Below are 53,902 nucleotides of genomic sequence, written 5' to 3' on the forward strand. Positions count from 1 at the left end.
CGGTGCTCCTGCTCGAAGACATCCTCGCGGCGACCACCGCGTTCGACGACGCCAGGATCCGCGACGCCGAACGCCTCGCGCCGCTGCGTCCGGACAACCTGGCCTACGTCATCTACACCTCGGGCTCCACCGGCGTGCCCAAGGGTGTCGGCGTCGCGCACCGCAACGTCGTCGAATTGTTCGCCAACACCCAGCTGCTGTTCGAGTTCGACGAGACCGACGTGTGGACGCTGTTCCATTCGTTCGCGTTCGACTTCTCGGTGTGGGAGCTGTGGTGCGCGCTGGCCAACGGTGGCACCGTGGTGGTGGTCGACTACCTGACCTCCCGGTCGCCGGAGCAGTTCCGCGAGCTGTTGATTCGCGAACAGGTCACCGTGCTCAACCAGACCCCGTCGGCGTTCTATCAGCTCGCCGAGGCCGACCGGGCCGCGCATCCGAACGACCAGGGCAAGCTCGCGCTGCGCTATGTGGTGTTCGGCGGCGAAGCGCTGGATCTGCGCCAGTTGCGGCGCTGGTACGAGCATCATCCCGTGGACGCGCCGTGGCTGGTGAACATGTACGGCATCACCGAGACCACGGTGCACGTCTCGTTCCTGTCGCTGGACGAGCAGATGGCGGACAACGCCGCCAGCGTCATCGGCCGCGCGCTGCCCGGCCTGGACGCCTATGTGCTCGACGACCGCCTGAATCCGGCTCCGGTCGGCGTCGCGGGCGAGATCTACGTCGTGGGCGCCCAGTTGTCCCGCGGCTACCTCGGCCGTCCCGGACTAGCCGCCGCGCGCTTCGTCGCGAACCCCTTCGGTACGCCGGGATCTCGGATGTATCGCACGGGCGATATCGGCCGCTGGGTCGGCTTCGGTGGCCAGGCCACCCTGGAGTACGCAGGGCGCGGCGACCAGCAGGTGCAGCTGCGCGGCTTCCGCATCGAACTCGGCGAGATCGAGTCCGCGCTGCTGCGTTGCCCAGGCGTGAGCCAAGCCGTGGTGCTGGTCCGCTCCGACGAGCACGCGGGTGATCGCCTGATCGGTTACGTCGTGCCCGACACCGGGGCCACGCTCGACTCGAGTGTGCTGCGCGCGCAAGTGTCGGAGTTCCTGACCGGCTATATGGTTCCGGACGCCGTCGTGGTGCTCGAGGTTCTGCCGCTCACGCCGAACGGCAAACTGGACCGCAGGGCCCTGCCCGCACCGGAGTTCGTCGGCGCGGCGGCTTTCCGCGCGCCGAGTTCGCCGGTCGAGCAGGCGGTGGCGGAGGTGTTCGCCGGACTGCTCGGCGCCGCCGAGGTCGGCCTCGACGACGACTTCTTCGCCCTCGGCGGCAACTCGCTGCTGGCCACCAGGGTGGTCGCACGGATCAACGAGGCGCTGGACGCGAATCTCGCGGTGCGCGAACTGTTCGAGGCGCCGACGGTCGCCGCGCTGGCCGCCCGTGTAGTGCCCGGCGCCGGTGGCGCGCAGCGACCGCCGATGGTCCGCGCCGAGCGGGTGGAGCATGTGCCGCTGTCGCTGGCGCAGCAGCGGATGTGGGTGCTCAATCAGTTCGATCCCGCTTCGCCCGCCTACAACATTCCGCTGGCGATCCGGTTGACCGGTGTGCTGGACGTGTCCGCGTTGCGCTACGCCCTTGCGGACGTGCTGGAGCGGCACGAATCGCTGCGCACGCGCTACCCGGCGAGTGGGCCGGGCGGGCTGCCGTACCAGGAGATCCTGTCCGTCGCCGAGGCGCTACCCGGTGGGTTGGAGGTGGCTGCCACCGACGACCCGGTCGGCCGGATCACCGAGCTGATGCGCACCGGATTCGATGTGACCGAACAGGTCCCGGTGCGCGCCCTGCTGCTCGAGTCCGGGACGGACGAGCACCTGCTGGCCATGGTCGCGCACCACATCGCCGCCGACGGTGCCTCGATGGCCCCGCTTGCCCGCGACCTGATGACCTCCTACCTGGCCAGGATTCGCGGTAACTCGCCGCGCTGGTCGCCGCTGGAGGTGCAGTACGCGGACTTCGCGATCTGGCAGCGGGCCGCCATCGGCACCGACGACGACGAGAACTCGGTGGCCGCACGGCAGTTGGCGTACTGGCGCGACCAGCTCGCCGGTCTGTCCGGCGAAATGCACCTGCCGCTGGACCGTCCGCGCCCCGCGCTGCCGACGATGCGCGGAGCCAACACCGGATTCGCCATCGCGCCCGAGGTGCACGAGGCGCTGGCCAAGCTGGCGCGCGAGCACAATTCGACGTTGTTCATGGTTGTGCACGCGGCGCTGGCCGTGCTGCTGTCCCGGTTGTCCGGCGACTCCGACGTGGCCATCGGCACACCGATCGCGGGCCGCGGCGAACGCGTGCTCGACGATCTGGTCGGCATGTTCGTCAACACCCTGACGCTGCGCACCGCAGTCGATTCCGGGGCGAGCTTCGCCGAGCTGGTCGATCAGGCCCGCCACATCGATCTGGCGGCCTTCGCGAACGCGGACATCCCGTTCGAGCGCGTGGTGGAGAAGGTCGTCCCGGGACGCACCACCTCGCACAGCCCGCTGTTCCAGGTGATGCTCTCGTTCCAGAACGCCGAGCAGCCGACCCTGGAGCTGCCCGGACTCACGGTGGCGGCATTGGACGTGGGCGCGGGTGCGGCGAAATTCGATCTCCAGGTGACCGTCGAGCCGCGGCATCGCGCGGACGGTGCGTTCGATGATCTGGTCACCGTGATCACCTACGCGACCGACGTTCTCGATGAGTCCACCGCGCAGGCATTCGGACGCAGGCTGGAGCGCATCCTCACTTCGGTGGTCGCCGACCCGGAAGTGTGTGTCGGCGATATCGACATCCTCGATGCCGACGAGCGGAATCGCGTGTTCGCCACACCGCGGACGACGATGAACGCCGCCGAGGCCGAGACCGCGGCACCGACTGCGGGCACCGCGCTGACCCGGCTGTTCGCCGTCGCGGTCGAGGACGATCCGGACGGGCCCGCCGTGGTGTGGGGCGAGGAGGCGTTGTCGTACCAGGACATCCACGCCCGGACGTCGCGGCTGGCGCGGGCGCTGATCGGGCGCGGCTGCGGGCCCGGCACCGGCGTGGCGATCCGCCTGGATCGCGGCATCGATGCGGTGGTGGCCATCTGGGCGGTGCTGGAGACCGGTGCCGCGCTGGTTCCGGTGTCCTCGATCGACGCGGCGCTGCCCGGCGAAATGGAGGTCAAGGTGGGCCTGGTCGCCGCGGCCGATATCGCGCGGCAGGCGAATGTCGCATCGGCCACCGGCAGTGTCGACTGGCTGGCGTTCGACGATCCTGCCGTGATCGCCGAGATCGAGGCCCAATCGCCGAGACCGGTCACGTACGCGAATCGGATACGCACGTTGCGTGGCGACGATCCGGCCGTCGTGCCGACGGGGATGCCGCCCACCGAGGGGTATGGCTTCGCACTGTCCTATGATGCGCTGGCGGCCGCGGCGGCTCGATTGTCCGCTCGAACCGGTCTGACCTTCGAATCTCGGACCTTCCGGTATGGCCGCCCGGAGTCGGTGGCCGCCGTGCTGGAGGTGGTGGCCGCGGGCAGCGCGGGCGCTTCGGTCGTGGTCGCGGACACCGAGCCGGCGGAAGCGGAGCCGCAGACGTTGCTCGCGGAGGAGTGGGTGACGCACTTGTTCACCGATGCCACCGATCTTGCCGCGATCGACCCGGCCGAGTTGGACGACCTGCAGGCCGTGGTGCTGGACGAGGCCTACTCGGTGCCAACACCGATAGCCCGGAGCGCGCTGCATGTGGTCGCGCTCCCGGATCTCCTCGGGAGCCAGGTATCCAGCGATGTCGGGTGAATCGGGCCTTATGCAAGTGCGGTTGACCAACCATCGCGGTGGGTATCGTGTCGAACGGGACCGAACAGCGCCGCGACCGGTGGTGCCGCGATAGCGGCGGGCGCGCCGGATCGACGGTGCGCGGTGGCCCAGTGCTGCCGACGCTGGGCAGAAAGACAGCTTGACCAGATAGTAGTGAGGGATACTTCATTGTTTTGGGTAGCCGACACACCGTGCACTTTTGCTGGCGCTGGGGTACCCGAATGACCCGCCCGGCACGTGTGCGGCCCAACCGGACCCGGCGGCCGCGGGTTACCACATTGCCGCAGTTGCTGGCGATGGCGGTGGAAACGAACCCGGACGGCATCGCTGTCGTACAGGCCGCGGAACGGCTCGGCGGCCGCGCCGATGTCCCGATGGAGTCGGCGGCGCGAATGAGTTACGCCGAGTTGGATTCCCGATCGACACGGCTCGCTCGGTTGTTGCTCGAACGTGGCGTAGGCCCCGAAGACTTGGTCGCCGTGACTATTCCGCACTCGATCCAGTCGGTGGTGGCGCTGTGGGCGGTGGCCAAGACCAGCGCCGGCTTCGTGCCGGTGGATCCGGATGATTCGCCGGACCTGGTCGAGCAGATGGTGTCCGATCCCGGCGTGGTGGCGGGACTGACGGCCGGTACCGTGCGTGACCAGCTGCCCGGGCAGGTGACGTGGCTGGTCGTCGACGAGCCGGAGTTCGAACGTGCGCTGCTGAACTACCCGGCGGATGCGGTGACCCACATCGATCGGGTGCGTCCGTTGCAGGGTGAGCACCCGGCGTATGTGATCTATCCGCGGAATTCGAGCGGGCAGCCGGAGCGGACGGTGGTCACGCAGGCAGGTTTGTCCGGTTTCTGCGATGAGCAGCGGGAGCGCTACCGGGTGACGCCGCAGGCGCGGACGCTGCACTTCGTCGCGCCGTCGTCCGACCAGTTGGTGCTCGAATTGCTGCTCGCCGTGAGTGGCGCGGCGACGATCGTCGTGGCTCCCGGATTCGAGGGTGCGGGGCTCGCGGGACTGCTGCGGCGGGAACATGTGACGCATATGTTCGGTGCGCCTGCGACACTCGCTGGACTGGACCCGGCCGGATTGGATGAGCTGCGCGTAGTCGTCGCCACCGGTCAACCGAGCCCGCCGGATGTGGTGCGGCACTGGGTCCGACCGGTCGCGGGCGGTGCGGCCCGTCTCTTCTTCAACGGCCGGGAGCAGGCCGGGACCGCCGACTCGGCGGCTACCCTCGTCGATCTGTTCCACGCCCAGGTATCGGCGTCCCCCCGGGCGGTCGCGATTGTCGACCCGTCCGTTCCCGATGAGGAGTCCCTGACCTACGCCGAGTTCGCGGCCCGAGTGCATCGGTTGGCGCGTCGGCTGATCGAGGCGGGTGTCGGTCCGGAAACGCTTGTCGCGCTTGGCATGCGGCGCTCGGTGGACCTGGTCGTCGCCATGTACGCGGTGCAGGAGGCGGGTGCCGGGTATGTCCCGCTCGACCTCGATCAGCCGAACGAGCGAGTCCGGTACGTGCTCGAGTCGGCGGCGCCGGTGTGTGTGCTGACCACGTCCCGCGATGGTTTCGACGGCGCCGCAGTGCCGACCCTGTCGCTGGACGAGCTGGATTTGTCCGGTTACTCGGGCGAGCCGGTGGTCGATGCGGAGCGAATCGCGCCGTTGCGTCCGGGGCATCCGGCGTACGTGATTTTCACTTCCGGTTCGACCGGCCGCCCGAAGGGCGTCGCGGTTCCGCATGCCGCGGCGGTCAACCAGATTCGCTGGATCACCGGCGAGTACGGGATCGGTGTCGACGATGTGGTGTTGTTCAAGACGCCCGCGACGTTCGATGTGTCGGTGTGGGAGTTGTTCGGTCCGCTGAGCACCGGCGGCCGGATGGTCGTTGCGAGTCCGGACGGACACCGCGATCCGGCATATCTGGCCGAGGTGATCGCGGCCGAGCGCATCACCATGACCTCGTTCGTGCCATCGATGCTGACCGTCTTCGCCGGCGGCGCTGCCGCGGCAGGTGGCGAGGGGCTCGGCTCGCTGCGAGCGCTCCTCATCGCGGGCGAGGCTTTCACCTCCGACGCTGTGGAGGCGATCCGGCGGGTGAGTTCGGCGGCGCTGTACAACCTGTACGGTCCGACGGAGTTCACCGTCCACGCCACCCACGCCCCGGTTGCCGAGGACGTGGCGGGCGCGGTCCCGATCGGTCTTCCGGTGTCGAATACGCAGGCGTACGTGCTCGATTCGCGGCTTCACCCGGTGCCGTCGGGTGTTGCGGGCGAGTTGTACCTAGCCGGTGCGCAATTGGCGCGCGGCTATTTCGGCCGCGCCGACCTGACCGCCGATCGGTTCGTGGCCAACCCGTTCGGTGCGCCGGGCAGCCGGATGTACCGCACCGGCGACCTCGTCACCGCCGACGCGACCGGTTCGCTCACCTTTGTCGGCCGCACCGATTTCCAGGTCAAGCTGCGCGGTCTGCGGATCGAGCTGGGCGAGATCGAAGCCGCGCTGCGCGCGCATGATTCGGTAGCGCAGTCCGTGGCGATCGTCAGGCCCGACGAGCGTTTGGGCGATCAGCTGGTCGCTTACGTCGTGCCCGCGCAGCGTTCCGATGACATCGGTGACGAGCAGCCGTACCTGGACGAGTTGCGCGACCACTTGGCCGCGCGGCTGCCCGCGTACATGGTGCCAACGGCGATCGTGGTGCTGGAGGCGTTGCCGCTGAGCCCGAACGGCAAGCTGGATCGCCGTGCGCTGCCGGAACCGGTTGTCCGGGAACGAGAATTCCGCGGACCGTCCACTCCGATCGAGCAGCTCGTCGCCACTACGTTCGCCGAAGTGCTCGGCGTGAGTGCGGACCGCCCGGTGGGTGCCGACGACGATTTCTTCGACCTTGGCGGCAACTCGCTGTTGGCCACCCAGATGATCGCCCGGCTCGGCGCGGCACTCGACACGCGTATGCCCGCTCGGGTGATCTTCGAGGCATCCACGGTCGCCGCACTCGCGGCGCGCCTGGCCTCGCTCCGAGGCACGGGCGGGCGGCGTGCGCTGGTTCCGGTCCCGCGAGACGGCGAGACGGCACAACCGATCCCGTTGTCGCTGGCGCAGCAGCGAATGTGGTTCCTCAACCAATTCGATCCGGCGTCGGCGGCGAACAATATTCCGTTCGCCGTCCGCCTGTCCGGAGCGTTGGACGTGGCGGCCTTGCAGGCGGCGGTCGCCGACCTGGTCGATCGGCACGAGACGCTGCGCACCGTGTACCCGGCACTGGACGGCACCGGCTATCAGCGGATTCTGCCTGCCGATCAGGCGGTTGCGCACCTGGCGCCGCGGCCGGTGGCCGAGGACGAACTCGCGGACTGGCTGCTCGATATCGCGTCGGCCGGTTTCGACGTGACCGCGCAGGTCCCGTTGCGCATCGCCCTCGCCGAACTCGCGCCTGGGCCGGATTCCGTGGACAGCTCCGCGCGCACCGCCGAGCACGTCCTCGCTGTCGTGGTTCACCACATCGCCGCCGACGGCGCGTCCATCGCGCCGATGATCCGGGATCTGATGGCCGCGTATCTGGCGCGGGTGGATGGTGCCGCGCCGAGCTGGCAACCACTGCCGGTGCAGTACGCGGATTACACGGTGTGGCAGCGCGCGGTCCTGGGTGACGAGTCCGATCCCGGATCGGTGGCCGCCTCCCAAATCGCCTACTGGCGTGCAGCTTTGCAGGGCATCCCGGACCGGCTGGAGCTGCCCGCGGATCGGCCTCGGCCGAACGTCGCGTCCGGCCGTGGTGCGGAATTCTCCTTCGAGATCCCGGCTGGGATCCACGCCGAGCTGACCGAGCTGGCGCACCGCACGGGTGCCTCGCTGTTCATGGTGGTACACGCCGCTTTCGCGGTGTTGCTCGGGCGGTTGTCGGGTAGCGACGACGTCACCATCGGCACACCGGTCGCCGGGCGCGGTGAGCGTGAGCTCGATGAGCTGATCGGCATGTTCGTCAACACGCTGGTGCTGCGGACCGAGGTCGATCCGGGCATTTCGTTCGCCGAGCTGCTCGCGGCCACCAAAGAGACGGACCTGGCGGCGCTCTCGCACGCCGAGTTGCCGTTCGAGCGACTGGTGGAGGTGCTCGATCCGGTTCGGTCGCAAGCACACCACCCGCTGTTCCAGGTCGCGCTGTTCTTCCAGAACATGCAGGCCCCCCAGCTGGAATTGCCCGGACTGAGCGCGACCGCCGTCGAGCTGGGTGGCGCGCAGGCCAAATTCGATCTCCAGCTGACCGTGGTGCCGCGCCAGGACGACGACGCCGCGGCCGGACTGTCGGCGATGTTCACCTATGCCACCGATCTGTTCGACGAGTCGACGATCGCGGAATTCGCGGCGCGGTTGCAGCGGTTGCTCGCCGCCGTGGCGACGGATCCGGCACAGGCCATCGGCGAGGTGGACTTGCTGGCGTCGGCCGAGCGGGACCGGATTCTCCTCGACTGGAATGACACCGGCCACCCGGTCGCCGCCGAGCTGCTGCTCGATGGTTATCGCCGGGCGGTGGCGGCTCACCCGGATGCCGTCGCGTTGGTGTACGAGGATGTCTCGCTGGCCCACCCGTCGCCCGACCACCACCCCTCATCGAGTCGCTACGCGACGCTGGCCCACCCGTCGCCCGACCACCACCCCTCATCGAGTCGCTACGCGACGCTGACGTATCGCGAGTTCGATGAGCGCGTCAACCGGCTGGCCCGGGTGCTGATTTCGCAGGGTGTGGGTGCGGAATCGCTGGTCGGGCTGTCGATTCGGCGCTCGGTCGATCTGGTGGTCGGCATCTACGCGATCGTGACCGCCGGCGGCGCGTATGTGCCGCTGGATCCTGATCATCCCGCGGACCGGATCGCGCACATTCTCGATACGGCACAGCCCGCGTGTGTGGTGACGAGGACCGGCGACGCGGTACCCGTCCCGCCGGGAACCGTGCTGCTCCATGTCGACGACTTGGAGCTGGATCACCTCGACAGTGCTCCGGTGCGCGCCGAGGAATTGCTGCGACCGGTGCTGCCACAGCACCCGGCGTATGTCATCTTCACTTCGGGTTCGACGGGACGCCCCAAAGGCGTCGCCGTGTCGCATGCGGCGATCAACAATCAGATCGAGTGGATGCTGGCCGAGTATCCGCTGAGTCCCGACGACGTGTATTTGCAGAAGACCGCGACGACGTTCGACGTGTCGTTGTGGGGGTTCTTCATGCCGTTGCGGGTCGGGGCGAAACTGGTCGTGGCCACGCCCGACGGGCATCGCGACCCCGCTTATGTCGCGGAAACCATTGTCGCGCATGGAGTGACGGTCACCGATTTCGTGCCGTCGATGTTGACGGTATTCGCCGCGCATACCGCGCCGGGTGCGTGCCCGAGTCTGGCGCATATCTTCGTGATCGGTGAGGCATTGCCGCCGGAGACGGTGGCCGCCGTGAACGCCGTGTCCGATGCCCGGGTGCACAACCTGTACGGGCCGACCGAGGCCGCGGTGTCGGTGACCTACTGGCCCGCTCGTGCCGCGGACGAGCGCTCGGTGCCGATCGGGTTGCCACAGTGGAACACGCAGGTGTATGTGCTGGATTCACGGTTGCGTCCGGTCCCGGCAGGCGTGGCGGGAGAGCTGTATCTGGCCGGTGACCAGCTTGCTCGCGGGTATGTGCGCCGCCCCGATCTGACCGCGGACCGATTCGTCGCCAATCCGTTCGGGACCGGTGCACGGATGTACCGGACCGGTGATCTGGTGGTGTGGCGTGCGCCTGCCGGGGATACACCGCAACGGCTCGATTACCTGGGTCGCACCGATTTCCAGGTGAAGTTCCGTGGCCAGCGGATCGAGCTGGGAGAGATCGAAACCGCATTGCTGGCCCAGCCTGCGGTGAGTCAGGCGGTTGCGCTGGTGGCGCCGTCGGCGCTGGGTGATCAGCTGGTCGCGTATGTGGTCCCCGCGCCGGAGCGGTCGGTGGAGCCGTCGGAATTGCTGGCCGAGATCGGTGACACGCTTCCGGCGTACATGGTTCCGGCCACGATTGTGGTTTTGGACGCTTTCCCGTTGAACCCGAGCGGAAAGCTGGATCGTAAGGCGCTGCCGGAGCCGACCTTCGGCACTCGCGAATTCCGTGCCCCGGCAACGCCGGTGGAAGAGATCGTCGCTGGTGTCTTCGGTGAGGTGCTCGGTCTGAGCCGGGTCGGCGCCGACGACGATTTCTTCGCACTCGGCGGCAACTCGCTGGTCGCCACACAGGTGGTGGCGCGGTTGGGCGCGGCGGTGGGTGCCCGCATTCCGGTGCGGACGCTGTTCGAGACCTCGACCGTGACGGACTTGGCGACGGCGATCGAGTCGCACACGCACAGCGACCGTCGTGTCGAACTGGGTAGCCTCGTCCGGCCGGAGCGGTTGCCGTTGTCGTTGGCGCAGCGGCGGATGTGGTTCCTGAACCGGTTCGATCAGGTCGACGACGATCCGGCGGCGGCATCGGGCTCGGCGGCCTATAACCTGCCGTTCGCTCTTCGGCTCACCGGGCTGCTCGACGTGGCGGCGCTGGCCGCGGCGCTCGATGACGTGGTAGCGCGGCATGAGGTGCTGCACACCGTGTACCCGGAAACCGCCGAGGGTCCCGTACAGGTCGTCCTGCCCGCCGGACAGGTGACATTGGATGTCGCACCGGAGCGGGTCACCGAATCCGAGATCGTGGACGCTGTGTACGCGCTCGCCTCGACGCCGTTCGACGTGACCTCAGAAGTGCCGGTGCGGGTGCGGCTGCTGGAGATCGATGGACGTGCGCCGGGGTCGACACCGGAGTACGTGCTCGCTGTCGTCGTGCATCACATCGCCGCCGACGCCTCGTCGATGGGGCCGCTGGTGCGCGATGTGATGGTGGCCTATGCCGCGCGGAACGCGGGTTTCGCCCCGGCGTGGACACCACTGCCGGTGCAGTACGCCGACTACGCGCTCTGGCAGCGGGCCGTGCTCGGCGACGAATCCGATCCCGAGTCCATTGCCGCGCAGCAGATCCAGTACTGGCGCGAGCATCTCGCCGAGCTTCCCGACCTGCTGGAACTGCCCACCGACCGGCCCCGGCCCGCGGTGGCGGCACTGGCCGGTGGACGGGTGGAGGTGTCGGTGGATGCCGCCACGCACGCTGGGCTCGTGCGACTGGCACGCGCCAACGGCGCCACCCTCTTCATGGTCGTGCATACCGCGCTCGCGGTGCTGCTCGCGCGGCTGTCCGGTTCCGGCGATATCGCGATCGGCACTCCGGTAGCGGGTCGCGGTGAGCGTGAACTCGATGATCTCATCGGTATGTTCGTCAATACGGTGGTGTTCCGGACCCGCCTGTCCGGTGGTGACTCGTTCACCGAAGTATTGGCGCGGCAACGGGAAACCGATTTGCAGGCGTTCGCGAATGCCGATATTCCGTTCGAGCGCTTGGTGGAAGTGCTCAACCCGCGACGCTCGACCGCCCATCACCCGCTGTTCCAGGTTGGCCTGTCATTCCAGAACGTGGCACGAACCGCGCTGGAATTGCCCGGCTTGACGATCGCCGGGGTAGAAGCCGATCTGAATGTGTCGCAGTTCGATCTGCATCTGATCGTGAGTGACACTTACGACGAGGCCGGTGACGCGGCGGGGATCGGTGGCTACTTCACCTACGCCACGGATCTTTTCGACGCTGTAACGGTGCGGGGCTTCGCCCAGCGTTTGTCGCGCATTCTGGCGGCCGTCGTGGCGGACGCGACGACACCGGTCGGGGATATCGAGATTCTCGATAGGGCCGAACGGATCGAAGTGCTGTCGGTGTGGAACGCCACCGACCGCGCGATCGACCCGGCTGTGCTGCTCGGCGGCTCCACGCCGGAGTCGTCCGCCGCGACGACGCTCGCGGCGCTGTTGGATTCCGCCGTCGCCGCGGCGCCGGATGCCGTCGCGCTGGTCGCCGACGCGCAGGACTCGGGCGAAGGTCGGCAGGAGCTGACATACGCGGAGCTGGACGCCCGGGTCAACCGTTTGGCCCGCTATCTGATCGCGGAAGGCGTCGGCCCGGAATCGCGGGTGGCGCTGGCGTTGCGCCGGTCGGTAGACCTGGTTGTGGCGATGTACGCGGTCGCGCGTGCCGGTGGTGCGTATGTGCCGGTGGATCCCGATCAGCCCGCCGAACGGACCGGCTACACCCTGGAGACGGCGGCGCCGGTCTGTGTATTGACCAATACCGAGGCGGCCTTCGTCTCCGATGCCGCGCCCGTGGTGCGCCTGGACGAGCTCGACCTCACCGAGCTATCCGCCGCGACGGTCACCGATGCCGAGCGGCTGACGCCGTTGCGTCCGGAGAACACCGCGTATGTGATCTTCACGTCGGGTTCGACGGGTCGCCCCAAGGGCGTCGCGGTATCGCACGGCGCGATCGTGAATCAGTTGCTGTGGAAGTCGTTCGAATTCGATCTCGTCGACGATGACACGGTCTTGCTGAAGACGGCGGCGACGTTCGACCTGTCGGTGTGGGAGTTCTGGTCCGCGGCGGTCTGCCGGGGCCGGTTGGTGCTCGCCGCGCCGGACGGGCATCGCGATCCGGCGTACCTGAACGAGCTGATCACCCGTGAATCGGTGACCACGTTGCATGTAGTGCCGTCCATGCTCGACGCATTGCTCGCCAACGCGGACACCGACACACCGCTCCGCGCACTCCGGCGGGTGCTTGCCATCGGCGAGGCGTTGCCCGCCGAGATGGCGAAGCGCTTCCAGATCGTGAATCCGAAAGCGGAACTGTTCAATCTGTATGGTCCGACCGAGGCGGCGGTGTCGATCACCAGCCACCGGGTTACCGCTGCTGATGAGACGTTGGTTCCGATTGGTGCGCCGGAGTGGAACAGCCGGGTGTATGTGCTGGATGCGCGTTTGCGGCCGGTGCCGGTGGGTGTTTCGGGTGAGTTGTATCTGGCTGGTGCGCAGTTGGCGCGTGGTTATTTCGGTCGTTCGGATTTGACGGCGGATCGTTTCGTGGCGAATCCGTTCGAGCTGGGTGCTCGGATGTATCGCACGGGTGATCTGGTGGCGTGGAATGCTGCCGGTGAGCTGGAGTATCGGGGTCGTACGGATTTCCAGGTGAAGATTCGTGGTTTCCGGATCGAACTCGGTGAGATCGAGGCCGCGCTGTTGGCGTTGCGGCAGGTTGCGCAGGCGGCGGTGATCGCGAAGTCGGATCCGAAGGCCGGTGATCGGCTCGTCGCCTACCTGGTCCCGAATGATATCGACGCCGGTATCGATGTGGCCGCGGTGAAGTCCCTGCTGTCCGCGGGACTGCCGTCGTACATGGTGCCGTCGGCGTTCGTGGTGCTGGACGCGTTGCCGTTGAATGCCAACGGCAAGCTGGATCGTCAGGCGTTGCCGGAGCCTGAGGTCGAGGTTCAGGCGTTCCGTGCGCCGTCGACTCCGATCGAGGAGATCGTCGCGGCGGTTTATGCCGAGGTGCTCGGTGTCGAACGTGTGGGTGCCGACGACGATTTCTTCGCGCTCGGTGGTAATTCGCTGTTGGCGACGCAGGTCGCCGCCCGTATCGGCAAGGCGTTGGATGCCCGGGTGCCGGTGCGGTGGCTGTTCGAGGCGTCTACTGTCGCGGGGCTGGCCGTGCGGGCCGAGCGGCACGCGGGAGCCGGCGGTCGCCGGGATTTGGTGGCCGGTCCGCGACCGGACCGGATTCCGTTGTCGCTGGCGCAGCAGCGGATGTGGTTCCTGAACCAGTTCGACACCGAGTCCGCCGCGTACAACGTGCCCATCGCGGTGCGGCTGACCGGGGCGCTGGATATCGCCGCATTGCAGCAGGCGGTGTCGGATGTCGTCGTGCGCCACGAGATCCTGCGCACCATCTACCCGCAGACCGAGGACGGCCCGGTTCAGGTCATCCTGCCGCCGGGGCAGGCCGTGCCGCGCTTGGAGGTCCGATCGGTGGCGCCGCAGGATATCGAATCCGCGGTGACGGCATTCACGTCGACGATCTTCGACGTGACCTCCGAGGTGCCGGTGCGGGTCGCGTTGTTCCAGATCGCTGGGGATACAGCGCATTCCGCTGGTTCCGAGCCGGCGGAATATGTGCTCGCGATGGTGGTGCATCACATTTCCGGTGATGGTTCGTCGGTGGGGCCGTTGACGCGGGACCTGATGATGGCGTACGCGGCTCGTTCGATGGGCCAGGTCCCGAATTTCACTCCGCTGGCGGTGCAGTATGCGGATTACAGCATCTGGCAGCGTGAGCTGCTCGGTAGTGAGGACGATTCGGAGTCGTTGGCGGCCAAGCAGGTTGCGTACTGGCAGCAGGCGTTGGCGGATCTGCCGGATCAGTTGGATTTGCCGTCGGATCGGCCGCGTCCTGCGGTGCAGTCGTTCGCGGGTGGCAAGGTCGAGTTGCGGGTGGATGCCCGGACTCATCGGGCGTTGATCGAGTTGGCGCGTGCTGAGGGTGCGACGCTGTTCATGGTGGTGCATACCGCGCTTGCGGTGCTGTTGTCGCGGTTGTCGGGTACTGATGACATTGCGATCGGTACGCCGATGGCGGGTCGTGGTGAAGCGGTGCTGGACGATTTGATCGGTATGTTCGTCAATACGCTGGTGTTCCGTACCCGGGTGGATGCGGGCGAGGCGTTCACCGATCTGCTGGCCCGCCAGCGTGAGACGGATATTCAGGCGTTCGCGAATGCTGATGTGCCGTTCGAGCGTTTGGTGGAGGTGCTCAATCCGGTTCGTTCGACCGCGCGGCATCCGTTGTTCCAGGTGGGTCTGTCGTTCCAGAATCTGGCGCAGGCTTCGTTGGAGCTGGCGGGTTTGAGTGTGTCGGGGTTGGATATCGATACCGAGTTGTCGCAGTTCGACCTGCACCTGATCGCAGCTGACCACTACAGTGACGCGGGCGAGCCCCTCGGTGTCACCGGGGTCTTCACCTACGCGACGGATCTGTTCGATCGGGAGACGGCGCAGGGGTTCGTGGATCGGTTCGCGCGGCTGCTCGGTGAGATCATCGCCGCGCCGCGCACGCCGGTGGGTGACCTGGAACTGCTCGATGCCGCCGAGCGGACGGAGCTGGTGGTCGGCCGTAACGCGACCGCCTCGGCGCTGGATTCGACCGCGACATTGGTCTCGTTGTTGGACGCCACCGTCGCCGCGGATCCGATGGCCGTGGCACTGGTCGGTGACGCTCCGGCAGGTGCTGGACGTGTGGAGTTGACCTACGCCGAGTTGGATGCTCGGGTCAACCGGCTGGCGCGCTATCTGCTGGGGCGGGGTGTCGGTGCCGAGGATCGGGTGGCGCTGGCGCTGCGCCGGTCGGTGGATCTCGTGGTCGCCATGTACGCCGTCGCGAAAGCCGGTGCGGCGTATGTTCCGGTCGATCCGGATCATCCGGCTGATCGGACCGGCTACATCCTCGAAACCGCGGCACCGGTGTGTGTGCTGACCAACGCGGAGGCGGAATTCGACACCGATGTCGCGCCGGTGGTGCGGCTCGATGATCTCGACCTGGCTGCGGTGGATGCGTCGCCGGTGACTGATGCTGATCGTGTGGCGCCGTTGTGTCCGGAGAATACGGCGTATGTGATCTTCACTTCCGGTTCGACGGGTCGCCCGAAGGGTGTGGCGGTGCCGCATGGGGCGATCGCGAACCAGTTGCAGTGGAAGAGCATCGAATTCGGTCTCGATGCGGCGGATGCGATTCTGTTGAAGACCGCGGCGACGTTCGACTTGTCGGTGTGGGAGTTCTGGTCGGCGGCGGTGTGTGGTGGCCGCTTGGTGATTGCCTCGCCTGATGGTCACCGCGATCCGGCGTATCTGAATGAGCTGATGGCTCGCGAGTGGGTGACCACGTTGCATGTGGTGCCGTCGATGCTGGATGCGTTGGTCACGGCGGGTATGCCGAATTCGTTGTGGCGGGTGTTGGCGATCGGTGAAGCTTTGCCGGGTGCGGTGGCGCAAAGGTTCTTGCGGGAGTATCCGCGTACCGAGTTGTTCAATCTGTATGGTCCGACCGAGGCGGCGGTGTCGATCACCAGCCACCGCGTCACCCTCGCCGATGAGGTGTCGGTGTCGATCGGTGTGCCGGAGTGGAACAGCCAGGTGTATGTCCTGGATTCGCGGTTGCGGCCGGTGCCGGACGGTGTTTCGGGTGAGCTGTATCTGGCGGGTGCGCAGTTGGCGCGCGGTTACTTCGGTCGCGCGGATTTGACGGCGGATCGGTTCATCGCGAATCCGTTCCAGCCGGGTGCGCGGATGTACCGTACGGGTGACCTGGTCGCGTGGACGAGCGCGGGGGAGCTCGAGTATCGGGGTCGTACGGACTTCCAGGTGAAGATTCGTGGTTTCCGTATCGAGTTGGGTGAGATCGAGGCCGCTCTGTTGGCGTTGCCGCAGGTCGCGCAGACGGCGGTGATCGCCAAGTCCGATCCGAAGACCGGTGACCGCCTGGTCGCTTACCTTGTGTCTGCCGATGCCGGGGCTGGTATCGATGTGGCGGCGGTGAAGTCGGTGCTGTCGGCGGATTTGCCGTCGTATATGGTGCCGTCGGCGTTCGTGGTGTTGGACGGGTTGCCGTTGAATGTGAACGGCAAGCTGGATCGGAAGGCGTTGCCGGAGCCGGAGTTCGAGGTTCAGGCGTTCCGTGCGCCGTCGACGCCGATCGAGGAGATCGTGGCGTCGGTGTTCGCCGAGGTGCTCGGTGTTGAGCGGGTCGGTGTGGATGACGACTTCTTCGCGCTCGGCGGTAACTCGTTGTTGGCGACGCAGGTCGCGGCTCGGATCGGTGCGGCGTTGGATGCGCGTGTGCCGGTGCGGGTGTTGTTCGAAGCCTCCACGGTGGCTGGTCTGGCGGCGAAGGTGGAGCAGCACGCGGGCGCTGGTGGTCGCCGGGCGTTGGTGGCCGGGTCGCGTCCGGAGCAGATCCCGTTGTCGCTGGCGCAGCAGCGGATGTGGTTCCTCAACCAGTTCGACACCGCCTCCGCGGTGAACAACATCCCGGTGGCAATCCGCCTGATCGGCGACCTGGACGTCGCGGCGTTGCAATCCGCGGTCGCGGATATGGTCGTGCGGCACGAGATCCTGCGCACCATCTACCCGCAGACCTCCAACGGACCGGTGCAACGTATCCTGCAACCGCGTGAGGTGCCGGTCGATCTCACACCGGTGCCGCTCGGACCGGACCGCGTTGCCGAGGAAGTGCAACGTGCTGTCGTCGCCGGTTTCGACGTCACGGTGGAAGTTCCGTTCCGCACCGAATTGTTCCAGCTCAGCGGGACCGAATACATCCTGGTGTTCGTCGCCCACCACATCAGCGCGGACGGCTGGTCGATGGGGCCGCTCGTCCGTGATCTGATGCTCGCCTACGCCGCCCGCAGCGGCGGTGCGGCACCCGGCTGGGCCCCGTTGCCGGTACAGTACGCGGATTTCAGCATCTGGCAGCGCGAGGTCCTCGGTTCGGAAACCGATCCGGAAAGCCTGATCTCGCAGCAGGCGGACTACTGGCGCGCCGCACTGGCCGGCCTGCCCGACGAGCTCAACCTGCCTGCCGACCGGCCTCGCCCGGTCGCGCAGTCGTTCGCCGGCGGCAAGATCGTTTTCACGATCGATGCCCAGGTGCACGCGGGACTGGCCCGCCTGGCTCGTGAGCACAACGCGACCATGTTCATGGTCGTGCATGCGGCGCTGGCGCTGTTCCTAGCCCGCATGTCCGGTTCCGGTGACATCGCCATCGGCACGCCAATCGCCGGTCGCGGCGAGGCCGAACTCGACGACGTGATCGGCATGTTCGTCAACACCCTGGTGCTGCGCACGGACGTGCGGGGCGAGAACGCCTTCGGCGACTTGCTCGCGCGGATCAAGGACGCCGACCTGGAGGCATTCGCGCACGCGGACATCCCCTTCGAGCGCCTGGTGGAAATCCTCAATCCGGAACGCTCCACCGCACGGCATCCGCTGTTCCAGGTGGCGCTGTCGTTCGAGAACCTGCCGAACGCGGGCTTCGAGCTGCCCGGGTTGCGAGCCGAAGCCGTCGATTTCGATATCGAGACCGCGAAATTCGATCTATTCCTCACTGTCCGGGAGGCAGTCGACGACGCCGCCGGTGCCGGCATGTACGCCGAGTTCTCCTTCGCCCGTGATCTCTTCGACGACGTCACGGTGCAGGTGTTCGCCGAGCGGTTCACCCGGCTGCTCGAGGCGATCGTTGCGGAACCGCACCGTCCGGTCGGTGATCTTCCACTGCTGGACGCTTCCGAACGCGAGCTGCTGACCTATGTACACAGTGACGGCGCGCCGGCTCCGGAGCTGCTGGCGGATCTCTTGACCCGCGGTGCGCAGTCGAGCCCGGGCCACATCGCGGTACGCGACCGGGGCCGGTCGATCACCTATCGCAGGCTCGACGAGTACTCGTCGAGATTGGCGCGGGTCCTGATCGACCGTGGCGTCGGGCCGGAAAAGCTGGTCGCGCTGTCCTTCTCGAGGTCGTATGAGATGGTCGCCGCGGTGTGGGCGGTCGCCAAGGCCGGTGGTGCGTACGTGCCGATCGACCCGAGTTATCCAGCGGATCGGTTGCGGCACATGGTGACCGATTCGCGGGCTGTGATCGGACTCACCGCCGCTGAGTACGTCGAGCAGTTGCCCGACGATGTGGCTTGGCTGGTGCTCGACGATCCCGCATCCGACAAGCTGCTGGCGGACAAGCCCGCTACGCCGGTCACCGACGCGGACCGGATCGCGCCGCTGACCGCGCGGCATCCCGCGTATGTGATCTATACGTCCGGATCGACGGGGCTGCCGAAGGGCGTCACCGTCACGCACGCCGGGCTGGCCGGTTTGGCCGAGTACGCGACCGTGCAGTACGGCATCCAGGCGCAGCACCGATTCCTGCATGTTTGCTCGCCGAGCTTCGACGTGTCGGTGCTGGAATGGTTGTGCGCGTTCTACAACGGGGCGACGCTGGTGATCGTGCCGCCGACCATTCTCGGCGGTGCGGATCTGGGTGAGCTGCTGCGCGCCGAAGCGGTGACGCACGCGGTCATCACACCGGCGATGCTCGGTACGATCGCGCCAGACGGGCTGGAGGACTTCGAGGTCGTTTCGGTCGCCGGCGATGCCACCACCCCGGAACTGCTGGCCAAATGGCAGCCGGGACGGCGGTACGTCAACGGATACGGTCCGACCGAGGCGACGATCATCGCGACGTACGCCACCTTGACCGCCGGCCAGCACATCACCATCGGCCGTCCGGTGCCGGGCATGTCCGCACTGGTGCTGGACGCACGGCTCAACCCGGTGCCGCCCGGTGTCGTCGGTGAGCTGTATCTCGCCGGTGGCGCTCTGGCCCGCGGCTACCAGCACCGGATGGGTCTTACCGCCGAGCGGTTCGTCGCGAACCCCTGGGGCGCGCCGGGGGCCCGGATGTACCGGACCGGTGACGTGGTGCGGTGGTATGCCGAGCCGGTCGAGCGGACCGGTGACCGGGTTCCGGCGTCGGAGTGGAAACTGGACTACGTCGGTCGCTCGGACTTCCAGGTCAAGATCCGCGGCTTCCGCATCGAACTCGGCGAGATCGACGCGGTGCTCAGCAGCCATGACGACGTCGAGTTCGCGGTCACGCTCGGCCGCGACACGGCCGGTGGAAAAGCGCTCGTATCCTACGTGCTCGCCGTCCGGGGGCGCTCGATCGATTCCGCCGAGCTCACCGACTACGCCGCGCGGACTCTGCCACCGCACATGGTGCCCGCGGCGATCATGGTGCTGGACGAGATCCCGCTCACTCCGGTCGGCAAACTCGATCGAAAAGCATTGCCGGAGCCCACGTTCGAGAAGGCGGTGTTCCGGGCGCCGACCTCGCCGATCGAACAGATCGTCGCGGACACGTTCGCCGACGTGCTCGGGCTCGGAGACGGGTCCAGCTACCTCGGCCGCGACGACGACTTCTTCGCGCTCGGCGGGAACTCGCTGCTGGCCACCCAGGTGGCGGCCCGGTTGGGTGCGGCACTGGACGCGCAGGTACCGGTGCGGCTGTTGTTCGAGGCCGCAACGGTGGCCGGGCTGGCGCGGAAGGTCGAACAGCAGGCCGGTGCGGGCGGGCGCCGTGCGCTGGTGGCCGGTCCGCGCCCGGAGCGGATCCCGCTGTCGCTCGCGCAGCAGCGCATGTGGTTCCTCAACCAGTTCGACACCGATTCGGCGGCGTACAACGTGCCGGTCGCGGTGCGGCTCGCCGGTGACCTCGATGTGCCCGCGCTGCGGGCCGCCATCGGTGACGTGGTCGGCAGGCATGAGATCCTGCGCACCATTTATCCGCAGACGGACTTCGGCCCGGCACAGGTGATTCTGCCCCCGGCGCAGGCTGTTCCAGAGCTGGCAGTGCGGAGGATCGGCGCGGCGGACATCGAATCCGCCGTGCTGGAGGTGGTGTCGACCATCTTCGACGTCACCAGCGACGTGCCGCTGCGGGTCGAACTCTTCGAACTCGACGATGCCGGAGCGGAGCGCGGCTACGTGCTCGCCATGGCCGTGCACCACATCAGCGCCGACGGATGGTCGATCGGCCCGCTGACGCGTGATTTGATGACGGCCTACACGGCACGTTCGAATGGCGCGGCACCCAGTTGGGCGACACTGCCGGTACAGTACGCCGATTTCAGCGTCTGGCAGCGTGAGCTGCTCGGCAGCGAGGATGACGCGGAGTCGCTCGCGGCGAAGCAGATCTCCTACTGGCAGACCGCGTTGGCGGGTCTGCCGGACCAGTTGGACCTGCCGTCGGATCGACCGCGCCCGCCCGTGCAGTCGTTCGCCGGTGGCAAGGTCGGCGTGCAGATCGACGCGCAGACCCACCGGGCGTTGCTCGAGCTGGCCCGGGCCGAGGGCACGACCCTGTTCATGGTCGTGCACACCGCATTCGCTGTCCTGTTGGCTCGTTTGGCCGGCACCGAGGACATCGCGATCGGCACGCCGATAGCCGGTCGCGGCGAGGCCCTCCTGGACGAGCTGATCGGCATGTTCGTCAACACGCTGGTTCTGCGGAGCCGGGTCGATTCGGCGGAGTCGTTCGCCGATCTGCTGCTGCGCCAGCGCGAAACGGATGTTCAGGCGTTCGCCAATGCGGATGTGCCGTTCGAACGACTCGTCGAGGTACTGAATCCGGTGCGCTCGACCGCGCGGCATCCGCTGTTCCAGGTGGGTCTGTCGTTCCAGAATCTGGCCAGGGCCACCCTGGAACTGCCCGGTCTCTCGATCGAGACCGTCGCCGTCGACACCCAGCTCTCGCAGTTCGATCTGCATCTGATCGTCGCCGACGGCTACGACGAGGACGGAAACCCAGCGGGCATCGGTGGCTTCCTCACCTACGCCACGGACCTGTTCGATCGGGACACGGTGCAGGGCATCGTCGACCGGCTGTTGCGGATCATCCGCGCCGCGGTGGCGGACCCCGCGCTGCCGGTGGGTGATCTGCCGTGGCTGGACGCGACCGAACTGACCGAGCTGGTATCGGGCCGCAACGATACGGCGCACCAGGTCGAAGAGTCCGCGACGCTGGTGTCGTTGCTCGAGGCATCGGTCGCGGCCGCACCCGGCGCCGTCGCCATCGTCGCCGATGCGGAGGGCGACGGCGTGCCCACTCGGACGCTGACCTACGACGAACTCGACCGTCGCGTCAACCGCCTTGCCAGGTACCTGATCTCGCGAGGTATCGGCGTGGAATCGCGGGTAGCGCTGGCCATCGGCCGCTCGGTCGATCTCGTGGTCGCCATGTACGCGGTCGCGAAGGCCGGTGCGGTGTACGTGCCGATCGATCCGGATCATCCGGCCGAGCGGATCGAGTACATCCTGTCCACCGCGGCCCCGGCACTCGTGCTGGCGACGAGCCGCGACGGGGTGGACGCCACCGTCATCGAGAACACACGCGCGCAGATCGCCGACGGGCCTGCCGCCGCGGCCGCTGTGGCGCGTATCGATGAACTCGACCTGTCGGGGTACGCGGACGGGCCGATCGCTCCCCAGGAACGCCGCGGTGATCTCGCTGCGGCCAACACGGCTTACGTGATTTTCACGTCGGGCTCGACGGGTCGGCCGAAGGGTGTCGCCGTCTCGCACGGTGCGATCGTCAACCAATTGCTGTGGAAGCAGGCAGAATTCGGGTTGGGCTCCGACGACGCGATGCTGTTGAAGACGGCGGCGACGTTCGATCTGTCGGTGTGGGAGTTCTGGTCGGCGGCGGTCTCCGGCGGGCGGCTGGTGCTCGCGACGCCGGAGGGGCATCGTGATCCGTCGTACCTGAACAACCTCATCCGCGACGCCGAGGTGACCACGTTGCACGTGGTGCCGTCCATGCTGGACGCGTTGCTGACCGAATCGGAGGCACGCTTGCCCGCGTCATTGCGGCGGGTGCTTGCCATCGGCGAGGCGTTGCCCGCCGCGACCGCGCAGCGTTTCCTATCGGCGAATCCCGAGGTGGCGCTGTACAACCTGTATGGTCCGACCGAGGCGGCGGTGTCGATCACGCGTCATCAGGTGACCGAGGTCGATACGACTTCGGTGCCCATCGGCGTGCCGGAGTGGAACAGCCGGGTGTATGTGCTGGATGCGCGTTTGCGGCCGGTGCCGGTGGGTGTTTCGGGTGAGTTGTATCTGGCTGGTGCGCAGTTGGCGCGTGGTTATTTCGGTCGTGCGGATTTGACGGCGGATCGTTTCGTGGCGAATCCGTTCGAGCTGGGTGCTCGGATGTATCGCACGGGTGATCTGGTGGCGTGGAATGCTGCCGGTGAGCTGGAGTATCGGGGTCGTACGGATTTCCAGGTGAAGATTCGTGGTTTCCGGATCGAACTCGGTGAGATCGAGGCCGCGCTCCTGCGCCAAGAGGCGGTCGCGGCCGCCGCGGTGGTCGCCCATCCGGATCCGAGCGCGGGAGATCGTCTCGTCGCCTATGTCGTCGGCGCCGGCGGCGTCATCGACACCCAGCGGCTCGGCGCGGCTCTCGCGGCGGAACTGCCGTCGTACATGGTGCCGTCCACGGTCATCGAACTGACCGCGCTTCCGTTGAACGCGAACGGCAAGCTCGACCGGGCGGCGCTGCCGAAACCCGTGCTGGAGCAGGCACGGTTCCGTGCTCCGGTCACTCCGCTGGAACAGACGGTGGCTCGAGTGTTCGGCGAGGTCCTCGGAGTCTCGGAGGTCGGTCTCGATGACGACTTCTTCGGTCTCGGCGGTAATTCCCTGGTCGCGACGCAGGCGGTGAGCCGGTTGCGTCGCGTGACCGGCGCCGAGGTCAGGGTGCAGTGGTTCTTCACCGATTCCACCGTCGCGGGACTCAGCGGCCGGATCGAGACGGCGATCGCGCAGGGCTACGACTTCGGCCCAGATCCGGACGACGGGCTCGGCGTGCTGCTGCCGATCCGGGCGGAGGGAACCGCGGATCCGTTGTTCTGCCTGCATCCGATGTACGGATTGTCGTGGAGCTATGTGGGCCTGGCCCGGTTCCTGCCTCCCGAACAGCCCATTCTCGGCGTCCAGTCGCCTGCCCTTTCGGAAGACGGGTACCTGCCCGGCTCGCTCACCGAGATGGCTCGCCGCTACGTTGCCGAGATCCGGGCCGTGCAGCCCGAGGGACCGTACCGGTTGCTGGGCTGGTCGTTGGGCGGGGTCGTGGCACACGCGGTGGCGACCGAGCTGCAAGCGGCAGGCGAACAGGTGGCGCTGCTGGCCATGCTGGACAGCTACCCGGATGTGGATGTCTCCGATTTCCGCGGCGCGATCCGTCAGGGCTTGGCCGAGATCGGCATCGGCGCGGATGCGATCTCCTCCGACGGCGACATCCACGAGCTCAGCGAGGAGGCGCTGGACTCGTTGCACGCGTCGATTCCGCCCGAGCTGGCCGTGCTGACCAAGGAGCGGCTGCGGCGGATCTACCGCAGTGCGGTGCGGTCGGTCGAGCTGATCGCCGAATACCGCCCCGAGGTGTACCGCGGCACGCTCGAATACTTCAGCGCCGGCATCGGCGCCCCGGGCCAGACCGAAGCCGATCTGCGAGCGGCAGCGACCCAATGGCAGCCTTACGTCGCTGGCGACATCGTCGATAGGCCGATCAATGCGAATCATCAGCAAATGGCTTCCCCCGAGGCGCTTGCCGAGATCGGTCCCCAGCTCGCGACTCTGCTCGATCCGCCGGAGTAGGTGCGGCGGCGCACCCGCCGCCGGGCTGGGCCACCGCCGGGCCCGGCCCCTGGCGGCTTCGCGACACCAATCGCGCGCCGGGAGGGAATAATCGTCGCAAGTACTCGCCCGCACTCCGAAACTCGCGGGTCCGTTCGCGCTCGGCCGTGCCGCGGCGGATTCGTAACGATCGGTATGTACGCGTTCGATGATCATGAGGGCGGGGAGTGCGCGGCAACAACAGACAGGGTGAGGCATCTCCATGGTTCGGGCGGTCCGGCAGCGGTGTGACGAGACTGCGGAAGCGGTGCGCGCATGACCCGCCCGGCCCGTGTGCGCCCGACCCGGACCCGCCGCCCCCACGTCACCACGCTGCCGCAGCTCATGACCACCGCGGTGGAGGCCAATCCGAGTGGCACCGCCGTGATCTTCGCCGATGCGACCAGCACGCTGGCCACGCTGAGCTACGCCGAGCTGGACGAGCGGTCCACCCGCCTGGCCCGGCTGCTCATTGATCGCGGCGTCGGGCCCGAGGACCTGGTCGCGGCCGGGATACCGCGATCGATCGACTCCGTGGTCGCGGTCTGGGCGGTCGCGAAGACGGGCGCCGGATTCGTCCCGGTCGATCCGAACTACCCCGCCGATCGCGTCGAGCACATGGTCGTCGACTCGGGCGCGGTCTTCGGACTGGCCGTCGAGGAGGTCCGCGCCGATTTACCGGACCGGGTCGAGTGGCTGTACATCGACACCGCCGAGTGCGCGCGGCGGCTGGAGGAGTTTCCGGCCGACCCGGTGACATACACCGATCGAGTGCGCCCGCTGCGGGCGGAACATCCGGCCTACGTCATCTACACCTCCGGGTCCACCGGCAAGCCGAAGGGCGTGGTCGTCACCCAGGCGGGGCTGGCGAGTTTCTGCGCGGAGCAGCGCGACCGGTATCGCGTGACCAGTGCGTCGCGGACGTTGCATTTCGCGTCGCCCTCGTTCGACGCGTCGGTGCTGGAACTGCTGCTCGCGGTGGGTGGCGCCGCCACGATGGTGGTCGCTTCCCCCATCGTGTTCGGCGGCGAGGAGTTCGCGTGCCTGGTGCGCAGGGAAGGGGTCACCCACGCCTTCGTCACGCCCGCCGCGCTCGCCTCGGTGGACCCGGCCGGGCTCGACGAGCTGCGTGTGGTGGTCGCCGGTGGCGAGGCGTGCCCAGCCGAACTGGTCCGGCGCTGGGTGCTGCCGGTCTCCGGCGGGCGGACCCGCGAGTTCTTCAACGGGTACGGGCCGACCGAAACCACGATCATGACCAATATCAGCGCGCCGCTGGTACCGGGAGAGCCGGTGACCATCGGTGCGCCGATCCGGGCCGTCACCGAATACGTGCTGGACGATCGCCTGGTCCCCGTCCCGAGCGGCGTGGTCGGCGAGCTGTACATCACCGGCGCCCAGCTGGCCCGCGGCTACCACGAACGGCGCGGACTGACCGCGTCCCGCTTCGTGGCGAACCCGTTCGACGCGAATGGTTCGCGGCTCTATCGAACCGGCGACCTGGTGCGCTGGACGCCGGACGGCGAGCTGGAGTATCTGGGGCGCAACGACTTCCAGGTGAAGATCCGCGGCTTCCGCATCGAGCTGGGTGAGATCGACGCGGTGCTGGCCGCACACGAGAGCGTCGACTTCGCCGTCACCGTCGGGCACGAACTGGACAGCGGCGCAACGATTCTCGTCTCCTACGTGCACGCCGCGCCCGGGATGATCGCCGACGCGGCCGAACTGGCCGCCGTCGCCGAGCGGAGCCTGCCCGCGCACATGGTGCCGACGGTGGTCATGGTGCTGGAGAAGATCCCGCTGACGCCGGTGGGCAAGCTGGACCGGGCGGCGCTGCCGGTGCCGCGTTTGCAGACCAAGGTGTACCGCGCGCCGGTCGGACCGCTGGAAGAGCTGGTGGCCGAGGTGTTCGCCGAACTGCTCGGCCCGGGTGCGCCGGTCGGCGCGGACGACGACTTCTTCGAACTCGGCGGCAATTCGCTGATCGCGACGCAGGTCGCGGCCCGCATCGGGGCCGCCATCGCGGCGCGGGTGCCCGCCCGGCTGGTCTTCGAGAGTCCCACCGTCGTCGGGCTCGCCGCGCGATTGGAGCCGATGAAGGGTGCCGGGGATCGGCGCGCGCTGGTGGCGGTGGAGCGTCCGGAGCGGGTGCCGTTGTCACCCGCGCAGCAGCGGATGTGGTTCTTGAATCAGTTCGATACCGATTCGGCGGCCAACAATATTCCGTTCGCGGTGCGGTTGTCGGGTGCGTTGGATGTGGCGGCGTTGCAGGCGGCGGTCGCGGATGTGATCGAGCGTCATGAGACGTTGCGGACGATGTATCCGGCGGTGGACGGCACGGGCTATCAGGTGGTCGTGCCCGCGGCGCGCGCCGTCCCCGACTTGGCGCCGAAGCCGATCGCCGAGCACGAACTGCTCGACTGGCTGCGCGGATCGGCGCTGACCGGTTTCGATGTCGCGGCCGAGGTGCCGCTGCGCATCGCGCTGGCCGAGTTCGGCCCCGGCGACCACGTGATCGTGGTCGTGGTGCACCACATCGCCGCCGACGGCGCTTCGGTCAGGCCATTCCTGCAGGATCTGCTCAGCGCGTTCCTTGCCCGGCGCAATGGGGCGAGACCAGTGTGGGCTCCGCTGCCGGTGCAGTACGCGGACTACACGCTCTGGCAGCGCGCCGTGCTCGGCGACGAGAACGACCCGGACTCGGTGGCGGCGGCGCAGATCGCGTACTGGCGTCGCGCTCTGGCGGGCATTCCGGACCGGATCGACCTGCCCGCGGACCGCCCGCGCCCGGCCGTCGCATCCGGGCGGGGCGCGGAGTACACCTTCGCGGTGGACGCTTCGGTGCACCACGGACTCGCCGAACTGGCGCACAGCGTGGGCGCCTCGGAGTTCATGGTGCTGCACAGCGCGTTCGCGGTGCTGCTCGCCCGGCTCACCGGCACCGACGACATCACCATCGGCACGCCCGTCGCCGGTCGTGGCGAGCGGGAACTCGACGGACTGATCGGCATGTTCGTCAACACGCTGGTGCTGCGCACCCGGATCGACCTGGGCGTGTCCTTCCGCACACTGCTCGAGCAGGCGAAAGCGACCGATCTGGCCGCGTTCTCGCATGCCGAGCTGCCGTTCGAACAGCTGGTCGAGGTGCTGGATCCGGTGCGGTCGCAGGCGCACCACCCGCTGTTCCAGGTGGCGCTGTTCTTCCAGAACATGAGCAAGCCCGAGATCGAGCTACCCGGCTTGTCCGCGCAGACCGTGGAATTCGGTGCTGCGGTCGCGAAATTCGATCTGCAATTGACGGTGGTGCCGGGCGGGGAGGGTGGCGCCACGGGTTTCACAGCGATGTTCACCTACGCCACCGACCTGTTCGACGAGGCGACGATCGCCGAGTTCGCCTGGCGGCTGGAACGATTGCTCGCCGCCGTCGCCGCGGAACCGGATCAGCCGATCGGCGCGATCGATCTGCTGGCTCCCGCCGAGCGCGAGCGCGTGCTGCTCGAGTGGAACAGCACCAGGTATCCGGTGCCGGAGGAATTGTTGCTGGACGGCTATCGGCGCATCGTGGCTGCGTATGCGAACGAGGTCGCGGTGGTCTACGAGGGCGCCGAACTCGCCCACCCGTCGCCCGACCACCCCTCATCGAGTCGCTACGCGACGCTGGCCCACCCGTCGCCCGACCACCACCCCCCAACGAGTCGCTACGCGACGCTGGCCCACCCGTCGCCCGACCACCACCCCCCAACGAGTCGCTACGCGACGCTGACGTATCGGGAGTTCGACGCGCGGGTGAATCGTCTGGCGCGGCTGCTGATCTCGCAGGGCGTCGGTCCGGAGTCGCTGGTGGGTTTGGCGGTTCGGCGGTCGCTGGATCTCGTGGTGGGGATGTACGCGATCGTCACGGCGGGCGGGGCGTACGTGCCGTTGGATCCGGATCATCCGGCCGAACGCATCGCGCACATTCTCGAGACTGCGCAGCCCGTCTGCGTGCTCACCACCTCCGCCGACGCGGTCGACGTACCCGAAGGCACCACCGTCTTGCTACTGGACGCCGTGAATCCGGATCGATTCGACGATTCACCGGTGCGCGCCGAGGAATTGGTGCGTCCGTTGTTGCCGCATCATCCGGCCTACGTGATCTTCACGTCGGGCTCGACCGGCCGCCCCAAGGGCGTCGCGATTTCCCACCACGCGATTCAGAACCAGATCAGCTGGATGCTCGCGGCCTACCCGCTCGATCCCGATGACGTGTACCTGCAGAAGACGGCGACCACGTTCGACGTATCGCTGTGGGGCTATTTCATGCCGTTGCGCGTGGGCGCGAAGCTCGTCGTCGCGACCCACGACGGGCATCGCGATCCGGTCTACGTCGCGGAAACCATTGCCGCCCATGGCGTGACGGTCACCGATTTCGTGCCATCCATGCTGACCGTGTTCGCCGCGCACACCGCGCCAGGATCGTGCCCCAGCTTGCGGGACATCTTCGTGATCGGCGAGGCGCTGCCGCCGGAAACGGTCGCCGCGGTGCGGGCGATGTCGGACGCGGCGGTGCACAACCTCTACGGCCCCACCGAGGCGGCGGTGTCGGTGACCTACTGGCCCGCCACGGCTGTCGACAAGCGGTCCGTTCCGATCGGCGTGCCACAGTGGAACACCCAGGTATACGTGCTGGATTCGCGCCTGCAACCGGTGCCGGCGGGTGTTCCGGGCGAGCTCTACCTCGCCGGTGATCAGTTGGCCCGCGGTTATGTGCGTCGTCCCGATCTCACCGCGGACCGGTTCGTGGCCAGCCCGTTCGGCGTCGGTGAGCGGATGTACCGGACCGGTGATCTGGTGGTCTGGCGCGGCGCGACCGAGGAGTTGCCGCCGCGGCTCGACTATCTCGGCCGGACCGATTTCCAGGTGAAATTCCGTGGTCAGCGGATCGAGCTGGGGGAGATCGAGACGGCATTGCTGGCGCAGCCGTCGGTGAGCCAGGCGGTGGCGGTGGTCGCGTCTTCGTCGCTGGGTGACCAGTTGGTGGCCTACGCGGTCCCCGCGCCTGGCGAATCGATCGATCAGGCCGCATTGCTGGCGGCGATCGGTGAAATGCTGCCCACCTATATGGTTCCGGCCGCGATCGTGGCGTTGGACGAGTTCCCGCTGAATCCCAGCGGCAAGCTGGACCGCAAGGCGCTACCCGAACCCGCCTTCACCGCGCGCGAATTCCGTGCGCCCGTCACCCCCGTCGAGGAGATCGTGGCGGGAGTGTTCGGTGAGGTGCTCGGGTTGCGGCGAGTGGGCGCGGAGGACGATTTCTTCGCGCTCGGTGGCAATTCGCTGGTCGCCACGCAGGTGGTGGCCCGGTTGGGTGCGGCGGTGGGTGCCAGGGTGCCGGTGCGGGCGTTGTTCGAGACGCCAACGGTCGCGGCATTGGCGGCGGCGATCGAGTCGCGGGCGCATGGTGAGCGCGGCGTGGAGCTGGGCAGTATCGCGCGTCCGGAGCGGCTGCCGTTGTCATTGGCGCAGCGGCGGATGTGGTTCCTGAACCGCTTCGATCAGTCCGAGGACGCCGGGGACCGGATCGGTTCGGCCGCGTACAACTTGCCGTTCGCCCTGCGATTGACCGGCGAGCTGGACGTACGGGCGCTGGGCGCGGCGCTGCATGACGTGGTCGCGCGGCACGAGGTGCTGCGTACCGTGTACCCGGAGACTCCGGATGGTCCGGTCCAGGTGGTGCTCGCCGCCGGACAAGTGACGCTCGACGTGCCGGCGCACCCGATCGGCGCCACCGAGGTCGCGAGCGAGGTCTATGCGCTCGCGGCCACACCCTTCGATGTGACGGCCGAAGTGCCGGTGCGTGTGCGGCTGCTCGAAATCGCCGATACGCCGAACGAATACGTGCTCGCCGTGGTCGTGCATCATATTGCCGCCGATGCGTCGTCGATGGGTCCGTTGGTGCGGGATGTGATGACCGCTTATGCGGCGCGTACCTCCGGTGAGGTGCCGGGGTGGTCGCCGCTGCGGGTGCAGTACGCGGATTACGCGTTGTGGCAACGTGCGGTGTTGGGGGAGGAAACCGATCCGGAGTCGATCGCGGCCCAGCAGATCGGCTTCTGGCGTGCGCAGTTGGCCGATCTGCCCGACGTGCTGGAGTTGCCTGCCGATCGCCCCCGTCCGGCCGTGGCGTCGCTGGCCGGTGCGCGCGTGGATGTCGGGATCGACGCGGCGACGCATGCCGGATTGGTCGAAGTCGCCCGTGCGCATGGCGCCACGTTGTTCATGGTGGTGCACACGGCGTTCGCGGTGTTGCTGACCCGGTTGTCCGGCTCGGACGACATCGCGGTCGGTACGCCGGTCGCCGGGCGTGGTGAGCGCGAACTCGACGATCTGATCGGCATGTTCGTCAATACGGTGGTGTTCCGCTCCCGCATCGACGGAGGCGACTCGTTCGCGGACGTGCTCGCGCGGCAGCGGGATATCGATCTCGAGGCGTTCGCGCACGCGGATGTGCCGTTCGAACGGTTGGTGGAGGTGCTGAATCCGCCGCGGTCGACGGCGCGTCATCCGTTGTTCCAGGTGGGCTTGTCGTTCCAGAATATTGCGCGTACCGCGCTGGAGCTGCCCGGTTTGACGGTGGCCGGTGTCGATGCCGATTTGGCTGTATCGCAATTCGATCTGCATTTGATCGTCGGCGATGCGTATGACGAGTCGGGTGCGCCCGCCGGTATCGGTGGTTTCCTCACATACGCGACGGACCTTTTCGACGCGAGAACGGTACAGGGATTCGCCCACCGACTATCGCGGGTTCTATCCGCCGTGGTCGCCGACGCGACGGTTCCGGTCGGGGATATCGACATCCTCGCCGACACCGAGCGCACCGACCTCGCTGGATGGAACGTCACGACGCACCCGGTGGAACCGGCCGCGACGTTGGGATCGCTGCTGCGGCGGTCGGTCGCGGCGGCACCAGGAGCGGTAGCGCTGGTCGCGGACCGGCCCGAGGGCGAACGCACGGAGCTGAGCTACGCCGAACTGGCCGCCCGGGTGAACCGCCTCGCGCGCTACCTGATCTCGGTGGGTGTCGGCCCCGAATCCCGGGTCGCGCTGGCATTCCGCCGATCGATCGATCTGGTCGTGGCGATGTACGCGGTGTCGGAGGCGGGTGGCGCGTACGTGCCGGTCGACTCCGGTCAAGCCGCGGACCGGACCAACTACGTCCTAGCGACTGGCCAGCCTGTGTGCGTGCTGACCAATGCCGAGTCCGCCTTCGAGACCCATGTCGTCCCCGTGGTGCGGTTGGAAGACCTCGAGCTGAGCGAGGTGGCGAGCGGGCCGATCACCGACAGCGAGCGGATCGCACCGCTGCGGCCGGAGAACACGGCATACGTCATCTTCACGTCGGGTTCGACCGGCCACCCGAAGGGTGTCGCCGTGCCGCACGCTGCCGTCGTCAATCAATTGCTGTGGAAGACCTCCGCATTCGAGCTGACACCCGACGACGCGGTACTGCTGAAGACGGCGGCGACATTCGATTTGTCGGTATGGGAATTCTGGTCGGCCGCCGTGTGCGGTGGGCGGCTGGTCATCGCGGCACCGGATGGTCATCGGGACCCGGCGTACCTGAACGAGCTGATGGCGCGGGAGTCCGTCACGACGCTGCATGTAGTGCCGTCGATGCTGGATGCGCTGCTGGTGCACCGGGCATCCGCGGGCGACGCGGCGGCAGGCTGGTCGCCGCGACAGGTGCTGGCGATCGGTGAAGCTCTGCCGGCCAAGGTGGCACAGCGTTTCCTGCGCGAGCATCCCCGCGCGGAACTGTTCGATCTGTATGGCCCGACGGAGGCGGCGGTGTCGATCACCAGCCACCGCGTCACCGTAGCCGATGAGACGTCGGTGCCGATCGGTGCGCCGGAGTGGAACAGCCGGGTCTACGTGCTCGACAGCCGGCTGCGGCCGGTCCCGGTGGGTGTTACCGGCGAATTATATTTGGCCGGTGCGCAGTTGGCGCGCGGTTACTTCGGTCGTGCCGATCTGACGGCGGATCGTTTCGTGGCCGACCCGTTCCAGTCGGGTGTGCGGATGTACCGCACCGGTGACCTGGCCGCCTGGAATGCCGACGGCGAACTCGAATACCGAGGTCGTACGGACTTCCAGGTGAAGATTCGTGGATTCCGGATCGAATTGGGTGAGATCGAGGCGGCGCTGCTGGCGTTGCCGCAGGTCGCGCAAACGGCGGTGGTCGCGAAGTCCGATCCCAAGACCGGTGATCGTCTGGTGGCGTATCTGGTCCCGGCCGACGGCGATGTGGATGTGGCTGCGGTGAAGTCCGCGCTGTCGGCGGGCCTGCCGTCGTACATGGTGCCTTCGGCGTTCGTGGTGCTGGATGCGCTGCCGTTGAACGTCAACGGCAAGCTGGATCGGAAGACGTTGCCGGAGCCGGAGTTCGAGGTTCAGGCCTTCCGTGCGCCGTCGACTCCGATCGAGGAGATCGTGGCCTCGGTGTATGCCGAGGTGCTCGGTGCCGAACGTGTCGGCGCGGACGATGATTTCTTCGCACTCGGTGGCAATTCGTTGTCGGCGACGCAGGTCGCCGCGCGGATCGGCGCGGCGCTGGACGCCCGGGTCCCGGTGCGGGCCCTGTTCGAGGCGTCCACTGTCGCCGGATTGGCGATCAAGGTCGAACGGGCCGCAGGGGAGCGCAAACGTACCCCGCTGGTCGCCGGGCCACGTCCCGATCGCATTCCGCTGTCGTTCGCGCAGCAGCGCATGTGGTTCCTCAACCAGTTCGACACCTCGGCCTCGGTCTACAACATCCCGGCCGCGATCCGCCTGTCCGGTGACCTCGACGTCGTCGCGTTGCAGCAGGCGGTCGCGGATATCGTCGCGCGCCACGAGATCCTGCGCACGATCTACCCCGAGACGCCCGACGGCCCGGTGCAGCAGGTGCTCGCGCCGCACGAAGTGCCGGTGGATCTGGCCCCCGCGCAGATCGGCGACGAGCACGTCGCCCACGAAGTGCAACGGATCGTCGCGGCCGGTTTCAACGTGACCGGCGAGGTACCTTTGCGCGCCAAGCTGTTCCAGCTCGGGGGCACCGAGTACGTACTGGTGTTCGTCGCGCATCACATCAGCGCCGACGGCTGGTCGATGGGCCCGCTGACCAGGGATCTGATGGTGGCCTACGCGGCGCGCAGCGGCGGCGAGGCCCCGTCCTGGGCGCCGCTGCCCATCCAGTACGCCGACTACGCGCTGTGGCAGCGCGAGGTGCTGGGCGGCGACGACGACCCCGGCTCCCTCGCAGGCGCGCAATTGGCCTATTGGACAACCGAGCTCGCCGATTTACCCGACGAGCTGAATCTGCCGACGGACCGCCCCCGTCCGCCCGACCAGTCCTTCGCGGGCGGCAAGACCGATTTCGTCATCGAGGCGGACGTATACGCCGCACTGGCCGGGCTGGCCAGACAGCACAACGCCACGCTGTTCATGGTCGTGCACACCGCGTTCGCCATCTTCTTGTCTCGTTTGTCCTGCACCGACGACATCGCCATCGGCACCCCCGTCGCGGGCCGCGGCGAAGCCGAACTCGACGATCTGATCGGCATGTTCGTCAACACCCTGGTGCTGCGCACCCGCGTCACGCCCGGCCTGGGATTCACCGACTTGCTGGCCGCCAACCGGGAAACCGATCTGCGCGCCTTCGCAAACGCCGACATCCCGTTCGAGCGGTTGGTCGAGGCGCTCGATCCGGAGCGCTCGGCGGGTCGCCATCCGCTGTTCCAGGTGGCGCTGTCGTTCGAGAACCTCGCCGCCACCAGCTTCGAACTGCCCGGCCTCGGCTTCACCGCGCTCGACCCGGTGGCCGAGACCGCCAAGTTCGATCTGCTGCTCACCGTGCGTGAACAGCGCACCGAGGCGGGCGCCGAGGCCGGTATCGCCGCCGAATTCACCTACGCTCGTGATCTTTTCGATGAGCGAACCGTGGTGGAATTCGGCCGCCGGTTCCGCCGCGTGCTCGCCGCCGTCGCGCGGCACCCGGCCACCGCCGTCGGCGATCTGGAGATCCTGGACGACTCGGAGCGCGTCGACCTGATCACGCGCACCGGCGGGCCCGCGGTGCCGCCGAGCACGCTGCCGGACCTGATGGCCGAAGCCGTCGCCGCGAACCCGACCGGCGTCGCCGTGGTCGCGGCGGGCCGCAGCTTCAGTTACGCCGAACTCGACGCCGCCTCAGCGCAATTGGCGCGTGCGCTGATCGACCGCGGCGCCGGACCGGACGCGCTGGTCGCGATCGCCATCCGGCGTTCGGGCGAATACGTGCTCGCGCTGTGGGCGGTCGCGAAGACCGGTGCGGCGTTCGTCCCGATCGATCCGACCTATCCCGCCGGCCGCATCGCGCACATGGTCGCGGATTCCGGTGTCGCGCTGGGCGTGACGCTGACCGCCGAGCTGGTCGACCTGCCCGCCCTGTCCTGCGGCGCCTGGGTCGCCCTGGACGATCACGACTTCACCTTCGACGTCGCGGCGCGGTCGGACCGGCCGTTGCGGCCCGGTGAGCTGCGCGGGCCGCTGCGCGCCGACAACGCCGCGTACGTCATCTACACCTCCGGCTCCACCGGTCTGCCCAAGGGCGTCGTGGTCACCCACGCGGGCTTGGCGAACTTCAGCGCCGAGCAGGTGGAGCGCTATCGGCTCGACCGGTCCACGCGCGCACTGGCGTTCGCGTCGCCGTCGTTCGACGCGTCGATGCTGGAACTGCTGCTCGCGCTCGGTTCCGCGGGTGCGCTCGTGGTCGCGCCGCCGCTGACCTTCGGCGGCGAGGAACTGGCCGGGTTGATTCGCGCCGAGGGTGTCACGCACGCCTTCCTCACCCCGTCCGTGCTCGCCTCGCTCGACCCGGACGCGCTTGCGGGCCTGCGGGCGATCGTGGCGGGCGGCGAGGCGGTGCCCGCCGACTTGGCGGCCAAGTGGACCGGCGCGGCGCAGCGCGCCTTCCACAACGGCTACGGGCCCACCGAGACCACCATCATGACCAATATCAGCGACCCGCTGCGGCCCGGCGACCCGGTCACCATCGGCGGTCCGATCCGCGGTATGCGGTCGCTGGTGCTCGACAGCAGGCTGCGCCCGGTGCCGGAAGGCGTCGCCGGCGAACTGTATCTGGGCGGAATCCAGCTCGCCCGCGGTTACCACGCGCGTGCCGGACTCACCACCGCGCGGTTCGTCGCCGACCCGTACGGCGCGCCCGGCGAACGCCTGTACCGCACCGGCGACCTGGTGCGCTGGCGCCGGGCCGAGGGCGTTCCGGTCGTGGAGTACTTGGGCCGCAACGACTTCCAGGTGAAGGTGCGCGGGTTCCGCATCGAGCTCGGGGAGATCGACGCCGCCCTCGCGGCCCAGCCCGACGTCGACTTCGCGGTCACGCTCGGACGTGAATCCGGTTCCGGCGCGACGATGCTGGTCTCCTACGTGCTCCCGGCCGAGGGCGCGACGGTGGATCCGGCCGCGCTGACCGAGCGGATCGTGCGCACGCTGCCGGAGTACATGGTGCCGGCGGCGATCATGGTGCTCGATGCGATCCCGCTGACGCCGGTCGGCAAGCTGGACCGCAAGGCGCTGCCGGAACCGGTTCTGGAGACCCACGCCTACCGTGCGCCGCTGACCCCGGCCGAACTGGTGATCGCCGAGGTCATCGGCGAAGTGCTCGGCATCGACCTGGTCGGTCTGGACGACGACTTCTTCGCTCTCGGCGGCGACAGCATCGTGTCCATCCAGGTGGTCTCCCGTTCCCGCGCCCGCGGCGTCACGTTCATGCCGCGCGACGTCTTCGAGTGCAGGACCGTCGCCGCGCTGGCCCGCGCCGCCGTGGTCGAGGGCGGCCCCGGTGACGAGGCGGGCGAGCTGCCACTCACCGCGGAGGCGGCGCGGATGCTGGACGAGGGCATCGAAGTGCGGGCCATCGCGCTCGACGTCCCGGAGACCTGTTCTGCCGAGACGGTGCGGGGCGCGGTAGCCGCCTTGCTCGACCAGCACCCGATGCTCTGGGTGCGGGTGGAGTACGACGACGGTGTGGCGATGCTGCGAATCCCTCCGGTCGCCGAGCGCATCGGCGAGGCGTTCCGCCGGTTGGACGCACTTCGCGGCGAGACCTCGCTGCCGATCGACGACGTGGTGCAGGCGGCCGCGGCGGCACTGGACCCGGAACAGGGCCGGAACATCCACTTCGTGCTCACCGGCGGTCCCGAGGGACGCTCGACGCTCATCGTGGTGGCCAGCAGCCTCGTGGTCGACGACGTCTCCTGGCGCGTCATCGTCGACCAGCTCACGGCCAGCTGGAACCGGGCCCGCCACGCCGCCCCCGCGGCGCCGGAATCCGGCCTCGGCATGCTCATTCGTGCGTTGTCGGCCACAGCGCACGATCCGGCCACGGTCGCCGAAATGGAATGGTGGCGACGGGCTCTCGGCACCTTCCCGGAAAGTGCGGGCGCCGATGGACGGGATCTGCGCGCACGCAGCCGGGTTTCCCTCACCATCACCGCGGAGGGCGCGGAGGCCGTCGCCGCCGCGGCCGAGGCCTATCACACCGGGGTGGACGACATCCTGCTCACCGCGCTGGCCCTGGCGCTGCGGACCTCCGCGGGCGAGGCCGTGACGCGCGCGATCGGTTCGGTCGTGCGTCTGCCCGCCGACGGCCGCGCGGCCACCCTCGCCGACGCGGAGAGCATGGTGGGCGGCTTCGTCACCGAGTATCCGCTTCCGCTGCGGCTGACCAGGATCGACATCGAGGACGCCCTGATCGGCGGCCCCGCCGCCGGCACCGCGATCGCACAGATCAAGGAGCTACGCCGGTCGGTGCCCTCGCGTGGCGTCGGCTACGGCCTGCTGCGTTATCTCAACGCCGACACCGCCGCGGAACTGCACGGACTCGGCCGCGGCCGGTTCGCGCTGCGCTACCGGGATCTGCGCCCCGCCCGGGTGCACACCGACATCCCGTCCGACGACCTGCTGCTCGTGCTGACCGTCGACGCCACCGACGACGGCCTGCTGGCCCGGTTCGATTTCGCCGCGGCGGCGTTCCGCGGCGAGGACGCGAAGGTGTTCGCCGAGCACTGGATTCGCGCGCTCGGCGGCCTCGCCGAGCATGGCTTGCGCCCCGACGCGGGCGGATTCACGCCCTCGGACTTCCCGCTGGTGCGGTTGAAGCAGCCCGACATCGACCGGTTCACCCGCGCCTACCCGGACCTGTCGGACGCCTGGCCGGTCACGCCGCTGCAATCGGGCATGCTGTTCCACGCCCTGCTCGCGGAGTCCTCGGTGGACGTCTACACCACCCAGTTCGCGCTCGAGCTCAGCGGCGCGGTGGACGCCCGCCGGATGCACGCCGCCGCGCAGGCGGTGCTGGATCGGCACGACAACCTGCGCGTCGCCTTCGCCGACGACAGCGAGGGCAATCCCGTGCAGATCGTGCAGGATTCGCTGGAGGTGCCGTGGCGGTTGATCGATCTGCGGCAGTTGGAACCGGCCGAGGCCAGAGCCCAGCTGGAACGGGTAAAAGCGGCCGATCTGGCCGACCGCTTCGACATGCGGACCGCGCCGCTGCTGCGGTTCGCGCTGATCCGGTCCGCCGCCGGCGCCTACCACCTGCTGGTGACCAGCCACCACATCCTGATCGACGGCTGGTCCATGCCGCTGTTGATGAAGGACCTGCTGACGTTGTACGCGCTGGGCGGTAACTCGCGGCACCTGCCCACGGTGCCGTCCTACCGCGACTACCTGGCCTGGCTGATGGCGCAGGACGCGGAGGCGGCGCGCGCGGCGTGGCGCACCGCCTTGGCCGGTATCACCGAGCCGACCCCGCTGGTGCCGGTGGACCCGGGCCGTGAGATCTCCGCGGGTGTCGGCGAAGTCGGTTTCGAGCTGTCCCAAGCCGACACCACCGCGCTGACCCGGCTCGCTTCTGGTCTCGGCGTCACGGTGAACACCGTGGTGCAGGCGGCGTGGGGTCTGCTGATCGGCCGCAGCATCGATCGGGACGACGTGGTCTTCGGCGCCACCGTGTCCGGGCGTCCGCCGCAGCTGGACGGCGTCGAGGCGATGGTCGGTCTGTTCCTCAACGCGATCCCGGTACGGGTGCGACTGGGTGCGACCGTGACTCTCGGCGGATTGCTGCGTCAGTTGCAGGCCGAGCAAGCCGCGCTGCTGGACCATCACTACTTGGGCCTGAGCGATATCCAGGACGCGATCGGCGTGGAAGGGTTGTTCGACTCGCTCGTGGTGTTCGAGTCGTTCCCCGTCGACCGGGAGGGACTGGTCCAGGCCAGCGCCATCGACGGCGTGAACGTCACCGGCGTCGGCGCGGTCAACGGCACCCACTATCCGCTCACCGTGATGGTGGTGCTGGACAGCCAGCTGCGCGTCTCGGTGAAGTATCTCCGCGACCTGTTCGACGAACCCGCCGCACGGACGCTGGCCCAGCGGCTCTCGGCGCTGATCGGCCACTTCGTGACCACGCCGCAGGCGCGGGTCGGCGAGATCGACGTGCTGCTCGACGACGAGCGCGCGGAGCTGGCCGCGCGCAACGCCACCGACGTGCCGGAACTGCTCGACGACGCGACGCTGCTGTCGCTGTTCGACACACAGGTGGCCCGCACACCGCACGCACCCGCGGTGCGCTACGGCGATGTCACCCTCAGCTACACCGAACTCGACTCGCGCGCACGATCGCTGGCCGTCGAGCTGATGCGCTGGGGCGTCGGACCGGAGGCGCTGGTCGCCGTGGCCATGCGGCGCGGCATCGACCTGATCGTCGCGATCTACGCGGTGCTGCGTGCCGGTGGCGGCTACCTGCCGATCGATCCGGACCATCCGGCCGAGCGCAGCGAGTACGTGCTCGACAGCGCGGCTCCGATCTGCGTGCTGACCACCACCGCCGACGGCTTCGACACCGCGACCGGCATTCCGGTGGTTGCCGTCGACACCTTGTATCTGCCTCCCTACCAGGGGCCTTGGCCGCAGGACTACGTCCACCCGGACAGCGTCGCCTACGTCATCTACACCTCGGGCTCCACCGGTCGCCCGAAAGGTGTGATGATCACGCACCGGCAGATGGTCAACCAGTTCCGCTGGGCCCAGCTGGCCTATCCGCACGACGGCGGCGACGTGGTGCTGCACAAGACGCCGATCACCTTCGACATCTCCACCTGGGAGCTGTTGTGGCCCTTGCAGACCGGGGCCGCCATCGTCATCGCCGCGCCCGACGGTCACCGCGACCCGGCCTACCTGGCCCGCGTCATCGACGAGAACGCCGTCACCACCGTGCATTTCGTGCCCTCGATGCTGGATGCGTTCCTCGACCCGGTGGCCAACCCGGCCGCGCAGTACCCGTCGTTGCGGCGGGTGTTCGCCGCGGGGGAGACGCTGTCCGGGGAGACCGCGGCCACCTTCGCCGCCACCGCACCCGGTGTGGCCCTGATCAACTGGTACGGCCCCGCCGAAGCCACCGTGGTCACGGACCATCCGGTGCGCGACACCGCCGCGGTGGCGATCCCGATCGGTGTCCCGGTGGCGAACACCCGCGTACACGTGCTCGACCGGCAATTGCGGCCGGTACCGCCGGGCGCGGCGGGCGAGCTGTATGTCGGGGGCGTGCAGCTGGCTCGCGGCTACCTCGGCGCCCCTGCCCGCACCGCGGAGCGTTTCGTCGCCCAAGCGGGCGGTACCCGGCTCTACCGCACCGGTGACATCGTGCGCTGGCGCGGCGGAGCGCTGGAATACCTGGGTCGCAGCGATTTCCAGGTCAAGCTGCGCGGCCAGCGCGTTGAGCTCGGCGAGATCGAGACCGTGCTGGTCACCCACCCGCAGGTGCGGCACGCGGCGGTCTCGCTGGTGCGTGGCGCGACCGGGGACCGGCTGGTCGCCTACGTGGTCGCTGTGCCGGGCGAGACCATCGACGAGACGGCACTGCTGCTGCACGCGCGCGGCGCGCTGCCGTCCTCCATGGTGCCCTCGGCGGTGGTCGCGCTCCACGAGCTCCCGCTGAACGCCAGCGGCAAACTCGACCGCAAGGCGCTGCCCGTGCCGCAGCTGGCGGCGCGTCCCTATCGTGCGCCGAGCACAGCGCTGGAGCGCACCGTGCTCGACGTGTTCGGCGAGGTGCTCGACCCCGGCGACGGACGCCGCGTCGGCATGGACGACGACTTCTTCGATCTGGGCGGCAACTCGCTGGTCGCGACGCGCGCGGTGAGCAGGCTGCGCGCGCTCACCGGCGCCGAGGTGCGGGTGCAATGGTTCTTCACCGATTCCACCCCGGCGTCGCTGGCCGCGCGCATCCTCGCGGCGCTGGAAGACGCCCACGACTACGACCAGGATTCGAACGCCGCGCTCGGGGTGCTGCTGCCGATCCGGACGATGGTGCCACACGACATGGCCGCGGCACAGCCGCTGTTCTGTCTGCACCCGATGTACGGATTGTCCTGGTGCTATGCGGGTCTCGCGCGCTACGTGCCTGCGAGCACGCCGATCTTCGGCCTGCAATCGCCCGCGTTGACCGAAGACGGCTACCTGCCGGCGTCGCTGACCGACATGGCGCGCCGCTACGTGGCCGAGATCCGCGCGGTGCAGCCGCACGGGCCCTACCGGCTGCTCGGCTGGTCGCTCGGCGGTGTGCTGGCGCACGCCGTGGCAACCCAGTTGCAGGCCGTCGGCGAGGAGATCGGGCTGCTGACCATGCTGGACAGCCACCCGGACATCGACGTCACCGACTTCCGCGCGGCGGTTCGCGAGGCGCTGGCCGAGCTCGGCATCGGCGCGGACGCCTTGCTGCCCGGCAACGGCGACATCCACGACCTGAGCGAGGACGCGCTCGCCGCGTTGCACGCCACGATCCCGCCGGATATGGCGGTGCTCACACCCGAGCGGGTGCGCCGGATCTACCGCAGCGCGGTGCGCTCGGCCGAGCTGATCGCCGAGCACCGGCCGCGGCTCTTCCGTGGTCGTCTGCACTACTTCAGTGCGGCCGGGCACGATATCGCGGCGGCCGGCTGGCAACCGTACGTCGACGGCCCGGTCGACGATCATCCCGTCGGCGTCGCGCACGACCAGATGACTTCCCCGGAAGCGCTGGCGCAGATCGGTCCTCGATTGTCCGAACTACTCCATCCCCGAGGGTGGGAAACCGCACGCAACCCGGGGGAGTCATGATCGAATCGAATCGGTTCGGGCATGATGGGGCAACGGTGCGGTAACAATGTCCCCTGTTGTCACGACTACATAGGCCGTATGGTCGGGCGTGGTGTCCAGGGCATCCACCCCGGCGCGTGGGGCATGCAGAGCGAATCTCGAGACGAAGCGAAGGTGCGAAATTGATACGTCGACAGACCCGGCGCGGCGGCCTGCGTGCCGCGGCAGCGATCGCGGCAACGGCAGTGCTCGCGGGAGTGATGACCGGTGTCGGCGCGTCCAGTGCGACAGCTGACCCGATCATCGATTCCAAGACCCTGCTGGGCAACCCGGTCGCCCCGGACGGTTCGCGTATCACCAAGGCCGAGTACAAGGACTCGCGCAGCATCCGGCTGTACGTGTACTCGGCGGCAATGGACGAGAAGATCATCATCGACGTCCAGCGCCCGGCCGACGCGTCGGTGCCGCGTCCCACGCTGTACCTGCTCAACGGTGCGGGCGGCGGCGAGGACGACGCATCGTGGCAGGCGAAGACCGACGCGCTGCAGTTCCTGTCGGACAAGAACGTCAACGTGATTCAGCCGATCGGTGGCAAGTGGAGCTACTACACCGACTGGATCAAGGACGATCCGGTGCTGGGCCGCAACAAGTGGAAGACCTTCTTCACCGAGGAGCTGCCCCCGCTGGTCGACGGCGCGCTCGGTACCAACGGCGTGAACGCCATCGCGGGCCTGTCCACCTCTGGCACCACGGTGCTCGCGCTGCCGATCGCCAAGCCGGGCCTGTACAAGGCCGCCGCGGCCTACAGCGGCTGCGCGCAGACCAGTGACCCGGTCGGCTCGGAGTTCGTGAAACTGACCGTGGAGACCTGGGGCGGCGGTGACACCGAGAACATGTGGGGTCCGCAGGGCGGTCCGGAGTGGGTGGCCAACGATCCGTACGTGAACGCCGAAGGGCTGCGCGGGCTGGACCTCTACATCTCCACCGGAAACGGCCTGCCCGGCCAGCACGACACGCTCAATGGTCAGTACGCCCTCCCCGGCCCGTACGGTCTGGCCAACCAGATCATCATCGGCGGCGTGATCGAGGCGGGCACCAACTACTGCACGAACAACCTGAAGAACAAGCTGGAGCAGCTGGGTATCCCGGCCACGTACAACTTCCGCAACTCGGGCACCCACTCGTGGGGTTACTGGCGCGACGAGTTCCAGATCTCGTGGCCGGTGCTCGCGAAGGGCCTCGGCATCTGAGCCGCTGACCCGATCCGGATCGCCCGGCGCAACCGCGCCGACCGCCTGGTTGCCCCTGGGTAACCAGGCGGTCGGCTTTTCGCGATTCCCTTGGTGCACTTCACCAGTGGCCACGGTCCTAGCTGGATGCGGGAATCAGACCCAGTTCTCGATCCAGTACTTCCAGATCCGCGGCGCGTAGGCGTCCAGGGGCGGCACCCTGATGTCGCTGCCCGCAAGCGCCGCGCTGGTGTGGTGGCAGTCGAACCAGCAGGTGAATTCGCTGTGCTCCAGGATATCCAGCGGGACGCCGACGCGGGGCAGCAGCCAGTTGGCGCCGGGGACGCGCAGCAGCATGTCGAGGGTGCGTTTGGGCATCACCTCCACCAGGTGCGGCGCGCCCGCCTCGTCGGCGAACAGGTTCAGTGCCTCGACCGCGCTCTGCCTGCGCGGGTCGACCAGGTGATAGGTGGTCTTGTCCGAGCCGGGCCGGTGCGCGATGTGGTCCAGAGCACGCGCGACGAAATCGACCGGGACCATGTTGGTCTCGCCGAGCTTGGGTACCAGCACAGGCAGGAGCCTGGGCAGTTGCGCGCCCATCCGCAACAGGCGGAAGAAGTAGTACGGCCCATCGATGCGATCGATCTCACCGGTCTTGGAATGGCCGATCACGATCGACGGACGGTAGATGCGCCAGCGCAGGGAGGATTCCCGCACGATCCGCTCGGCCTCGAATTCGGCCCGCTGCATCGGCGTGGCCAGCGACTGACCGTGGTCGAACATGTCCTCGGTGAACAGGCCTTCGCTGGACCCGGCCACCTCCACGGTCGAGACATGGTGCAGCAGTTCGGCATTCAGTTCCTCGGCGACGTCGACCAGATGCCTGGTTCCGCCGCCACGCTCGGTCAGGTCGAAGCCGGCGGCCAGGTGGAAGACGTGCTCGATACCGCCGCGATGCCGCGTCAGCCAGGCCGGGTCGATGCCGAGCCCGGGGGCGCCGAGATCGCCGCGCACCAAGCGGACGCGGTCGCCGCCCGCCCATTCCTGCGCACAGCAGGCGAACCGGTCGGCCGCGGCGTCACCCGGCCGGACCAGTACATGGATGTCACCCTCGCGTTTCAGGAGCTCGGGGATGAGGAACCGACCGATGAACCCAGTTGCCCCGGTAACCAGGTAAGTCATAGCCGATGAACATAGTCGCCTGTCGCCGGGGGCATCGCGGCGGGCCGATCAGTCGGCGAAGACGGGCTTGCGCTTGGTGAGCATCGCCGTGGCGCCCTCGGCGAAATCCGGGGACCGCAACAACTCGGTCTGCCCGGCCTTTTCGGCGTCCAGCGCCGCGTCCAGCGAGGTCAGCGTGGCCTGGTTCAGCGCTTGCTTGGTGAGTTCCAGCGCGCGGCGCGGCCCCGCGGCGATCTTCGTGACGGCCTGCGCGACCGCGTCGTCGAGTTCGCTATCGGGGACGACCGCAGTGAACAACCCGGCCGCCTCGGCGGCAGGAGCGGGCAGCCGCTCGCCGAGCAGCGCCATCCGCGCGGCAAGCGGGCGGCCGGCCGCCGCGGCGACCAGCGCGGCCGCACCGCCGTCGGGCATCAAGCCGATGTTGATGAAAGCCAACAGCAGGTAGGAATCCTCGCTGGCATAGACCAGATCGGCGGCCAGCGCGATGCCGACCCCGACGCCCGCCGCGGCGCCCCGGATACGCGCGATCACCGGGACCGGCGCGTCCACGATCGCGCGCACCAGCCGGTTCGCCGCGTCCATCACCATGTCCGAGGTGATGCCGCGGCGCGCCTCGTTCGCGCTCGCCGACAGGTCGGCGCCGGTGCAGAAGTCGCCGCCCTCGCCCGTCAGGACGATCACGCGCACCGCGCGATCCTCGGCCGCGGCGTGGAAGGTGTCTCCGAGCGCGACCATCGTGTCGTAGTCGATGGCGTTCTTGCGCTTCGGCTTGGTGATCGTGACCCGGAGCGCCTTGCCGTCCTTGACCGCGGTGAACCCCGTGGACGCCGTCGGCACGTCGGCGGCATCCACGGAATCGGTGTTGCTCATGTTTGCTCCTACGCTGGAATTCGGCAGCTGCCGGGCCATGAATAATGGTTAACTTTGCGAATTGTGGTTAACTTAGGTTCCATTGTCGGGCGCTGTCAACCAGCGCCGCCGGAGAACGGAGAGGTGCATGGTCGCGGATCGCAGCGAGATCGGTCTCGCTCCCGCACGGCCCGACCCGGGAAGCAGGGCGGGTGCGCAGGGCGCACCGCAGGTGCGGCGCCGCCCGAAGGACCGCAAGGTCCAGATCATCCGGGCGGCCGCGCGAGCGTTCAGCGAACGCGGGTACTACCCGGTGGGTGTGGACGAGATCGCGGCCGAGGTCGGGATCTCCGGTCCCGCGCTGTACCGGCATTTCACGAACAAGTACGCGCTGTTGGTCGCTGCCGCCGAGGAGGGCGCACGGCATCTGCTGACCGTCGCTCGAGCCGCCGACGACGTACGGCTCGACCCCGCACAGCGCTTGGACGCCCTGATCCGCGCGATCAGCGAGCACACCATCGAGATCCGCCGCGAGGCCGGGCTCTACCGCTGGGAACGGCGCTACCTCGAACGTGACGACCGCGTTCGGATCAAGAAGATCTACGACGACCTGAACAACACCCTCGCCGAGCCGATCGCGCTGCTGCGGCCCGCCGCGCCGCCCGCGGACGTGGCGATGCTGGCCGCGGGCGTGCTGAGCGCGATCGCGAGTATCGCGGCGCATCGCACCGCGCTGTCCAGTGCCAGGCTGCTCCCGCTACTGCACGAGCTGGCCTGGGCCGTGCTGCGCACCGAACTGCCCGCCGCGCCGGCCGAACCGGACCCGGCCCAGCCCGCGCGCGGCATCCCGGTGACCTCGAAGCGGGAACAGCTGCTCACCGAGGCGATCCGGATCTTCGGCAGGCAGGGCTACCACGAGGCGAGCATCGAGGAGATCGGCGCCGCCGTGGGGATCAACGCCTCCAGCGTGTACCGGTACTTCGCGAGCAAGTCCGACTTGCTCGCCGCGGCTTTCTACCGCACCGGCGACCGGCTGGCCATCGCGATCACCGAGGCGCTGGCCGAGGCGACCAGCCGGGAGGACGCGGCGCGGCGCCTGGCCGACCGCTACGCCAAGCTCAGCTTCGCCATGCCGGAGATCATGCCGGTCTACTACGCCGAATTCAGCAACCTGCCGCAGTCCGAACAGCAGAAGCTGCGCGCCATCCAGCGGCAGAACGTGCTCGAGTGGGCCAACTTGCTCGACGGAGATCCGGTCGAAGCGCGTTTCCGCGTGCACGCCGCCATCGGGCAGGTGATCGATGTGGGCAGGCTGATCCGATTCGATTCCCGCCCAGCGCAACTCGCGCGCGTCACGGCGCTGATGGACGCGGTGCTGCTCGGCTGAGCCCGCGCGGCTCAGGTGCGTGCGTGCCGGATCCGGAAGATCGTTCTGGCCAGTCGCAGGTGACGCGGGTGCCGGTCGAACGTGGACAGGTTCACCGGCGCCTGGTAGCGCTTCCGCGCGATGGCAAGCGTCCTGCTGAACTCGCGCAGGCCCTGGTCGCCGTGGCTGTGGCCTTGCCCGTACTCGCCCACGCCGCCGAAGGGCAACGCCGGGATGCCCGCGTAGGCGGTGGAGGAGTTGATCGTCACCACCCCGACCCGCAGCCGCTCGGCGAAGTCCTCGATCTCGTGCACGTCCCGGGTGAACACCGACACCGCGACGTCGGTGCCGACCGCGTTGATCCGTTCGGCGGCGTCGTCCATGCTCGCCACCTTGTTCACGATGAGCACCGGGCCGATGCCCTCGCCGGTGATGGCGCTGCTCTCCTCCGGCACCTCGGCCAGCACGATCGGCTCGATGTAGGGCTCGCGGATCGAATCCAGCCCGCCGACCACCGCGCGTCCGCCGCGGGCCACCGCGTCGCGCACCTGCCTGCGCACCACCTCGACCTGTGACTCCATGATCATCGGGCCGTAGGACGCCTTCCGGTCCGCGCCCGGCCGCAGCCTACGGGCCTGGTCCGCGACCAGTTCCAGAAAGCGGTCGTAGACCGACTGGGCGACGTAGGCCCGCTGGATACCGGTGGCGTTCTGCCCGGCGTTGGCCATCGCGCCGAACACCGCGGCCTCGGCGGCGTCGTCGAGCTTCGCGTCCACGTGTACGACCATGCTGCCCTTGCCGCTGCGCTCGACGACGACCGGCGTCATGGTCTGCGCGCACGCCGCGATCACCTCGCGGGCACCCGCCTCAGGGCCGGCGTAGGCGATCTTGTCGACCTTCGCCCGGCACAGCGCCGTGCCGGTCGCGCTGTCGCCGGTAACCACCTGCAGCACCGGTTGATTCGGCGCCAGCCGAGCCCAACTGTCCGCCAGCCACACTCCGACGCCGGTGGTGAGCTCGTGCGGCTTGAACACCACCGCGTTGCCCGCCGCCATCGCGTAGGCGATCGAACCGAGCGGGGTGAACACCGGATTGTTCCACGGCCCCAGCACCCCGACCACGCCGAGCGGCAAGTAGCCGACCGAGGCCCGCTGATTGCGGCTGAGCCAGCTGGAACCGATGCGCCGCCGGTCCAGCGCGCGGGCGGCGTTGCGCGCGGCCCAATCCAGGTTCTCCACCGCGAGCATCACCTCGATCGCGGCGTCCACCTCCGGCTTTCCGGTCTCTTCGCACAGCAGGGCGACCAATTCGCCCGAGCGCCGGGCGATATCGCGTTTCCAATCCAGCAGCCAGCGCTTACGAGTGCTGAATCCCAGCTCCGCCCACCACTTTTCGGCGGCGCGGGCAGTGCGCACGGCGCGGTTGAGTTCACCGGTGCCCATGACGGCGTAGTTGCCCACCACCTCGCCGGTGCGCGGATCGTAGGACGTGAGCACGTTCGTTCGGCCCGTTCCTCCCGGACGCGCCGCCACCCATGGCTGCGCGGACTCGGCCATGATCACCTCTCGCAGTGTCGAAACCAGCGTGCGGACCGCTCAGCGGGGCACAGCCGCGGACGAGTGAGTGTGGTCCCCCACAGAGCAGACTATGGGCAGGCACGGCGGGCCGACAAGGCTCGGCCACCACCACCTGGACGCCCCGGATCGTCCTCACCAGCATTGATTCCTTGCGCGACGAACCGGGAGCAGGAAATGTGAGTAAGGACACAATTGATGCGCGCCGCACTAGGCGGCTGCCTCAGCCTTCGCTCGGCCCGGCGCGGGCTGTGGACGGACTACGTCCGGCCGCGCCTCTATGTACCGGGCCGCGAGGCGAAAGCCGCCGCGAGCGGGCCGGTAACATCACGCCGAGCGCGACGGATCACCAATCCGAGCGCAACATGCGCTCGGGCGACCTCGTCGCCGCACCGGCCGATAGTGGAGAGTTGATGCCGAGTTCCAACCAAGCAGATTCGCGTGCGGGTGAGCCAGCGGTCCGGGTAGTGGACGTCCGCAAGTCATTCGGCGACGTGCATGCACTGCAGGGCATCAGCTTCGTCGCCGAACGCGCCTCCGTTCTCGGCATCCTCGGCCCCAACGGTGCGGGCAAGACGACCATGGTGAAGGTCCTCGCCACCCTGTTGCGCCCCGACTCCGGCACCGCCGAGGTCGCCGGGCACGACGTGCTGAAGGACCCGGCGGGCGTGCGCCGGTCGATCATGATGACCGGGCAGTACGCGGCGCTGGACGAGAACCTCTCCGGCCGGGAGAACCTGGAGCTGTTCGGCAGGCTGATGGGCCTGGGCAAATCCGCGGCTCGCAAGCGCGCCGACACGTTGCTCGAGGAATTCGATCTGGTGAGTGCGGGCCGCCGTGCGGTGCGCAACTACTCGGGTGGCATGCGCCGCCGGGTGGATATCGCCTGCGGCTTGGTCGTGCGTCCCGAGGTGGTGTTCCTCGACGAGCCGACCACCGGCCTCGACCCGCGCAGCCGCCAGGGCGTCTGGGATCTGGTGACCGCGCTGAAGACGCAGGGCATCACGGTGCTGCTCACCACGCAGTACCTCGAGGAAGCCGACGTGCTCAGCGACAACATCATCGTGATCGACAAGGGCACGGTGATCGCCGAGGGCACCGCCGACGAACTCAAGGAGAAGACCGGCGGCAGCTACTGCGAAGTCGTCCCGCTGGATCCGACCGAGCTGCGCACCGCCGCGTACGCGCTCGGCGACCTGGTGCCGCCCGCGGTCATGGCCGATCTGAACGGCGGCGATCGGCTGTCCATCCCGGCGCCCGAGGGCGCGGTGACGCTGACCGAGGCGCTGCGCAGGCTGGACAGCGCGGGCGTGGAGTTGGCCGACATCGCGTTGCGCCGCCCCTCGCTCGACGACGTGTTCCTGTCCATCACCGGACACTCGGGCGGTCACGCGTGACCGCTGCGACCGCTCCGGAAACCCCACCGGCCGCGGCGACGCTGTTCGGCGACCTGCCCGCGGCGCGGCCGTCGGCCATCGCGCAGTGGCGGGCGCTGACCGGCCGCATCGTCCGCACCATGGCGACCAAAGGCGAGCTGATCGCCGCGGTGATCACGCCGCTGGTCTTCACCGTCGGCTTCTACCTGCCGCTGCGCTACGTGATGAAGTTCCAAGGCGTCGATTACGCGCAGTACGTCATGCCGATCATCGTGCTGCAGACGATGGCCTTCACGATGATGTCGAACGCGCAGGTGGCCGCGTTCGAGGCGATGACCGGGTTGAGCACCCGATTGCAGACCATGCCGATCGGCACGCTGGTGCCGTTCTCCGCGCGCATCACCGCCGGGCTGGTCCGATCGGTCACCTCGCTCACCGCGGCGGTGATCTTCGGGCACATCATCGGGTTCCGTTTTGTCGCCGGGTTCGGCCAGGCGGTGCTGTTCTGCGTCTTCTCCCTCGCCATCGGCACGGTGCTGGCGACCGGCGCCGACGCGCTCGGCAGCCTGACCAAGAGCCCGGAATCGCTGAGCCAGGCCCTGACCCTGCCGACGCTGATCTTCGGCATGCTCTCCTGCGGGTTCGTGCCCGAACGCAGCTTCCCGGAGTGGATTCGTCCTTTCGTGCGCAACCAGCCGATCTCCCAGTTCTCCTTCGCCCTGCGCGATATGGCGGCGGACGGCGTGACCTGGCAGGTGTTGTGGGTGCCGCTGGTGTGGGTGATCGGGCTAGCGGCGGCGTTCGTTCCGTTGGCGATCTGGGCGAGTGTGAGGCGGTCATGAGTTCTGTGGAGACGACCATGACGCCCGAGCGGATCGGCCCGTCGGCGCTGCCCGAGGTGGCGGCGCGCCCGGAGGCTTCGGTCCGCAACTGGGCCACGCACAGCCTGGTCCAGTGCAAGCGACTGCTGCGGGTGTGGGCGCGTGATCCGGCGACGACGATCCAGACGCTGCTCTATCCGGCACTCACCCTGCTGATGTTCCGCATCGTGCTCGGCGACTCGATCACCATGGCCACCGGCCAGCCGAGCGTCTACGGAACCGTTCCGATGATCACGCTCGTCGCGGCCATGTCCGGTGCGGTGGTCAGTGCGCTCGGCTTCAAGGTGGAGAAGCTCACCGGGCTGCTCGGCCGGTTCTGGACCATGCCGGTCCATCGCGCGGCCGGATTGACCGGGCGCCTGCTCGCCGAGGCGATCCGGGTGCTGGTCACCACGCTGTTCGTGATCGGCGTCGGCTTCACCATCGGCTTTCGCTTCGATCAGGGACCGCTGGCGGCGCTGGCGCTGATCGGCATTCCGGTGCTGTTCGGCGTGGCGTTCGCGGTGCTGGTCACCGCGGTGGCGACGATGTCGGAGGGTGTGATGCTGGTGAACACCATCGGCCTGATCAGCACCTTGCTGATGTTCTTCAACTCCGGATTCGTCCCGACCTTCGTCTACCCGACGTGGCTGCAAGACGTGGTCGGGAACCAGCCGATGAGCTGCGCCATCGACGCGATGAAGGGGCTGTCCTACGGCGGCCCGGTGGCCGAACCGCTGCTGAAGACACTCGCCTGGGTGATCGGGCTGATCGCGGTGTTCGCCTATCCCGCGATTCGCGGCTACCGGCGCGCGGCCGAGACCGGCGCCTGATCGAAGTCGTAGTCCAACCAGCGATTCCGGTTGGTCCAGCCGACCAGGTCGTAGCGCCAGCGGAACGGCCAGGTGTGCGCGACCGTGTTGAACAGCACGGCGCCGAGTGCGGTGTAGTCGTCGTGCGCGGACAGCAGCGCGCGCTGGCCGCGCGGGGAGGCGCTGAAGAAGGCGTCGAACATGGCGATGGACTGTTGGGTGGTGAGCCTGCCCAGGCCGTAGAGGCCACGCATCCGCATCCAATACACCAGTCGAGCGCGCGGCGGCCACAGTTCGGCGATGGGATCGCGGCCGTGGCGCAGCGCGGTGATCGCGGTGTCGGCCAGCGCCAGTGAGTCGGCCACGCTGTAGCCGGTGCACGGGTGCATCATGCCGCCGCGCGAACCGAACGGAATCGCCCTGGCCTCACCTTTTCGCGGCGGTGGCTGGTCGAGCGGATAGTGCGCCGCCTCGCTCGGTTCGGTGCCGGTGAGCCGGATGCCGTGCGCGGCCAGGCGGTTGAGCGTGCGCTTGCGCAGTTCGTGCTGCGGCATGCCGCCGCGCAGCCCGAGACTGGTCTCCTCGAAGATCACCGTGCCGTCGCCGACCGGCACCGCGTAGAGGAACGACGGCGGCTCGTCGGGGCCCGCGCCGTTCTCCGGCCGCCAGTCCAGCAGCAAACCCTCGCCATCGGAGACCATCGGCGCGGCGGTCTCGGCGTCGACGAAAATACCGTGCGCGCTCGCCGCCCTGCGGCGTCCGAGGGTGGGCAGCCCGCGGGTGTCGAACACCGCTGTGGCGGTATGCACCGTACCGTCGGCGAGTTCCACCTCATGCGCGTCCACCCGGGTGGCGCGGCCCGCGACGACGGTGGCATCGTCGAGCGGGAGCGCCGCGCGCAGACCGGGTTTGGACAGCACGCAGTAGGGCCGGTCGATGCGATGGTCGGTTTTCGTCCAGACCGTGGGTGCCGGGATCGTGGTCGCGACGGCGCTGGACGGCAGCCAATCCGGCAATTCGTCCACCCAGCAGGAGAAGGTCGGCGGCCATAAGCGGTCGGGGCGTGGATCGATCGCGGTCACCGACAGTCCGGCCCGCAGTGCGCGGTGGGCGAGTGCCCGCCCGGCCGGGCCGAGTCCGACCACGCACACATCGACTTCCTGGACCGCGCTGACACCCATAGGGGCATTCAATCCGCTGGGCCGACGCGAGCGCAACTATTCCGATCACGCGAGCCCAAGTAATTCGGGTCTCGCGATATCCGCGACAAACGGTTCAGGCCTCGGTGCGAATTCCATTTCGCGCGTGCCCCCAGAATCAGTGGCCCAGCAACTTCAGTCATGAAATGCCTTGCGGCGCACCATAGCCTGACCTCGGAACGCAAGGCGTTCCGGGATTTTGGATAAGGGGCATCATGAGAGGAAGTCACCTCCGCTGGCTCGTGCTGTTGGCCGCCACCGTCGGCGCGGCCGCGTCGGCGGTCCTACCGGCGCAGGCGAACGCGGCACCCGCGGAGTCTTCTATCGTTTCCGTGCAGGAGCACAGCGCTCGCAGTCTGACCTTGACGGTGCATTCCGCCGCTATGGATCTCGACATTCCGGTCGAAGTGCAGCGCGCCGCGGATACCAGTGCGCCACGTCCGGTGCTGTACCTGCTGCTCGGCGCGGGCGGCGGCGTCGACGGGTCCACGTGGGCCACGAAAACCGAGGCGATGCAATTCCTCTCGGACAAGAACGTGCACGCGGTGACGCCGATCGGCGGGATGTTCAGCTACTACGCGGACTGGCAGAAGGACGATCCGAGGCTCGGGCGCCAGAAATGGAAGACGTTCCTGAGCAGCGAATTGCCCCCGCTGGTCAACGCGTATCTCGGGACCAGCGGACGCAACGCGGTCGCGGGTTTCTCGATGTCGGGGACCACGACGCTCGCCCTCGCCGCGACCACCGGTGACCTGTTCTCCAGCGTCGCGGCCTACAGCGGTTGCGCGCAGACCAGCGATCCGGTGGGTCGTGAGTTCATCCGGCTCACCGTCGAGGAGTGGGGATGGGCGGAGATGGACAACATGTGGGGTCCCGCGGACGACCCGCAGTGGCGAGCCAACGATCCCTACGTACAAGCGGAGGGGCTGCGCGGAAAATCGATCTACATCTCCAGCGGAAATGGGCTTCCCGGGGTCTACGACGTCTACGGCGGAAAATACTCGCTGCCCGGCGCATGGGGTTTCTCGAATCAGATCGTGCTCGGCGGAGTCATCGAGGCAGCGACCAATTATTGCTCGCAGAATATGAAGGCCCGGCTGGACAGCCTGGGAATTCCCGCGCGATACAACTTCCGGCCGGAAGGCACCCATACCTGGGGCTACTGGGAGGACGCGCTGAAGGACTCGTGGCCGACGCTGGCCGCCCCACTGGGAATCTGATCCCCGGGACTTCGAGATGACTGTTCGCTCGTACGCCGCGCGGATCGCCGGTCTGCTGGTCGCCGCCGCCTGTACGGCCGCGCTGCACATGCCGAACGCGCTCGCCGGGCCGCAGCTGCCGACGCTGGACGGCGCCAACGATTGGTCCTGCCGTCCCACGCATGCGCGGCCCGAGCCAGTGGTGCTCTTGCACGGGTCGGGCACCGATGCCGTCCGCAGTTTCCTCTTGCTCGCGCCCGCGTTGCGGGCCGAGGGGCACTGCGTGTTCGCCGCGAATCTCGGTGTGGCGCCGGGTGTTGTCGACGCGGTGAGTGGCCAGACCGGTTCCAGCTCGACCGGTATGGGGCCGATCGGTGCCGCGTTGCTGGGGCGTGTGGTCTACGGCGTGGCCGACATCGATCGGATGGCCGCGGAACTCGCCGATGTCGTGGAATCGGTACGGAGCGCGACCGGGGCGAGCCGGGTGGCGCTGGTCGGGCATTCCACCGGCGGCACCGTGATCCGGCAATACCTGCGAGCCCGCGGCGTGGAGGCGGTGTCGCAGGTGGTGACCATGGGAACGCCGTATCGCGGTTCGACGTGGGCCGGGTTGCGCGGCACCTACCCTGACCTGGCCTCGCTCGGCCTGGGCAACGCGCAGATCGCCGCCCAGGTCTACGGAACTCCGGGACAGCAGCAGGTGGTCGGGTCACCGCTGCTGAACCGGCTGAACGCGGGAGGCGAGACCGTGCCCGGTCTCCGGTACACGGCCATCGCCTCCCGCGCCGACGAAGTGATCACCCCGCAGGACACCGCCCTGCTCGCCGCCCCCGCCGAGGGCGACCGCAATGTCTGGCTCCAGGACGGCTGCCCCGGTAACACCGCGAACCACAGCGGATTGCTTTCCGACCCGCGCACCGCCGAGGCCGTTCTCTCGGCACTCGCCGGCGACGATCGCCCCCTGCCGTGCGGTGTCTGATTTGCAGTGCCTGCGGCACTGCGTGTTCGCGGCCTCCTTGTGGCTCGCGTCCGAGCGACCGCCGCTTGCGACTTCGTCGCTTGCGCGGCGGCCACTCGGACGCGAGC

14 protein-coding genes (1 of these 14 running past the window's edge) are annotated in these 53,902 nt (G+C 68.4%); 10 read left to right on the forward strand and 4 right to left on the reverse strand.

What is annotated here, in order from left to right; translation table 11 throughout:
• The 4 genes from AB0M45_RS24035 to AB0M45_RS24050 form a co-directional block, all read left to right on the forward strand.
• Positions 1-3,809, forward strand: partial view of an amino acid adenylation domain-containing protein gene (locus AB0M45_RS24035; RefSeq protein WP_364333246.1) — the 3' portion only. 3,640 nt of this gene lie to the left of the window's left edge; only the last 3,809 of its 7,449 coding nucleotides appear in the window; the start codon falls outside the window, past its left edge; it ends in the stop codon at positions 3,807-3,809.
• 242 nt (positions 3,810-4,051) lie between these two features.
• Positions 4,052-24,001, forward strand: a complete 19,950-nt coding sequence (locus tag AB0M45_RS24040; protein ID WP_364333249.1) for a non-ribosomal peptide synthase/polyketide synthase — start codon at positions 4,052-4,054, stop codon at positions 23,999-24,001.
• A gap of 294 nt (positions 24,002-24,295) precedes the next feature.
• Positions 24,296-41,191 carry a non-ribosomal peptide synthase/polyketide synthase gene (locus tag AB0M45_RS24045; protein WP_364333252.1) on the forward strand — a complete coding sequence of 5,632 codons (16,896 nt, stop codon included), beginning with the start codon at positions 24,296-24,298 and terminating at the stop codon, positions 41,189-41,191.
• 239 nt (positions 41,192-41,430) lie between these two features.
• Positions 41,431-42,420: an alpha/beta hydrolase family protein gene (locus AB0M45_RS24050; RefSeq protein WP_364333291.1), complete on the forward strand. Its 990-nt coding sequence runs from the start codon at positions 41,431-41,433 to the stop codon at positions 42,418-42,420.
• A gap of 135 nt (positions 42,421-42,555) precedes the next feature.
• Here the strand turns inward: AB0M45_RS24050 and AB0M45_RS24055 are convergent, their stop codons facing one another.
• Both AB0M45_RS24055 and AB0M45_RS24060 read right to left on the reverse strand, forming a co-directional pair.
• Complete coding sequence (locus tag AB0M45_RS24055) at positions 42,556-43,581, reverse strand: SDR family oxidoreductase (RefSeq protein ID WP_364333255.1); 1,026 nt, start codon at positions 43,579-43,581, stop codon at positions 42,556-42,558.
• A gap of 48 nt (positions 43,582-43,629) precedes the next feature.
• Complete coding sequence (locus tag AB0M45_RS24060; RefSeq protein WP_364333258.1) at positions 43,630-44,451, reverse strand: enoyl-CoA hydratase; 822 nt, start codon at positions 44,449-44,451, stop codon at positions 43,630-43,632.
• A gap of 127 nt (positions 44,452-44,578) precedes the next feature.
• Between AB0M45_RS24060 and AB0M45_RS24065 the strand changes: the two genes are divergently transcribed.
• Positions 44,579-45,817, forward strand: a complete 1,239-nt coding sequence (locus AB0M45_RS24065) for a TetR family transcriptional regulator (protein ID WP_364333261.1) — start codon at positions 44,579-44,581, stop codon at positions 45,815-45,817.
• A gap of 11 nt (positions 45,818-45,828) precedes the next feature.
• On the opposite strand, the gene AB0M45_RS24070 is transcribed toward AB0M45_RS24065, so the two are convergent.
• Positions 45,829-47,352 carry an aldehyde dehydrogenase family protein gene (locus tag AB0M45_RS24070; RefSeq protein WP_364333264.1) on the reverse strand — a complete coding sequence of 508 codons (1,524 nt, stop codon included), beginning with the start codon at positions 47,350-47,352 and terminating at the stop codon, positions 45,829-45,831.
• A 431-nt stretch (positions 47,353-47,783) separates the two neighbouring features.
• Here AB0M45_RS24070 and AB0M45_RS24075 point away from each other — a divergent pair, with 431 nt between their 5' ends.
• From AB0M45_RS24075 to AB0M45_RS24085, 3 genes are read left to right on the forward strand one after another with little or no spacing between them, the layout of a single operon-like run.
• On the forward strand, positions 47,784-48,767 hold the full coding sequence (locus tag AB0M45_RS24075) for an ATP-binding cassette domain-containing protein (RefSeq protein ID WP_364333267.1): 984 nt from the start codon (positions 47,784-47,786) through the stop codon (positions 48,765-48,767).
• A gap of 41 nt (positions 48,768-48,808) precedes the next feature.
• A complete protein-coding gene (locus AB0M45_RS24080) occupies positions 48,809-49,588 on the forward strand; it encodes an ABC transporter permease (RefSeq protein WP_364333294.1) in 780 nt (259 codons plus the stop codon).
• Entirely contained in the window at positions 49,585-50,439 is an 855-nt protein-coding gene (locus tag AB0M45_RS24085; RefSeq protein WP_364333270.1) for an ABC transporter permease, read from the forward strand. Before AB0M45_RS24080 ends, AB0M45_RS24085 begins: the two co-directional genes overlap by 4 nt.
• Here the strand turns inward: AB0M45_RS24085 and AB0M45_RS24090 are convergent.
• The gene (locus tag AB0M45_RS24090; protein ID WP_364333273.1) at positions 50,409-51,599 is read right to left on the reverse strand and encodes a lycopene cyclase family protein; all 1,191 of its coding nucleotides are present in this window, start codon (positions 51,597-51,599) and stop codon (positions 50,409-50,411) included. The two genes, AB0M45_RS24085 and AB0M45_RS24090, sit on opposite strands and share 31 nt — an antisense overlap.
• Before the next feature lie 233 nt (positions 51,600-51,832).
• On the opposite strand from AB0M45_RS24090, the gene AB0M45_RS24095 reads away from it, so the two are divergent.
• A complete protein-coding gene (locus AB0M45_RS24095; protein ID WP_364333276.1) occupies positions 51,833-52,837 on the forward strand; it encodes an alpha/beta hydrolase family protein in 1,005 nt (334 codons plus the stop codon).
• Positions 52,838-52,853: 16 nt separating this feature from the next.
• Positions 52,854-53,795, forward strand: coding sequence for an alpha/beta fold hydrolase (locus AB0M45_RS24100; RefSeq protein WP_364333279.1), 942 nt, complete (start codon positions 52,854-52,856; stop codon positions 53,793-53,795).
• Positions 53,796-53,902 lie beyond the last annotated feature (107 nt).

This window comes from Nocardia sp. NPDC051787, from assembly GCF_040681325.1.
GTDB lineage: Bacteria > Actinomycetota > Actinomycetes > Mycobacteriales > Mycobacteriaceae > Nocardia.

What these genes read in the sequence shown, in the direction of transcription:
- AB0M45_RS24055 (WP_364333255.1), bottom strand. Translation starts at nt 43,581, where the DNA reads ATGACTTACCTGGTTACCGGGGCAACTGGGTTCATCGGTCGGTTCCTC.
- AB0M45_RS24065 (WP_364333261.1), top strand. Translation starts at nt 44,579, where the DNA reads ATGGTCGCGGATCGCAGCGAGATCGGTCTCGCTCCCGCACGGCCCGAC.
- AB0M45_RS24040 (WP_364333249.1), top strand. Translation starts at nt 4,052, where the DNA reads ATGACCCGCCCGGCACGTGTGCGGCCCAACCGGACCCGGCGGCCGCGG.
- AB0M45_RS24060 (WP_364333258.1), bottom strand. Translation starts at nt 44,451, where the DNA reads ATGAGCAACACCGATTCCGTGGATGCCGCCGACGTGCCGACGGCGTCC.
- AB0M45_RS24085 (WP_364333270.1), top strand. Translation starts at nt 49,585, where the DNA reads ATGAGTTCTGTGGAGACGACCATGACGCCCGAGCGGATCGGCCCGTCG.
- AB0M45_RS24050 (WP_364333291.1), top strand. Translation starts at nt 41,431, where the DNA reads ATGACCGGTGTCGGCGCGTCCAGTGCGACAGCTGACCCGATCATCGAT.
- AB0M45_RS24095 (WP_364333276.1), top strand. Translation starts at nt 51,833, where the DNA reads ATGAGAGGAAGTCACCTCCGCTGGCTCGTGCTGTTGGCCGCCACCGTC.
- AB0M45_RS24045 (WP_364333252.1), top strand. Translation starts at nt 24,296, where the DNA reads ATGACCCGCCCGGCCCGTGTGCGCCCGACCCGGACCCGCCGCCCCCAC.
- AB0M45_RS24090 (WP_364333273.1), bottom strand. Translation starts at nt 51,599, where the DNA reads ATGGGTGTCAGCGCGGTCCAGGAAGTCGATGTGTGCGTGGTCGGACTC.
- AB0M45_RS24100 (WP_364333279.1), top strand. Translation starts at nt 52,854, where the DNA reads ATGACTGTTCGCTCGTACGCCGCGCGGATCGCCGGTCTGCTGGTCGCC.
- AB0M45_RS24070 (WP_364333264.1), bottom strand. Translation starts at nt 47,352, where the DNA reads ATGGCCGAGTCCGCGCAGCCATGGGTGGCGGCGCGTCCGGGAGGAACG.
- AB0M45_RS24075 (WP_364333267.1), top strand. Translation starts at nt 47,784, where the DNA reads ATGCCGAGTTCCAACCAAGCAGATTCGCGTGCGGGTGAGCCAGCGGTC.